This is a genomic window from Chitinophaga tropicalis, from assembly GCF_009758205.1.
Classification (GTDB): domain Bacteria; phylum Bacteroidota; class Bacteroidia; order Chitinophagales; family Chitinophagaceae; genus Chitinophaga; species Chitinophaga tropicalis.
Map to the genome: position 1 here is coordinate 230687 of NZ_WRXN01000009.1, position 57671 is coordinate 288357.

Genomic DNA, 57671 nt, shown 5'->3' on the forward strand with positions numbered 1-57671 from the left:
GGCCTCCATCATTATCTTCTCCGATCAGCATAAAGGCGGCAGGGACGGATCAGATGATTTTATGCAGGCAGAACCCAATTACCTGGCAGCTCTGAACTACTATTATGAGAAAGGATTTACGTTTGTGAACCTGGGAGATTGTGAAGAGCTTTGGGAAAACCCTCCTTCTGTTGTACTTGAAAAGAACAGGGCAGCTCTTCTGGAAGAATCCAGGTTCCTGCAGCAGGACCGCTATTACAGGATATTCGGTAATCATGACCTGGAATGGGCTTATGCTATTCCGAAAGACCAGTTCCTGAAACCATTGTTCGGTAAAAAGCTGAAAATATACGAAGGGCTGATACTACGTATACCCTATAACAGCAACAATTTTGATATTTTCCTGACGCACGGCCACCAGGGAGACCAGCGCAGTGACGGGAATGCCTTCAGTAAATGGTTTGTTGCGGCTATATGGACGCCTATCCAACGTTTCTTTGATATTAAACTGGATACTATTTCAGACAACTTTGACCTGGTTGATAAACATAACGTGATCATGTATGAATGGAGCCAGCAGTTACCCAACACACTGCTTATATCAGGTCATACACATAAACCTGTATTTGCCTCTATGGACCACATAGACCGGCTCACCAAGCAAATGCTTAAGGCAAGGGAAAAAGGGAATGATGCAGAGATACTGCTGCTGCAGAGTGCCATTGAAAAGCGGCAGACCGAGTATGCTGGTAAACAGTTCATAAAGACAATGGTTAGTCCGACGTATTTCAATACAGGCTGTTGCTGCTTCAGTGATGGCGATATCACCGGTATTGAAATAACAGAAGGTTTTATACGGCTTATTAAATGGGAAGAGAGTGCAAATGGCGGGTCTTCCAGGAAAGTACTTGAAGAATCGCCTCTTTTCTACCTGTTTGACCAGTTACAGCATTCCGGCACCTGATTTGTTGTTCCCTTATTGTATCAAATCCTTTATTATGGCAAAGTATTCAAAAAAGAGCCAGGATAAGGTGGAAAAGACTATGCATGAAATGCATGAGGGGAAGTTAAAAAGCGGCAGAAGCGGTAAAAAAGTGAGTAATCCTAAGCAGGCGATTGCAATAGGATTGTCTGAGGCCAGGAAGGAAGGCGCTAAAGTGCCTAAGAAGGCTGCAGCTAAAAAGAAAGCTGCGCCGAAAAAGAAAGCTGCTGCGAAGAAGGCGGCGCCGAAGAAAAGAGCGACGGCAAAAAAGGCTACAGCTAAGAAGGCAGCACCAAAGAAAAAGGCTGCTGCTAAAAGGAAGGCAACGCCGAAAAAGAAAGCTGCAGCAAAGAGAGCGGCGCCAAAGAAGAGGGCTACAGCTAAAAGAAGGGCTAGTACGAAGAAGAAAGCTGCTGCTAAAAGCTGAGCTTGATTTTTGATAGTTTTGAAAATTATTTTTTTGAGCAGTGGGAAAGAACTGCCCAAAAACGGGTTTTGCCTTCGGCAAAACCCGTTTTTGGGAGGGGATTTTTTCGCTGCGCGGCTTTTTTGAAAGAGATTTCGCTACGCGGATTTAAAGAGATTGTTTGAGAGGACCACTTAACTGCCTGTCAGCCAGGCAAGGAACTGGGGCGTTTTTTCTTTGCTGATAGTGATCACTTCATGGAAGGGCACTGACAAGTTCACACATAACCTGCGGGACTGGTATTGTGAAGCATCTTTAATGGCTTTCCTGTTTACCAGACACTGACGGTTCACCCTGAAAAAATCATTGCCACAAAGCTGTTCTGTCTCTTCCAGCGTTTTGTTAAGGTAATATTCCTGTAAGTCAAACGTCATCAGGTACAGGGATTCGTTTTCAATATAGAATAGTACTATATCCTCCAGTTTTATGGGCAGTATTTTATCCTGGTAATACACCAGTATAGTCTGAGCCCTTGCGGGCAACTGGCCGGAAAAAGTGCGGCGCAGCCCATTATATTTCCTGATAGCATCTGCTATACAATCATCCGTAAAAGGTTTCAGGATATAGTCGATGCCGTTAGCTTTAAATGCCTGTAGTGCATATTCATCGTATGCTGTGCAGAAGACAACAGGCGCTGTTATATTTACTAACCTGTAGATCTCAAAACTCTCTCCATCGCCCAGTTGGATGTCACTAAAGATAAGGTCAGGCATTTCATTGCTTTTTTTAAAATAAGCAACTGCTTCCTTTACAGATTTCAGAATAGCTGTTACCTGAATAGATTCATCCAGCTTCTGGATGCTTTCTTTCAGGTCTTCTGCTGTCAGTATCTCATCCTCTATGATAACTACCCGCATGCTGCAATATTTTAATTTTTACAGAAAAAAGCGATCCGTTATTTTCCACCTGGATATCTTCCCCGCATAATAGTTTATACCGTTCGGACAGATTGGTTAAGCCACTTCCTGTGGATGATTCCGGAATATGTTTCAGCTGTATATTGTTGGTTACCCTCAGATGCTCTCCTTCCTGTATAATGTTCAGGTATAAAGGATCTTCTTCTGTGAGAATATTATGCTTGATGGCGTTTTCCAGTAAGGGTTGCAGAGAGAATGCGGGCAACCAGGTATTAACCAGTGTATCATTTTTTACCTGTATGGAAAATTTCAGGGCGTTACCTACTCTCATTTTCTGCATCTCGAGAAAATCTGTGCTCAGCTTGAGCTCTTCTCTCAGAGAAATAATATCTTTCTGGCTTTTGGTGATAGTGGCTCTGAGAAAGTCAGACAAATGTATGAGATAATCTTCGGCCTTATCAGGATGTCTGCGTATCAATGACTTCAGTGTATTCAATGCATTGAACAGGAAATGAGGATGTATCTGCTGGCGCAGCAACTGGTTGATGGCTTCTGTATTGGCAAATTTCAGCCGGGCATTTTCCAGTTCTGCATTGGTTTTAGCATGCAGCAGTATAATGTAACTGTGTGTGATCACAACTATAGTGTTGGTAAATATGCTGTGAAGATGAAGGCGCCAGAACGGCATATCTTCGGGTATGATAGCTGTTATATATTTAGTTCCGGCCAATGCCTGGTATAACAGGATATTAGAGCCGATGGCCAGGATGTAACTGCTGATGATCCGTATGGTATTTCTGATGCGGTCAGAGGATTTCACTTTTGAGGTAATCCATATCAACAGGCCTATATTCAGAAAATTGATCAGGAAACCGTTCAGGCATATAGCCAGGGCCTTCCGGAACATCAGTGATAAGGGAAAATCCTTGGCGGCTGCCACGATCAGCATCAGCAGGAACAGACACAACGGCAGGATGATACTCATCCTGACAAGGCTTTTTATTGGTAACATTTTCATAATTCTGAGCCTGCAAAATAAGAACAATCGGGCCTTCCTTCTGTTTTTTCCTGTCCATTCACCCCTCTTTTTGTCCGCCTTGCCTCCAGGTATTTCCACATACCAGATATTTGTTATTTGTTTGTGCAAAATTTACAGCAGATGAAACCATGTTTGATGCTTATGACCATATTGTTGCTGTCCCTCAATACCATTGCGCAGCAAAAATATACTATCAGCGGCACCATCAAATCCAAAGCTAAAGGCGAAACCCTGATCGGCGCCACAGTCCGTGTCAGTAGTGGAGGCGGAACCACTACCAATGAATACGGTTTTTACTCACTGACCCTCCCTCAGGGCAGACACAAGCTGGAGATCTCTTCTATGGGATTACAAAGCAACTTCCTGGAGCTGAATCTCAGGAGAGATACTGTGATCAATCTTTTTCTTGACGATGAATCAGTTAGCCTGTCAGGTGTGACCATTACAGGCAATAGTACCCGCAGGAGCTTAAGCACTCCACAGATGGGCCTGGAGAAGCTGACTACCAAAGAGATGAAAAATGTACCGGTATTACTGGGTGAAAAAGACGCGATCAAGGTTATACAATTACTACCAGGTATTAAATCTGCCGGAGATGGTAATGCCGGTATGTTTGTACGTGGCGGCGCTGCCGACCAGAACCTGATCCTGCTAGACGAAGCGCCTGTTTATAACGCCAGTCACCTGCTGGGTTTCTTTTCTACATTCAACTCAGACGCGATCAAGGACATAGCTGTTTATAAAGGGGGAATGCCCGCTCAATATGGAGGCAGACTGTCTTCCGTGCTGGATATCAAAATGAATGACGGTAACAACCAGGATTTTAACGTAAGCGGCGGTGTGGGCCTTATCTCTGCCAAGCTGAATGTGGAAGGTCCTATTCAGAAGGATAAATCTTCCTTCCTGATAACCGGCCGCCGTACTTATGCAGACATGTTCCTGAAACTTTCCAATGATTCCAGCCTGAACAATAACTCCCTTTACTTTTACGACCTGAATGCGAAGTTAAATTACGAGCTAGGCAGTAAAGATAAACTTTACCTTTCCGGCTACCTGGGAAAAGATAACTTAGGTGTAGGAGATCTGTTTGGCCTGAAATGGGGAAATACCACCGGTACTCTCCGCTGGAACCATATTTTCAGCAACAAGTTGTTTTCCAACACATCCCTGATCTACAGTAATTATGATTACACCATTTCCATTAACAGCAGCACTACACAGGCAGATATCTACTCCAAGATCAGGGATTATAACCTGAAGCAGGAATTCCAGTGGTATGCAGGCAGTAATCATAATGTAAGGTTTGGACTGAACTCTATCTATCATACCATTACACCTGGCCAGGTAACTACTCCTGAAACTTCAGAGTTAAATTCACGTACCCTGGAAGACCGGCTTTCCTGGGAAAATGCCATCTATGCTTCAGACAGCTGGAAAATGTCTGACAACCTGAGTGTGACCTATGGTCTTCGTGCATCTGCATTCAGCATATTGGGTAAAGGTGATTTCTACAATGTGGATGCTGATGGTAATGTTACTGATACGCTGCATTATAAAAGCGGAGAGTTTGTAAAAACATATGTAAACCTGGAGCCCAGGCTGGCGCTCAGTTACAAGTTAAATACCTACTCTTCCGTTAAAGGTTCTTATGTACGTAATACCCAGAATCTCCACCTGATATCCAACAGTACTTCAAGCAGTCCAACTGATAAATGGGTGGCCAGCACCAACATTATAAAACCGGAGATATCTGATCAGTTTTCCGTAGGTTATTACAGAGACCTGTGGAATGCAGATTATGAGCTGACCGTAGAAACCTATTATAAAACCATGCAGAACCAGATAGATTACCGTGACGGAGCTGATGTGAATACCGTGAGCAATGCGATAGAAGCTCAACTGTTATTTGGTAAAGGCCGGGCCTATGGTATAGAATGGTTATTCAAAAAGAGAGTGGGCAGGCTGAACGGATGGGTGAGCTATACGTTGTCTAAAACAGAAAGGAAAATAGATGGTATCAATTACAATAAATGGTATAATGCGAGGCAGGACAGAACGCACGATATTGCTATAGTAGCAGTTTACCAACTGAACAAGAAATGGACATTGTCTGCCAACTGGATCTATTATACCGGGGATGCGGTTACTTATCCTGCAGGCAAATACCAGATAGATGGACAGACTGTTTATTACTACAGGGGCAGGAACTCTCATCGTATGCCTAACTACCACAGGCTTGACCTGGGCGCTACAAAGCAGCTGAAGCAGCACAAGCGGTGGTCGTCCGAGCTGGCGTTCAGCCTGTACAATGCCTACGGCAGGGAAAACGCTTATATAGTACAATTCAAGGACAGTGATGACGATCCTAACAAAACTGTGGCTGTACAGACGGCACTGTTCAAATTCATTCCTTCCATCTCCTATAACTTTAAGTTCTAATACCATGCGAAACAGTTTTATATATACAATACTGGGAACAGCGCTGCTTCTGGGCACCGCGTGTGAAAAAGAGATAACTCCTGATCTTGGTGGCAATGACAGCAGATACGTGGTGGAAGGTGTGCTGACGGATGAAGCAGGTGGCTGCTCCGTAAAGATCAGCCGGACGAAAGACTTCTATTCTGATAACTCGTTTGACGGTGTAAGCGGGGCTATTGTGAAGATCTATCATGGTACAGATACTACCGTGCTGGCAGAGACATCCACAGGTGTTTATACTGCCCCTGAACTGACTGGCAGCAGTGGTAATACCTATGGTATGACAGTTAACATAGCTGGCGAGGTGATCACTGCCACTTCCATTATGCCTTCCAAAGTGAATATGGATTCCCTTTATATTACAAAAGAAGAAGTATTTGGCGATACGCAGAACCAGCCGACTGTACAGTTCCAGGACCCGGCCGGCGTGGCAAATTACTACCGTTTCACGCTCTATGTGAATGATTATAAATCGACCAATATTTATGTCAGGAATGATGATCTTACTGATGGGAACCTGGTAAATGCCAACCTTTTTAGCTTTGATTCAGAGGAAGGCGATCCGGATTATGTGGATAGCGGGGATCAGATCACTGTTGAGATGATGAACATAGATCCTTTTGTATATAAATATTTTTTCAGCCTGAGCCAGAGCGCTACGGGGGAAAATCAGTCTGCATCGCCGGCCAACCCGGTGAGTAATCTGAAGGGAAATGCGCTGGGATATTTCAGTGCGCATACTATTCAGAGGAAGACGATCACGGTGCCATGAGTGGTGACTTTTAGCGTATAGGGTGTGGAAAATGCTCAAAAAAGAATGCTTTTGCCTGCGGCAAAAGCATTCTTTTTTGAGGAGGGTGGCCTGCGGCCGGCCCTGTATTTGATTTTTGGGCGTTATTTATGCCATTTGCCGTAAATTTACCCCTTGATTATGAACACGAACCTGCCAATATTTGATATACCATCTACTATAAAATACTATCTGTCGCTCGATAAAAAAGTGCCACAGAGTTTTGGGATGGATAAATACGATGAATTACTGCATCCTGACAATTTTGCCATACTGAGCAACGAAGGAAGTGTAAAGAACGGGGCTCCTATACGTACTGACCATTACGCTATTATACTCTGCATACAAGGGAGCTGTCATAAAACAGTAGGCCCTTACTCATTTGAGGTAACACCACAGTCAGTACATATTGTTTCGCCCAAACACGTTACCTCTTTTGAAAATGCGTCTGATGACCTGCTGCTGTATATGGTGATGTTCAAAAAGGAATTTATTACAGATACTTTTATCAAGCAAAGCGCGCTGGACCCGCTGATGGACCTCAACCCTGCCTGTACGCCGATGTACAGGCTGTCTGATGACCATTACCGCAAAACCAAACAGCTCTATGAGCGTATGGACCAGGAATATAAAGACGGGGGGCCTTTTTACCTGCAGGTAGTACGGCTGCAGGTAGTGGAATTGCTGTATGAGATAAACCGGGCTTTTGAAAAATGTAACGATACCCGTAATAATCATCAGCTGAGCCGTCAGTATTCCCTGTTTGTCAGCTTCCGCAACCTGGTGGAGGAACATTTCATCTCGAAAAGGACTGTACAGGAATATGCGGATATGCTGCATATTACAGCCAAGCACCTGAGTGAAATAGTTAAACAGGAAACGGGGCGTAATGCGTTACAGATCATTCACAACCGGCTATATCTTGAAGCGAAGCTGCTGCTTACAACCAGTACGCTCAGTGTGAAAGAGATATCGGACCAGCTGAATTTTGATACCAGTTCACATTTCAGCCGCTTCTTCAAAAAATTTGCTGACGAAAATCCTTCCGATTTCAAAAAACTTTCGGTTGCATAAAATTAGTATAGCGCTCTGCCGTTGGCGAGCGCTATACCATTTTTGATTATAAACCCCTTAACAATCCTCTTTCTCAGAGGCCAAAAGCGTACGCTACCCTGATGCCTATAACATTGGCGGCTTCTCCGCCATCGATGAATTTAGTGTTACCGTCAAATTTCACACCTGCATCCAGGAAATTACCTTTACCCAGGGGAATAAGATAACCGATCTGCGGGGAGTAAGTAAATGCAGCTGTTTTGTAACCGCTTGGGCCGCTGGTAATGAAGTTCACTCCTGCCTGTCCCTGTACATACAGGTTATTGCTTTTGAACGGATAATACTTCAAACCTGCTTTTACCGGTATCCATTGCACATCATCCACACCAGGAAGGTCATCTGCAAAGACATTGGTAAAGCCAGCATTCAGGTTTACATATAATGTTTTCTGAAAAATGGCCAGGTCACCCTGTACGGAACCTCCCAGTGACCATTTGTAAAAATCTCCGAAGTTACCCAGGGGAATCCCCGCCTCCGGGCCTGCACTCAACAGGAGTGCAGGCCTGTCTGATCCTTTTGTTTCTTTCGTTTGAGCCTTAGTGCCGATCGTAACTCCTAATAATAATGCCAGTGTTGCAATACCTGCCTTAATTGTCTTTTTCATCGTCTTTCGTTTTTGATTTACTGTCTGTTGATCTATTTGTTCGTCTGATGACACAAAATTAAGGCGAGTAATAAAACTGTACAATTCCAAAAAGGCGGATAAAAAAACCAATTTTTCGGGTCCGGGAAAAAAGTTTAGACGAGCCGAAAAATTGGTTGTTTTATCCGTTCTTTTGGTTTTTCATATATGCTGTTGGGTATTACTTTTGTTGCGCGATAATAAATACACAGTAAATAAACAGTTGTAGGTTTAGGTAGAAACGGGAATACTCATATTCCCGTTCTTTTTTTATAGTTGTGTGTTCACAGAGACAACACAGCAGCCTGCAATCCTTCTCCGCTGGCTTTCAGACTCACTTTTCCCTGTCCGCGTCCAGCCCTGATAATTACCTGGGCTTTTCCGCCGAAGAGATTACGCTGCCAGGCGCCAGGTGCACATTTATCAGGTTCATGGCTGCTGGGATCACCATTACCAACGCCGATGATACTGGCATCTCCATCAAGTACAAAACGGATATTATTACCGGCATCCGGCACTTCACGCCCCTGTTCATCTGCTACTGATACGTTCACTACAACGGCGTCGTCTCCATCATGCAGTAAAGTTGTTTTGGACGGGGTGAGTATGATACGTGAGGCATTACCTGTAGTACTTACCTGTGCAGTGATCTTCTTACTACCTTTATAAGCTACTGCTTCCAGCATACCGGGAGCATAGTTTACCGTCCACCGCAGATGCCCGTTACGGGGCATATCCTTTTTACCCAGGCTCTTACCGTTGAGGAACAGCTCTACATTATCGGCATTGGTATTTACCCATACCAGTACCGGCTGTCCGTCCTTACCCTGCCAGTTCCAGTGCGGAGCAATATGTAGCACATCTTTACCGCTCCACCATGACTGGTAATAATAGTATACGTTTTTCGGGAAACCGCACATATCCATGATACCGAAGTGTGAGTTGATATTGGGCCAGGAATAAGGTGTTGGTTCTCCGCGGTAGTCGAAACCAGTCCAGGCAAAACCACCCATGAACCATTCACGGTCTGACGCCAGTTTCCACCATTGTTCTGCAGTAGAGGCCCAGGAAGGATAGGTGCTGTCATAATCCGGTACATATCCTTTTACGGTATCTTTTATATAAATGCTTCTTGTTGTTACTGTACTGGCTACTTCGGTGCCTATTACCGGTTGGGAGGGATGATCCCTGTGATAGCCATCTATACCATGCAGGTTATAGTTGAAACCGCGTACGGGGATCACTTCATTTACACCAGTAAAATGATTGCCCTGATTAGCTGCGTAAGTGCTGGTCCTGTCAGGGTCCAGCTGCTGTTGCAGTAATACCTGTCTTTGTGCTATACGTGTTCCGATATTTGTATACTGAGTTGCGAATTCTTCGTTACCGATGGACCAGATAAAAATGGAAGGATGGTTGCGGTCTCTCAGTATCAGCTGACGAAACTGGTTCTCATATTCGGTACCACTGTTCAGCAGCCGGGGTTCGTCCATTACCAGCATACCGAGGCTGTCACATGCGTCCAGCAGTTCAGGTGTGGGAGGATTGTGGCTGGTACGGTAGGCATTGGCGCCCATTTCCTTCAGCAGTGAGATCCTGTAATACTGGAGATGGTTGGGCAGTGCACAGCCCATACCTGCATGGTCCTGGTGACAACAAACACCTTTTACTTTTACTGGTATGCCGTTTACGAAGAGGCCTTTATTCTTATCTATGGTGATGGTCCTTACGCCAAAGCGCACTTTTTCGCTGTCGATGATCTGACCATCTGCTTTTATTATAGCGATAGCGCGATAGAGATAAGGGCTTTCGGGTGACCATAGCTCAGGTTTGCTGATCTTCAGTTCCTGTGTTACGGTTTTCTCTTCGTTGACTGCCATGGAGAGTGGCTGTTCTTTGCTCTGCGCCAGTATTTGTCCGCTACGGTCTGTGATTACAGTATATACGGTAGCGTTAGCAGTGTGTATATGTTTATTGACAACAGCAGTAGCCACGTTAACAATGGCGGTGTTTCCTTTCACCGCAGTACGTACAAATACGCCACCTTCATTGGCGATGTGTACATTGTTCAGGATATCCAGCCATACATGGCGGTAAATGCCTGCGCCTTCATAGAACCAGCCTTCGTTCTGTGTGGCGTCTGCCCTTACGGTCAGTACATTTTTCTTATTAAAACGGATAAAGTCGGTAATATCGTAGGAAGTGCTGGTATAGCCGCTAAAGTTACCACCCAGGTAATAGCCGTTGATCCATACTTTGCTGTCCCTGTATACACCGTCCAGCCGTACAACATACCGGTGACCGGAATCTGCTTTGTTCACATCAAATGTTTTGCGGTACCAGCCGATGCTGTTTTCCGGGAATAATCCGCCGATGGCTTTGTATCCGTGTCCGTCCAGGTCATTGTCCTTTATGTATTGAAATGGCAGACCTACTGCCCAGTCGTGCGGCAGCTGAACTGTTTCCCAGTTGCTATCATCGTAATCCGGCATTATGCAGGTTCCTGATGCGTCGCCTGATTTCGAGAATATGTTCCTGATACCGTAGTTGAAATCGCGGGAGGGATCTGCGGCATGTCCCTGTTTAAATTTCCAGTCAGCGTCAAATTTTGTGTGTATGCGCTGTGCGGTTGTGCTGATGGCAAGCGTGAGGCCTGTCAGCAATAATAGCATTTCCTTTCTGAGCATGATATAAAGTTTTCCTGTGTGGCTGGTTTGTAAGATAGAAAATAAATGTAAAAAAGACGCTTAAAAATGAAGGAGGGAGTTATGCAGCTTTATAATTTCCGTACTTCTACGTAAAACCTTCCGCAGTAATACTGATATGTATTCCATACTAGTATTGTAATTTGCACGTCCATCGGACAGGAAAATTCCACTGACGCAGGTTTCGCTTTATTTATAAAGCGGAATCTGTCAGGTGGAACAAAAAAGGGAAGTCCTACCGGACTCCCCTTAAAAATCTCACTCAATATAGTAATCCTACCAGATCGTTGTAAAAGAGACCTGATCATTGATCACCCATGACTGCATAACACCTAGTTCGCTCGGGCCACTGGCTACATAAGCATTAGTGCCCTGGGAGAAAAAGGAATAAGGGCCCCAGGAAGATGTACCACGGGTAAAAGTGATAGAAGAAGGACCTGTGTTGCTTCCGGTAATTGACCAGTTGGTATCGCCGCCTGGAGTTCCGACTAATACGCCGGATGTAGGATACCACCAAAGCATGTGCATCTTTACTGTTTTCGGTGCATTGCTTTTTGCCGGAGCAAAAGAAGAAAGGGAGAATAGGGCGCACACGAGCAGTGCGAACGGGATAACTTTTTTCATAATCATTTTTTCAATTTGGTTTTAATGGTATAACTTTTCAAATGCCCGGATCTCACCAGAGAGTTGTAAAGGAAACCTGGTCATTGATCACCCATGACTGGATAACACCCAGCACTCTCGGCCCAGCGGCTACATAGGTATTGCCTCCCTGGGAGGTAAAAGTATACGGACCCCAGGAAGATGTGCCACGGGTAAATGTAATGGAATAAGGCGCTCCTGTACCGCCTCCAACAATTGACCAATTGGCGTCACCTCCTGTAGCGCCAACTAATACGCCGGATGTAGGATACCACCAAAGCCGGTGTATTCCTGTGTTCTTTGTTGGGTTACTCTTTGCCGGGCTGAAAGAGGAAAGAGAGAATAGGGCGCACATGAGGAATGCGAACGGGATAACTTTCTTCATAAACATAGTTTATTAATTCGGGTTAAAATGGTATAATGTCGTATGTAATATAGTACTTTTTCCGAATGTTTGAAGAGGTAAATTTAATGATTATAATATCATTTGGTTTTCAATTATAAATAGCATAGGTGTTGTTTAAAAAAACGAGGATGTATCAAAAATAAATAAACGTCCTGAGTATCGCTTATATGACTACCTGAGTCCATCAGGTATCCGAATAAAAAGAGCCTGTATCATACTTTTGATACAGGCTCTTTTTTTTGAGGGGCCTGCGGCCGGCTGAAATTCAAACCAATGTACTACCCTTATTATATGGGGTACATCAGTTTGAATTCTGGAAACATGTTTTATCATGTTAATTGAATATTACTTCCTTATCCTATTAAGAAAGATATTTACTTCATCTATCATTGCTTTCCTTGAGGGGGTGCTTATCTTTTCCGGTGTGGAGCTGATTATCTTTGCCCACTTAATTGCATTAGTAGTATCTCCAATAATCCTGTACATATTAAACAACTGATATTTAGGTCTCAGTTTAGAAGGCACAATGTAAATAGCTTGCATATAATAGCTTTCAGCCAGTTTAAAATTTTTAAGAGTCGCCTCATTATATCCCATAACAATATACAATTCACTATTACTAACATAGCGCCGAGCTATACTTAAAACCTGCTGACCTTCCCTGTGATTTTCATGTAGTGAAAGCTCAGTACCATAGTTATAAAGGAAGTCTCCGTTGCTAAACAAAGATGGTACTTTGTTATATAATACTTTTGCATACTTCCATTCATTGTTAACAACAGCCTGGGCTGCCTGCTTCCAGATCATCTGATCCCGAAAATTTCTGATACCACTATAGAGAAGAACAACTGTAAGCATGCAACCAGGAATAACTAAAAATCGCCGAGAATTTAAAAGCGGTATTACAGGATGACTATATAGTAAAAGCTTTCCATAATACGCAAGGGATATACAAATAAATATATTCTTCAAGGGATAAGATGCCAACGCACAAATAAAAAAAGCAGCTAGTCCTGCCGATGCCAATTGTTTCTCTTTTGAGTCTTCCTGTTTTACTGCTTTTCGGTAAGCAAAATATACTACGGCAAGAAAAGAAACCAAACCTATTATTCCTATTTCTACAAGCATTTCCAATCCTTCATTAAATGCTGTGTATGTATTGTCACCGTAAATGCTATAAGGATGGTCCTGATGCCTACTCAAATAAAAAGATTGCGCATTATTATAGGAACTTTTGAACTGATACAGTCCTATTCCTACCAGTGGACTCTTTTTAAACATCTCTATGCATACTTCATAAATCAATATTCTACCTCTCACTGAGTCAGGCTTTATGTAATATAGAACTGCGATTATTCCAACACAGCCCATCATGAGGGCCAGACGCAGATTTAAAGGAATACGCTTCAAATAGCTGTTCCCTCCCAAATAAATAAACAGTATCATAACAGTAGCGACACAAGCGATTCTCGCTGCTGAGTAAAGAATAAGAAAAACAGTCAGGGCTACTATTATGATAATTACAAATCTTAATTTTTTTTGTTGATGATATGAAAGGAGAACAATTGGGAGCATACAAGCCATATAATTTCCAAAGTCACCTGAATTAAGGAATATGGATGTAACAGGATATAAAGGAGATAATTTGACAAAACCGGAAAGCTGCAATACTCCTACCAGCAGTACAATAACATGCAGAACCAGTAATAGGCCCGCCAGACATCTGGTATTGACGAAGTATATAAGCAGCAGTATGAGAATAATGATGGAAGAGAGATGGAGCAAAGGGGCGATAATATCCTTCCCATAATAATAATTCGAAATAATGACGGATAAATAACAATATAGAATCGATACCAGCGTAGCTATAAATATAGGCTTATTGTCAATATCCGGCTTCAAGTTAGTAAACACCACCAACAATAACGCTATGCCTGCCGTCACGTACATTGCTATAGATGTCAGGTCTGGTAGTATTCCGCCAGACATATATATTGCAAAATATATTTTTTCCAATAAGGCAATGCCTGAAAACAAGGCGATTAAGATAAAAGCAAAGAAAGAGAGAAATCGTTTATGGGCCTGTGTCACTTTTAAGTCTCGGATATTTTATACAGTAAAATGAAAAAAAAACTTGAAATAATCAATATATTTAGTTTATACTTATAATCTTAATTCTTAACCCTTTTAAAATGAAGAAATACGTTAGCCTGATAGCTATTCTGTTTGTAGCCTGTCTTTCCCTGACCAATTGTCAAAAAGAAACTACATCTGGAAAAAAAGTTTCATTAACAAACGAGGAAATCATTAAGCGTGCGAGGAACTGGTATGAAAAGAATCACGAAGCTCATCAATCTGCAGGTACCAGAACCATAATTGCAGATGAGACACCCGATTGGAGCAGCGCCATCGTACTGGCAGCTGTTGCAGACATCCAGGTTACTGCAGTACCCAGTTATGTAGACAATAACACAGGGGTTGTCAAACAGCAAATCATTATTACTGATGGAACAGAATATGTAAACAGAATAGTTGTAGCGACTCCTACTACAGCCTATTCCAGTTCAACTCAGTTCTCCAACAGGTTTGCTACATTTACGGGCACAATGCAATTCCAAAACGAGAACGGTACACCATTAGGCTCTTTAAGCTATTCAGGAGGCAGGGGAAATGGCTCAGTAATTACATCCTTAAATCGTTCTGATATTTCTACTGTTGCCCCCCGAAGTATAGAACGTATTGACCTGGCCGAAGTAGAGATAATCGCACCCAGCCTCTCTAATAATTATTCGCCTGGTACTGTAGTACTGGTAGTAGCCCCCAGCCTGGTCAACTCTGTAACCGTAAGCATACCGCTTTACCCTACTTCCTGGGGAAGCTCTTCTTCTGGTACAACAGCCAACGTAAGTGTAAACAACATTAGGAATCAGGTACAAAATCCATGTACAAGTGGTGTCATAAATGATTTGTTAAACAAGGGTCTGAAAAATAAAATATCCAAACTAATAAACAGAATATTTGGTGGGAATGGCAACCTCGATATTACCTTCAGAGAAAAACCTGCTACTGATTTTCCTTCTTCTGTATTGGGGGAGCTAGACACTCAGGATACCCAGTTCTTTGGACAACGCACAGACCCAACTTTTGGAGGAGAAGTATATATTAATCTGAACAGGGATTCTTTGGCAGGCAAACCTAAAGAATTGTTGGCTACCGTGGTACTCCATGAGTGTATTCATGCCTATTTAGCGCAAAGGGGTAATCCAAGACTACTACTCCAACATGACCTTATGGCTGATTCCTACAGAGGAGATATTGCCCAGGCATTGAAAGAATTATTTCCCTCCATATCTGATACGGATGCCGCCGCATTATCCTGGGAAGGATTAACTGAAACATATGCCTGGAATCTGAACCAACTACGTGATATACAAGCTCTGCATCCTGAAAATATAGCTTACAATCAAATTATTACTTTGTTAAGTTACCAGAATGGCATAAAAGGAACAAAGTGTAACTAATGTGAATTCTTATATGAAAAAAATATTCTCTATAGGGGTATTAGTATTAATGTTGCTTTCCAGCTCTTATGCTCAACAGAAAACAATATCCGATTCCAGTCGTGCTATACTTACAAGATTTATAGCAGACCATACAGTTGCATACCTGAAGGGTAAAGGCTATAGCATGGTATATGCTCTACGGCTGAAAATAGATGCGGCAGGACGTTGTACCACTGTTGAATATTCTTTGAATGTACCAGAAGAGATGAAAAAAGGACTTGACGAAATAAGCAAGCTACCTTTAAAATGGTCTCGTTTGACTCATAGAAGTGGGGCAACAACTGCAATTGTCCCTGTGTATTACCTTGCAGAACATACTTCCGGCGAATTAAAGTTTAGTTCCCGGGAAATGTTAGAAAACAGTTATAGATTCTCAAAAGGAACAATCTTTGATCAAACAGCCTCGACATCGTTCATAAATCCCATACAGGTACAACAGATACATGGGAAAGTTTATTAGCTATTTTATTTTATTATTTATACTCGGCTCCTGTTCTTCCGGGAACAGGGCCGATTTTATATTAAACAGAGCTGGGGCTAACAGACAGGAGATTGAAACCGCCCTTCACTACTTTCAGAAGTTACCCGAAGATTCATTGCAATTTGATGCTCTATTATTCCTGCTTGAAAATAGTGCTGGAAAGTTTACAGAAATACCTGTTATCAAATCAAGAAAAAGCTCTCAGGTTTCAATAGTTAATTGGGCACATTTACCTCCGACTGACATATTTGAAAGCTATCTCAGAAAAACCAAACAATACATCACTGTACAGGAAACTCCTGATATTCATATTTTAAAGGCAGATTATCTGATCAAGAACGTTCTCCAATCATTTGAAGACTGGCATAAGTACCCCTGGAACCAGCATACCAGCTACCATGATTTTCTTCACTATCTGCTTCCTTTTAATATTTATCGCAATGCTCCTGATAACTGGCGGGAATTCATAATAAATCATAGCCGGCATATAATTGACTCACTAGCTAACAAACAGGTTAGGCTTTCCAGAAATGTATACAATACATTGATTTCATCCTATCCCTTCAACCAGGTAAAATACACCCAAGACTTTCTCCATTTCTCAAATTATCCATCACTATCAGAAATAATGTATACGCAAAAGGGAGAGTGTTTCAATATTGCCTGTATGTACGTATATCTTTTAAGGGCTGCCGGAATTCCATCAACTATTGATATTGTCCCTTATTGGGGTACTCAGAATGCAGGGCATTCGGAAGCAGTCTTTCTAAATGAAACAGGAAAGCTTAAGCCGTATGATACAACAAGATTCAATCGCGCCGCTAAAGTATACCGATTTACAACTACCCCCAACGATCTTCTTATCAATCACATAAACATTCCAGAAACTGTTCACAGGCTCTTCCCTGACCACCTGTTGAATAATTATCTACAGGATGTAACTGACAATTACGTGCCCACGACGAACTTAACCATTGATATTGAAGATATCGATAATGCAGGAGTGGCCTTTTTATGCGTGCAAAACCATATGAAATGGCAGCCTTTGCAAGCAGGTATTATTAAAGAAGATCTTGTTGTTACGTTTGAAAAAATGAATAGTAATGTTGTATACCAGATGATGGTACCTTCTCCCGAAGGCAAACCACAATATATAGGATCCCCATTTATACTGACTCCTTCAGGGGAACAAAAATACTTTACAGCAGATACGCTTTTAAAAGAAATTCAACTGAGTCAGATCAATCCGTACGAATATGGTTATGTAAAGAAGAGTAACTACTATACTTTATTCTACCTGGATGGAGTAAACTGGGTAGAAGTGCAGCAAAAAGAATGTAGCACTGACAGCAGTATCAGTTTTGAAAATATAAATAGTCATGGCCTGTTTGAATTAAAAGAAAACAACACGAAAAGGTCTGGCTCCTGCAGATGTTTTACATATGAGAATGGGAAACAGATATGGTGGTAGTTTTTGTCTATATATAGAGGAGAGGATACTTTTAGGTATCCCCTCTGTTTTTATTCAAAACACTTTCTACCCCAAATCAATACAAGCGTATGCCTATCTGCAGTTTTGCGCTGAAAGGGGCGCCTTCCGTGTAGTACCAGATGCCGGTAGAGGCATTACCTGCTTTTCTATCGCCAGAGGCCATGTAGCGTTTATTGGTGATGTTATCAAGCAGGAGACGTGCAGTGTATTTGCCGTGTTCATATCCTATGCTGCCATCCAGTTTGGTAAAATCAGGCATGTTGACATTGGCTGCGGTCCCCCTTTTCATCACAGTAGTTTCTCCCAGGCTGAATGATACTCCTTTCAATGCGCCTTCCTTTACCTGATACATGGCCCAGGCATTCAGTTGTTGTTTAGGTCCGCGGGCATAACGTTTGCCGATGTTATCAGGATTGGCATCTTCGCTTACAATGGAAGAAAGCAGTGTATAGTTGGCTGATACTGTAAGGTTATCTATCGGCATACCCAGCACATCCAGTTCCAGGCCTTTGCTCCTCACCTGCCCTATCTGACGTGTCATACCAGCAGCAGCATCGTAAGACAGTACATTGTTCCGTTTGATGATGTATGCAGACACCGAAGTAGACAGCAATCCGCCGAACCATTCTTTCTTTAAACCGGCTTCTGTATTCTTACTTCTGAGCGGGACATACAGCGCTCCTGTAGAGCTGACACCTACCTGTGGCTGAAAGGACTGGTCATAAACTGCATACAGGCTCATACTGTTCATGATCATCCAGGTAATACCTGCCCTGGGCGTAAATGAATGATAGTAGTAATTTTTATAGATGGGAGCAGAATAGCTTCTTTTGGAAACCTCATTGTAGGTAAAGCGGCCACCAAATGAGACGATCACTTTATCAAACAGGCTTACTGCATCGTATGCATATGCTGCCATCCATTCATTCAGGCTATTATATGTATAAAGCTTGTTGTACAGGCGCAGGCTATCCCGGTTTATGCCATATGATAAATGGCTGAGATCAAATGCAAACTGCCTGGCTCCCACTGCCTGGTAGATGGAATCTTCTGACCTTGTATAATCAATGCCAGTCAGGATGCGATGCGTGATACGCCGACCTGTACTGAACTTCCCGTTAAGGAACAACTGAGTGGAGCCTGTAAGATTTTTGCGGGCATGATTAAAACTGCTGCGGGTGGTGGTGCCATCAGCATTAAAGCTGACGGCGTTAAAGGTACCACCCTTGTACATTGTCCACTGATCGTAAGGGGAACGTTTGGCTGATGATTGTGAAGTGAGCTTCCAGTTGTCATTGAAAGCATGTACAAACAACAACCGTACAGTATGTTCATCTGCTTTGGATACCGGCAGACCGGGGTCTGCCATATAGTTATTGGCACGGCGATCTTTCAGGATGGTACTGTCATATGCACCTTTGGTAAACTGTGTACCATTTTTAGCCCTGCTGAGCTGCATATTATATTCTGCCAGCAGATAGGTACGTTTATTGAAATTATATTGTACTACAGGGGCCAGTACGTATTTCTCCTTCTTAAACCAGTCTGCAAAATATTCCTGTGATTCTGCAACTGCATTGATACGGTAAGAGAATCCCTTTTCCCTGACAGCACTTCCCGCATCTACTGCTGCGCGGTAAAAATTAAAAGAGCCAGCTGCGAGCCTGACATTCAGCAATTTACCGGTTTTAGGTGTTTTTGTCACTACGTTGATGGAACCTCCGGGTTCGCCATAACCATTTATGAATCCTGCTGGCCCTTTTATGATCTCCACACTTTCTATCAGCGCTTCATCTTCCTGGGAATTTTCATAAGTTCCCCCTCCTGTCAGCCCATTTCGGGAGATGTTGGCATTGAAGCCCCGGAGGGTGATGGTATTTGCACCGGAGAAAACGTTATCTGTAGACAGGTAAACACCACTGGCATTGCGGAGCGCATCTTTCAGTTCAAAACCTCCCTGCAGCTGAAGCAGGCGGTTACTGACACCGGTAATGTTCTGTGGTGTTTCCAGGAGTGGCCCGCCGATCTTTAATGTTGCGGAAAGGCTGTCTGTTTTGACAGTGCGTTTTCTTGTTTCTATGTTCACCTCTTTGAGGTGATGTGTGCGTAGTGAGTCTTTTGCATGTTGTGCAAATGCGCTACAGGAGAAGGTAATAAACAGTACGCCTGAGAGGCTGATCTTATTGATAAGCATAATTTAAGAATGATATTTCTTTTTCAGAATAAAGGTCCCTGCGGCCCCGCAGATGGCAGACAACAACAGGAGGTAGCCAACTCCGTTGTAAATGCGCCTGTTCCTGTAAGGAGCTGCTTTATGTTGAAAGGTGGGTAATGCGTGATAATCTTCCGGAGTGAAGTTCCTGTCATGAAAAAAGTATGTAAAGAAATGCTCTTTCCATTGCCTGTGAAATGCTTTCACTTCCTCTTCATAATGGAGATAGTCTGTTGCATCTGTATGCGCTGCCAGGTTGAAGAGCGACTGGGCATATACTGCCGGATTAAAACGATAGCTATGCAATAATGCCTGCAGGTCTTTCTGCCTGGCGGCTTCATCCTGAGCTGTGAAGCGCTCCATCCGGCGGGCTACAAGGTCATAATAAGCCGTTGTACGGCGGGAGCTGCCGGAAACAGTATCATAAGCATGGCTATCCTTATAGCGGGGATAATGGGCATAAAAGCTATCCAGCAATTGTTTTTGCGGAAGGTCCCACAATGCCCATTCCTGTTCCCGTTGTTCTGCCGCAACAGTAGCTGTTTGTGTGCCGGGGGTATTTTCATCTGTCCCGTAACGGGAGAGCGCCGGCAGCAGGACCAATAACAGCAGCCATATGCCTGTCATCAGTATCACATTAAAGGCGGATGACCTGTTGAATGAAATAACGAGGAACAACAGCAGGGACCAGAAGGTGAGATATGCTGCAGTGATGAGCATCCAGTTACCTATACCATCAATGTTACCGCCCTGCATCAGAGAAACAATCAACAAGGGTAATGTAAAGAGTACAAAGAACAGCAGCCATCTTAACAGTAGTCTTGCCGTCAGCAAGGGCAGGATACTTTTCTGTTGTACGAGGATCAGTGTATAGGTGCCCAGTTCTTTCTCACGCGAGAGGATGTTATATGTAATTCCCATCAGCAACAGCGGGAAGATATAGATGAGCAGAAAGGACAGGTCAAAGTTGCCTGTCAGCAGTTTCAGCGGATTGCTGATCTTCTCTTCTCCGTGCATGTAACTCCAGCTTAGCTCCAGCCGGTGTTGCCAGGGTTCCATATCACTCATACCAATGGACAACATGGAAAGAGGCGCTGCAGGAAGAACGGTTACGGGTTTCAGCTGGAATTGTACTACTACAGGGTGAGACAATTGTTTCAGGGTAGTTTTTCCCTCTCCCGTCAGGGTATCTGCTGTGCATAGTTTTAACAGGAGGCTGTCAAACCTGTGCTGATAATCTGCATATACGCTGTCTGCTGCGTGCCTCCGCTCTGTTGTTACTGCATTTCCGTAATATAGTGCGCATCCTGCTGTCATTATTACCAGGCATGTAACCGGTAGTAACAAACGGTATCTCAGCAGCCATTGCCATTCGAAGGCAAGCAGTTTTAAAAATAAGGTCATTGGCAGGAGGACTGTTTACGGTGGTGTAAGAAAAGCAGCCATGCTACAGGTATACATAACCATAGCAGCAATGCTGTATACGCGGGGAGCAGCTCCTGCAATACCAGGGTTATGGCTAGTGGCGAATAAGTGAAGGGAGGCATCTGCCGGTAAAAATCTGCAGAGACTATTTCACCTTCTGCCAGCTTGCCATTCAGCCGGCGGATGAAATCATTCCGGTATTGCCTGGCTGCCAATTGAAAGCGTATTGTATGTGCGTAGTCGGTGCCTGCAAGAGCCATAGAGATCTCCCGCAGAGCGATGAAAGGATCGAGGAATCTTCCATATAGCTGATAACGGTTCTGCTGTACAATGAGGCTATCTATCCTGCCCATATATTTTTCATATATACGTTCGTTATAGTCTTCTCCAGCCTGCATCAGTAAAGCATCTGCATTGACAGGCAGTGATTTCAGGCTATCTGCATGATAATGCCGCAAAAGGGAATCGTTAAACTGTTTTACACGCAGGGCCCGTGGAGACTTGCCGTCCAAGCCGAACTTCTCTGCATCAGACATTTGTTTCTGTAGTGCAAACTGTGATGGTAATGGCGCGTTCCGTTCTGCTGCTGACGCCATTATCCTGGGCAACAGGATTATGAACAACAGCCAGGTACCTAAGAGGAACATCAATACAGTACCTGATTGCCGGAAGGCTGCAGATGCAGCTACCCCCAGTAAGGCAAAAAAAGCAGCATAGAGTATATAGGCCAGCAAGATAGCAGAGAGCGTAACAATTCCTGCCTGTCTTATATCTGTGTCAGCAAAGAAGAGCAACAGCAGCCAACAGAGGAAAAAGATAGCCAGCAAGACCGCTGCCAGTGCTTTTCCGGCAAGCAGCACGTCTGTACCTGCTCCCTGCAGCCGGAGCATGGGTAAAGTACCCTGTTCACGTTCTCCTGTATACAGATCAAAACACAGGAAGATGAGTAACAAGGGCAGGAATAGTTGTAATACAACTGCCACGGTGAGATGGCCAAAGCGGAGATAGTTGCCTGACAAAGGCACAGGAGGCGCCTGGAATCCGTGCTGCTTATGCGCTTCAATACGGTATACATTACCTGTAAAATACTCAATGCCTTTATCAAAGCTACTGAGTGCGGAAGGCGGTTTGAAAATATATGTACCGTAATGAGCAGCGCCATGGGGATTACTTACGTCCAGCGTTTCCCATTCATGGCGGAACTGCTTATCAGCTTCCAGCTGTGTTTTACGGAGCAACCGGTAAGAATGCTGTGAGGTGATCAACGCCATGATCATCATCAGCAGTAATACCAGCAAGGCGATAAAAACCGTGCGCTGCCGGAATAGTATCCGCAACTCTTTTACAATAATGGTTTTCAGCATAAACGGGCTTCAGGTTATAGCAATAGAATACCCATTCCGCAAAGTGAGCTCACCTCACAATGCAGTATGACATTGTTTTTATTTAATAGTACCTGTTGTAATTATTTCAGTGATGTAAAGATAAGGGTAGTTTTAAATATTTGCAACAATGTTACAATTTAATATCTTTGGCCAGGAAAACCCATCGTCATGTTTCACGTAAGAAAGTTCCCATTATATAAACAGTCTGATGCTATGGATTGTGGCCCCACCTGCCTGAAAATGGTGGCAGCCCACTATGGGCGGCACTTTCCGTTGCAGCATCTGCGTAACCTGAGCAAGAGTACAAGGCAGGGAGTGACTATAGCTGATCTTATAGCAGCGGGAGAGCAACTTGGATTTAAAACGTTATCGGCAGAGCTGCCGTTAACAGTGCTATCTGATAAGGCGCCACTTCCCTGCCTGCTACATTGGGAGAAACAACATTTTGTAGTGTTGCATCATATTACTGCTACACATGCTTATGTAGCTGATCCTGCTGTTGGCCGCAGCATCGGCTATACCAAAAGAGAATTTCTCAGGGCATGGCAAAAGGATGAGAACAGTACTACGGGCAGGGCATTATTCCTGGAGCCTACCTCATCATTTTATGAGCAGGAAAGTATACCGGAGCAACGAACTACTTTGCTGACGCTATTGCCTTATCTCAAAGCGCACAGGAAATTGCTAAGCCCTGTGCTGGGAAGTCTGCTGCTGGCATCAGGATTTTCACTGCTGGCGCCTATACTTACTCAAATGGTGGTGGATAAAGGGATACATCAGCAAAACATTCCTTTGTTATTACTCATTTGTGTGGGTCAGCTGATGCTTTTTTCCGGGCGTATGGCAATGGATTTTATACGCGCCAGGCTATTATATAAACTGGGTACCCGTATCAGTATCCAGATGCTGCGGGGGTTTATTCAAAAACTTATGCGGCTGCCCCTTCCTTTTTTTGACAACAGGCATGCAGGCGATAACCTGCAGAGGATAGCAGATAACCAGCGGGTGGAGGAGTTTCTCACTTCCATATTTGTCACATTTGTCATGGCTGTTATTAGTACGGTGGTGCTGGGCGGCGTGTTGTTATACTATAATCTCTGGATCTTTCTCCTGTTCCTGGCAGGAGCTGTTATTGCCATTTTCTGGGCCAACTCTTTCCAGGAAAAGCGGAAGCTACTGGACCAGCAGAAGTTCAGGATGCTGGCTGTCAACCAGCAGGTGCTACTGGAAATATTCGGCGCTATGCAGGAGATCAAGCTGACAGGCAGCGAGGCAATTAAAAGTGAGCAATGGCAGTCTGTACAGGAGAGATCATTTGACCTGAAGCTGGAAAGCCTGCGGATGGACCAGTTCATGCAGGGCACCGGTTTATTCATCAACGAGATAAAGAATGTAATGATCACCTCTGTGGCGGCTATACTTGTCATACAGGGGAATATCACATTGGGCGCTATGCTGGCCATTACCTATATATGCGGGCAACTGAATACGCCGGTACTACAGCTGGCCGACTTTATCAGGTCTTCGCAGAATACCCTTTTCAGCCTGCAGCGTATAGCGGAGGTGCAACAGGAACCGGATGAGGACCAGCATCATCATACCCGTATTACAGCAGAAGATATTAAAGGGAAAGACATCAGACTGGAAGGGCTACGTTTTCAATACGGGCATCAGCATTCTCCGGTAGTGCTGGATAATATTGACCTCACCCTGCCGGCAGGTAAGGTTACCGCTATTGTGGGTATGAGTGGCAGTGGTAAGACCACCTTACTCAAGCTGCTGTTGAAGTTCTATGCTCCCACAGCCGGACGTATTATGATAGGAGGGCTTCCGCTGACATCCGTAAACGCAGGTGACTGGCGTCAGCATTGCGGTGTAGTAATGCAGGACGGTTATGTATTTATGGATACCATTGCAGGCAATGTTTATGCGGGGAGCACAGAAAGAGATGCTGAGCGGTTATATGCTGCCTGTAAAATGGCTAACATACACGATTTCTTCTCTTCTATGCCTTTTGGTTATGATACTATGATAGGCAAAGACGGCTATGGCCTGAGTGAAGGGCAGCAACAACGCCTGCTGATAGCAAGGCTCATTTACCGTAATCCACAGCTTATTCTCCTGGATGAAGCCACCAACTCTCTCGACGCACATAATGAACGCGCCATCATGAACAGCCTGCATCAATTCTTTCCCGGCAAAACGGTTGTGATAGTTGCTCACCGGCTCAGTACTGTAAAACATGCCGACCAGATAGTGGTGATGGATAAAGGACGTATTGTTGAACATGGTACACATCATTCATTGATCAACGTAAAAGGTGCATACTATCACCTGATTAAAAACCAGCTGGAGCTGGGCCAGTAAAATCATTCCATATGACAGTAACTGTATTCCCTCATTCATTTGTGCGCTATGCGCCCTTATGCCCTACCCTCTTTGAAGCGTTGGCCTTACCTGAGCAGCAACAGCAGCAGCTGGATACATTACATGCGCTGGAAGCAGAGAAAGAGCATAACAAGACCATACTCTGTGAAGAGCTTTATTACCGTATCCAGGATGCAGACAATGATGCCGAACGGAAAAAGCTGCTGAATATTAAGAGAGCTGTTTATAACGATAAACTTACGGCAGATATTCCTGCCGGATACGCTAAACTATTGACGGCCCTGCAGGACGGATATGCTGCCTGGGAGACTTCCTTTGAGCAACAGCTGACCGTTTACAGGAAGCAGCTGCAACGATGGGCCGAAGGGGATCTTCTGAAGAAAGGGCTGTTACTATCCAGTCCTACTCTCTACAGTCAGCTGCCGTCTTTTATAAACAGGGCACCTTCTGTTTTCAGGCACAAAGAGCAAAAGAATGAATACAGCCTGCTACGGTACCTTACCAGGATGTCTTTTAAAACATCTCCTTTCAGTACGTTCACTTATACCGGAACAGCTGTCATGGGAGATGGTTATTATCTGCCGGCAGATACAGAGATTATATCCAATATCCGGCTCAACAACAAGTTGTTTGATTACCTGCGATTGCTGATGGTACATCATCCAGTACTGAGTGAAATACTGGAAGTACAGCTTAATCCGACGGTGGTGCAAGAGAACGCACATGTGCATTTCCTGGCAGCTTACCGCAATATTGAGGCTTTTCAGAAAATGCCCTGTGGCAGTGTGGTGCAATGGTTATATTCCTACCTGCCACAACAACCAGGCCCTGTAAACATCCGGATGCTGGCAGATATTCTGAGCAGCCAGATACCTGATACAGACCGGCAGCAGATTAAAGCGTACCTGTTACAGCTCATATCTTCCGGGTACCTGGAGGCAGGTACCGGATGTTCAGGCGTCAATCCTGCATGGGACAGTGAGTTATACTCTTTTCTTGAACGACGGCTGCCGGGGCATCCGCTTACAGCGCTGCTATTATTGCTAAGACAACAACGGGAAGCATATGCCGGGGCTACAACAGTAAAACGGGATGCTATTCTCCGGGAAGCCGGACACTTCCTTCAACAACATCTTAATATGCTGGAGCAGGAAGCTGGTGTAACAGGCGTGCATGCAGACAATGGTACATTGGCGCAGCTTGTACAACAGGAAGTGAAGAGGCAGAAAGAAAAATTTGATACTACACACTTTATGTTACAGCAGTTTCCCCTGTCAGGTATCTTTTATGAGGATGCTTCTACAAAGGCAAAGGGGATGCTGCCAGTTACAGATACCACAGCACTTGTGAACAAAGCTGAGCTGCTTTGTACTTTGCTGGAACAGCTTGACAGTATGCAGGAAGAACGTATCCGCATGCGGGATTTCTTTCTGAAGCATTATGGAGAAACCGGCAATGCCAGTATTACCAGCTTTTACAAAACCTATTATCAACAGGAAAAGAAACAGCAAAAGGAGCAAAGAAAAAGAGATGTGGTAGTGTTTCCTTCCCATATATTAGAGGCAAAGGATATAACTGCTGAAGAGATCAGGCTTTCCGCCGCACAGTTTAACATGGCACCGGGACAGGATCCATGTGCAAGAGGCATGTTTGTACAACTGTTCCGTAATGGAAGCGGGGAATTATGCGGAGTGATCAATCACATGCTACCCGGTATGGGGAAAGTTGCAGGGCGCTTCCTTGACCTGTTTGACCCGGTAATCACACAGGATTTTAATGAATGGAACAGACGGTTGCATCCTGAGGTTATGCAGGCTGAGCTGGGGGATGGCTCCAGTTTTAACGCCAACATTCATCCTCCCCTGCTTCCATATGGTATCCGTATTCCCGGAGGGCATAGCAATTACTCCGACCATCAGCTGATAGCGATGGATAAAATTGAAGTAAGGTTCAATCCGGCCACCCGGTTGCTATTTCTTGTCCATACACCGGATAATAAGGAAATACATGCCTATGATCTTTCCCTGCAATCATTCTTTAACCGCTCTAATTTCTACCAGTTGCTGGCTCATTTTAATCCTGAGCGCAGAATACCTTTACGTGCGCTGATAATGGAAGCAGATGCACAGTACCAGTCTGTTTTCCCGGCAGATAAAGAACAGGATATTGTCAGTAAACCACGTATCACTTTTGAGCAGCATATTATTCTGAGAAGAAAGGCCTGGATTGTCAGGACATCTGCCATTCCTCAGCCGGGTAATACAGAAACCGATGCAGGTTATTATGCACGGCTGAGTGCATGGAGGGCCAGGGCAGAACTGCCGGAGCATGTGTTCCTTTTCCTGAAATCATATGCCATACCTGCGGGAGCCGATGAGAAGGTGAAGATGATAAAAGACGATTACAAGCCGCAGTATATCTGTTTCTCCAAGCCGCTGCTGGTGATACTGTTCAGGAAGTTATTGTCCAAAGCCGGAAAATACATATACCTGGAGGAGATGCTGCCGCATGTATCGGAGATAGAACAGGTTACGGAACATCTTATTCATTGGTATAAGTATATGTCTCCAGAAAAATAAAGTGAGTTTCATGCAAACAATATGGCTATCCATACATATATTTCATAAAGGAGCGTTGAATGATGTACTGCAGCAACTGGTCATTCCTTTCCTGGAAGAAGTTAAACCACTTCTGTATGAACCTGCACCTTACTTCTTTATACGGTATGGGGAAGGCGGCCCGCATATACGGCTAAGGCTGCAAACAGCTACAGAGAATATAACAACGCTGAAAGTGGTGCTCAACAGGTATGAGCATGATTTTACAATACAATATATTCCTTATGTGCAGGAGCTATCAAGATATGAGAACATGCAGCTGGCCGAACAGCATTTCCATTTATCTTCTGCATATGTACTATCTGTTCTTACGGATGAGGCTTTTACAGAGGCTGTGAAACTGAATGTAACTATGTTATACGGGCTACCTGATGCCTTGCTGATATGCAGGGAGTTTGTACAGTCATGGTTACCTCGTGTACATGAACCCAATTTTCACCTGTCATTATTTGAAGAACATTTTTCAAAATATGAGGACATACTGTTGCCTGCCATTGAAAGACATTGTGCAGAGCTGGATGCAGGCAAAGCAGGTCCTTTATTACAGCAATATGTAAATGCACAGACAGAGATACTCACAGCTTACTACAGATCTGTAGAACGTAGCAGGATGCGATCTGTTATCCGCAGTTTATTACATATGCAGCATAACCGGTTGGGTATTCCTAACAGGGATGAATCATGTATGATGTACTTCACACAAAAATGTCTTGAATATGTTACCTATAGAGGCAGCTGTATATGACATTGCAGAAAACCTGCTGGGGGTGTTGCAGGAAGATGAAGACGGATTATTCTGGCAGCGGACAAGGACCGATGATACCAGTCAGCCAGTAGTAATGCCTGAAACTACGGATATCTTTAATGGCAGTGCCGGTACAATATTATTCTTCCTGTCGCTTTATAATTACAATCCGCAGCAAAGATATATTGATCATTGTGACAAAGTCTTACAAAGGCTGATCAGGAAAAGCTATGCTGCTGCACCCAGGTATTATACTTTTTATACCGGCGCCACGGGGTTGCTGTATGTATGTATCAAAATGTACGAGGTTACCCAGAGAGGGCAATATATTAAGGATGCCGTACAACTTGCGCTGTATTTGCAGGAGGGTATACTTCATGGTGTAGTGAAGGATGATCTGCTGAGCGGGCATGCAGGTAACCTGTTTGTGATCTCTTATCTTTATTCACATACAGGCAATGAACAGTTATTACAATTGTTACGCTCTATCTATGACCTGCTGATAGCGCATGCACGTATTGCCCCGGAGGGGTTGAAATGGGACAATGAAAAATTTGCCTATGATAGCCTGACCGGATTTTCACATGGCGCTGCGGGCATAGCCTATGCCATGCTTCAAACAGGTAACTATATAAAGGATGAAGGGCTGCACTACCTGGCCAGGCAGGCATTATTGTATGAGATGATGTATTATGACGAGGAAAGGAATAACTGGATGGACCTTCGTGCAGACAGTAAAAAGATAACAGCGGATGAAGCGCTGGCTTGGCCGCTTGAGAGTTTTCGTAAAAGGATGAGCGATACCAGCTCCTGGGCACATGGTGCAGTGGGCAGTACGCTTGCGCGCCTGGAAGCTTACCGGTTAACAGGTGATACGCTTTATGCAGCGCAGGCGCATAATGGTATTAACAGGGCGTTGCAGGATGTACGGGAGAAAAAAAGGATGAACTATACTTTATGCAGCGGATATGGAGGACATGCGTTGATGCTTATACATGCGGCAAAGATACTGGGTGTACCCTCGCTCAGGGATGAAGCTATGTATATAGCTGAGGATGCTCTGACATTCTTTAAGCAGCACGGAACATATAATACATACAGTGCCGCCGGAGGTACAGATCCGGCATTATTGTCCGGTACTGCCGGAGTTGGATATATGTTCCTGCAGCTACTATTGCCATATACCGGTGATACTATTCTGTATCCGGCTATCTGCGGCACTTATAAAGCTTCTGCATTGTACCCGGCATCAGGTGTGAAAGAAAAGATACTATCTCCCTGTTTCCAGGAAACAATAGCCGGGTTGCCGCATTATACTACCATTTTTGAAGAAGTGGATAATATCCATGAGCTGGAAAAACTACTCACTTCTTTTCCAGTAAAAGAAATATTTAAGCGGGAACAGATTGTCAAATCGTTATGGCTGGAACATAAAGGCATGTTATGTTTCCGTAAGAGGGAGCAGGTATTAAGGGCAGGCGCCTGGCTGCTGCTTCGTGAAGAAGGGAAACTGTTCCAGTCTGCCATACTTAGTATTGGAGAGCATGTAAAGCTACATGGTCACCATTTGATATATAGTCATGAAAAAGGGGTTTCTATATTGCCTGTTAATGCACTGACAGTATTTATTATGCAGCAGTTATCTACTCCGCAGACCATTACTGATATTATTAATCATATGTTGCGTGTTCATTTTCCGGGAGAGAAAGAAAGGGTAAGTGCCGCTATTTCAGGGCAGGTAAAGGAACTGATCGGGCATGGGATGATAGCAGCGATCTTCTGAGGAGAATACTTTTTTGCTGTATGTGACCGGGAGAGCTTTTAAAATATAAACCGGAACGACTGTGACATCGTTCCGGCAACTGTTTACGTTCTCAAATCTATTCACCGATTCTTAACAAATTACAGTTTCGCACTCATGGCCTTCGTCATCTGTTATTTCAGTATGGGTAGGATGAGAGTCTGCTGCGTCATGGCCAGCAATACCTCCTGCAAGGCGGCTGTTCATTTCGCTGTCAATGCTGGTTACAAAGCTTTCAATCCTGAGGTCATCAAGGCTCAGTCTTTGGTTCTCTTTCATAAAATAGTATTTAAAAGATTAACGCCTACTATTTTGAGGGTTTCGGCTTTTCCCCGATTGCAATCAGATTAAAGATACAAATTTGAATCATTGTTGCAAATATTAGAGGCGTTAATTTTTAAAGTTTTTAGTCTTCTTTGCTTCCATCGTCTGCCATTCGTACCATTTTAGGAGAAAACTTAGCTATGATATCTACCAGATCTTTCTGTGCTTCCATGACAATATTGATATCCTTATACGCCATGGGCGCTTCATCCAGCCCTGCTCCTATCAATGTAACGTTATTAGCGGCCAGTATAGCTTTCATATCTTCTTTTGATATCTGCTGTATGGCTTTAGTACGGCTTAACTGACGGCCGGCACCGTGAGAAGCGGAATTGATGGCTGCTGCTTCTCCTTTACCACGTACCAGGAAACCCGGAGCGGTCATAGAGCCTGGAATAATACCCATCACATCTTTAGAGGCGGGTGTAGCGCCTTTTCTATGTACGATCACATTTTCACCGTTCCAGTTCTCTTTCCATGCAAAGTTGTGGTGGTTTTCCACTTTTGCCAGCAGGTTACCGCCGATGGCTTTTGCCAGTTTGTTATGGATCACTTCATGACATGCAGCGGCGTAATCGCCTGCAAGGTTCATTGCCAGCCAGTATTCCTGTCCTTCTGCTGTATCAAGATCAAGATAAGCCAGGTTAGCGGCTTCCTGTGGCAGTTTACACAGCTGTTTTGCCAGCTTTGTATAATAGCCTGCTATAGTAGCGCCAAAGCCTCTTGAACCGGAGTGGGAAAGTAATGCCAGGTATTTACCCTTAGGTATGTTCAGCGGTTTATCATCTTCTGTAAATTCAATAATACCCCATTCCACGAAGTGGTTACCGCCACCGGAGGTACCTAACTGTGAATATGCCTTATCCTGCAATTGTCTGATCTGCTGGTTCAGGTTAAATTCTTCCCGGTCAAGCACGGCATGTTCTGTTCTTTCCTTACCATGATATCCATGACCGGCACCAAAGCGTGTATGCGCTACCAGTTCACGTTTATAAATATCATGGTTGGCGTAGAAATGTTCTTCCGGGATATCGAAGATGGACAATGCCATACGGCATCCTATATCGACACCTACACCATATGGTATAACTGCGTTTTTAGTAGCGAGCACGCCTCCTATAGGCAATCCGTATCCCTGATGCGCATCGGGCATTAAAGCGCCTCCTGCCGTTACCGGCAGTTTCATTGCTATATTCATCTGTTTACGGGTACCTTCATCAATATGATCAGCTCCATACACCACAAAAGTTCCTGCAGTCTGTTTCAGCTGAATAGTATCATCTACCGGAGCATTGGCCTCTTCAATGATCTTAGTGGCCAATTCCTCCAGGACCTCATCATCCAGAAAAGTTTCGGGTTTTTCCTTCACCGTACGCATCAGTTCAAGCAACTGCTCCCTGGGGTGGTCCTGGTAATGTGTTGCTGTTACTTCCAGGGCCAGTCCCAGTATTTTACCTTCGTGATAACCTATTGCTATCAGGTCTGCACCGTTGATCTTGTTCATATGCTTATCTTTTACTGTTTTAATGATAATGCAAATTTCTTTCCCACCTGCGCAGTTTTTTTGCGCAGATGAAAAAAAAGAGGCAATACCATAAAAAAGCGATAAAAGATTTAATCCCGGATAGCTACAATGTTCTGAAAAGCAAATATTTCGAAGGCTGCAGCGTTGTATTTCCCCATCTCTTTCAATCCGTCGGGCAGCAGGCGATAAAATCTATATCCCGGCAGTATATCAATGATATCTTTAAAGAAGGTGCGGGAAATGACATTCATCTCGTTGAATTCGATCTGGACCACATTGATCAGGCCGTTAGCAATGCTGGTGGCGGCGCCTTTCAACACATTCAGCTCATGCCCTTCTGTATCTATTTTCAACAGGGCTACTTCAGTTATTCCTTTCTCTTCAATAAATTCGTCGATGGTTGTAATATCTATCGTCACTTCTGCCACTTCGCTGTCGCGGAACCCGCTGATCACCTCCCGGTACATGCTGGCATGTTCTGAGCCTGTATTTCCTGCATAATCGTAGATCACTGTTCTTTCCGGCCTGTTGCCCGCCCCTCTGGGCACAGCAACAAAACTGTGTGCCGAGGCTGCTTTTTCCAGCTTACTGTAAGCTACAGGATGAGGTTCAAAAGCGTAAATGGGAAGATGAATATTTTTCTGCCGCAGCATAACCGAGTAATGCCCGACATTGGCGCCTACGTCCAGGACCACGCCGGTATCCAGTTTACGGGTGGCTTTCATATATTTTATGAAAGCGCTTTCACCACTTACATGATCATTTTCATAGTTCATGACGCCCAGCCCTCTCATGCTTAGTTTATAGATCAGCAGGTTAACGGAGTAGAGCGCCTTACGTGCAAAAAGGAACACGTAGACTTTCCTCAATGTGTCGGTTACAATATTCATAAGGTTGTGGTTAAGATTTATGATCAGATCTTTTCCGGCTGACCGGTAGCGACATTATATACAGGCATTCCTGCTATCCGCTGGTATCTTTCATGACCGGTCAGATAATCCAGGTTACCTTTTTTGTTCCTGCTTTCCCTGAAGCGGGAGTAGATGTATCCTTCTTCCGGGCTAAGTGCTTTCAACGGCCCCAGTCTGTCCTTTTTAACGAAGTATGCGTTGTTACCAATGGAATTGGAGCCTACAAAGGCATAGCCTTTCTCTTCTGCCAGCATACATAATGCTTTCAGAGAGGCCCCAAAGTAGAGATGGCTGTAATGTTCTTTACTACGCACAAAATCCGGCCTGTAAGGGACTGTAATAGCCCTTTCAATGCCAAAAACACTATTGTATTCTGCTACAACGATCACGGGATCTACCACGGTGATCGCTTTCCATACCCAATAATCGTTGCCATCGATGTCGACCGATAACAGCCCGATCTCACCTTTTATTCCCTGGGAGGAGATCAGCTCATTGATATTTTCTGCTGTAATGAAGGATTGCAGTGCTTTCAGCTCATGCTGCCAATAGATATCGTCTGTTTTTATATAGCTGACCGCTTTTTCTGAGCCGTCTATTACCAGGCCTGACCAATTATTATGTTTTAAGAGGAAGCGTGTATTTGATTCTACATAATTCTCTACACCAAATTCGATAAAGGTGGTTTCAGGGATATATACCTTGTTGATCAGGTACTGGATAATGCCGTCATCTCCCGCCTGGGAGAATACCTTGAATTCTGCCGCGGCAATATTGTCTAATACCGGGAGGGTCTTATTCTGTCTTGCAAGCAGGGTACCTAATAATAATATATCCGTTTGCTGACTTTTACGGATGGCGTACAAATAATGATAGAGGACATTAATCAATTTTTTTACTTGTTTCATTAACGACAGAATATATGTTTATTTAAAAAAAGGGGTACAGTAAAAATCACTAGGTTAAAACATGATAATATAAATATTGTTCATTTCGGAATTATTTATAACATGTTGATCTGACCAGCAGTTTATCAGTGTAAACTCGTTTATATAAGAGTAGTTTGGCCTTGCGGGTATGGTTGAGGTGATAAGATCTGACTCAGAATTTTGTGGATATGATTATTTTGATTTACTTTGTCTCTATCTGGAATGCAATAATCAAAAAAAATCTGCGAATAACTCCTTATGTGTAATGGTTCCCCAAGCCATTAACGGTTTTTTATTGCTCTATTGAATTGCATTCATGACTCCTGAGAAGTCTGCTCCAAAATATTTTTTCAGCCTGGATGTCATCAGAGGTTTTGCCGCGCTCATTGTTGTTTTGTGTCACTGGCAATTCTATTTCTATAATAATGACACCTTGCAAACCATTCCCATGAGGGAGATGGGGTTACCTCTTTTTTCTTATCTCTCTGCTATTTATTACCATGCAAATTTTGCTGTAGACCTGTTTTTTCTTTTATCCGGCTTTATTTTCTTTTGGTTTTATGCAGACAGGGTGGCTGACAGGAGTATTACTTTCGATTATTTTGCGTCTTACCGGTTAACGAGGCTTTACCCAACACATATTATTACCCTGTTTGCCATTGCTATACTGCAGGGTATTATGATCAACATCAACGGGCATCCGTTCATTGTACAGAACAACGACCTCTGGCATTTTGTACTGAATTTATTTGTTATACACAGCTGGGGGTTTGAAAAAACGCCTGCGCTTAACGGTTTTAACGGGCCATCGTGGTCAGTATCTGTAGAGATGCTGTTATACCTGCTGTTTTTCATCATAGCACGCAGGCGGCTGCAGAATAATATACGGCTGCTTACGTGGATGGTGATAGCCGGCGCTGTGCTGCAATATTTTTATTCTATGGTAGGCCAGGGTATTTATTCTTTCTACCTGGGCGCGCTTACCTATCACCTGTACAGGTGGTTGTTCCGTAAAGAGCATGTGCGCAGAATAGCTGTTACAGTTGTGGTAGTGGCGGTGCTTGCGTGGATAACGGCGCTGACAGAATACGTCTTCTCCTACCTGAGAAATACCAGCATGTACCTGTTGCATGAGTTGATGCCGGGCTGGTCTGCCGATAAGGACACTGCTATCTTCAATCTTGCACGCAATACCTATATCAGAACTATTGTATCTCCGACTACGGTGCTGGCGCTGGCTTTTTCGGAAACGGTGTGGGGCAGTATCAAGATACGCTGGGCGCAGGTGCTGGGAAATGCCAGTTATGCTTTGTACTTACTGCATTTCCCTCTGATGGTACTCACATTGGTGATCGTGGATGTGGCGGGAATTAGTCGTTCGGTATTCCATTCCCCTCTTATGTTACTGTTATTTTATTCTGTATTGATTCCGTTAAGCATTATTGTTCATTACTACTTTGAATTACCGGTACAGGAACTTTTCAGGCGAAGATTGCCCCGGAAAGCGGCTCCTGGCTTAGTACCCGTTCCAAATAATAAAGTGATCACGTAAACGTCATCAACCATCATAAAAAGGCCGTTACAACTGTTTGCACAACGGTGCTTTAATAAAAAAAATGTATGATAACTAAATTCCGGTTACTGTTATTTTTTGCTTTGTCCATTTTTACAAGCTGCGTTAACACTAAAAAAATCACCTACTTCAATGACATTGAAAAGACAAATGGAACTGAGACAACAAACAAACTGCAGCCTCTCAAAATTCAACCTGGGGATGTGCTGCAGATCACGATCACAACGATCGACAAGGACATATCGCTGATCCTGAACCCGGCGTCTGTCAATTCATCTCCCATGGCGGGAAATGGCATGGACCCGGGATATATTGTAGACAGTTCAGGCTATGTTTCATTACCTATAGTCGGGAAGATATATGTAAAGGATAAAACCACTTCGGAGGTAAACAGTATTATCACTGCAGAGCTGGACAAAACGATACGGAATGCGTATGTGTCTACCCGTATCACCAATTTCAGGATCTCTGTGCTGGGGGATGTGGCGCATCCCGGCTCTTTCAAGATCTCTGCCGAACGTGCCTCTATCCTGGATGCGCTGAGCATGGCAGGCGATCTGAATGTCACCGCTGTCAGGGACGATATCATGGTGATAAGGGAGGTAGACGGTGTGAAACAGTACGCGTCTCTGAACCTGAACGACAGCAAAACACTGGCATCACCTTACTATTATCTGAACAACAACGATGTGGTATATGTGAAACCAGGGCCCAATAAGCCATTCGGCACTTCAAAGTTTGTACAGTTACTACCTGCTTTCATTGGCGCATTATCGTTGATAACCACACTTATCATCGTTACTGTTAATTGATCTGAAAACATATGAACCGTAATAAAACTATTCCTAATAAAAATACCGTTATTGATCTCAATGACCTGTTGAAGAAACTGATCTTTCACTGGCCTTTGTACATCATCCTGCTGGCGCTTGCCATTGTGGGATCTTTCATTTACCTGAAGTATGCCCGTCCGAGGTATATGTCTACCGCCAAACTTTATCTCAAAGATGAAAAGAAGGGCGGAGAGGAAGCAGACCTGCTGAAGTCCCTTTCCCTTTTCAATAATGGTAAGAACATAGAGAATGAAATGGAGGTATTGAAATCTCCTATACTTATCGGCAAAGTGATCCGGGATAACCGCTTTAATGTACGCTATTTCAAGAAGGGGCCTTTCAGGGATGAAGAGCTTTATGATAACAACCCGCTGAATCTTCATTTCCTGAGTGACAGCAGTAATACGGGCAACTACACATTTGATGTAAAACCCGATAATGGGTTACTTACCGTTAAATGGATGAATCCAAAAAATGATACCAGCGCCCTGTTTCATGTACATTCCGGGGAACCTTTTTTTGTGAACAAAGACAGGTTCAGCATTACGTTCAGTCCGTTACACCAGGAGGAGAGCCATGGGAATTACAGTATCCAGGTAGATTCTATTGAGCAGCTGGCATATAAAAAGATTGACGACATAGGAACGGCCCTGGTGAACAGGGACGCTACCGTGGTGCTTGTTACCTATGAGGACCGTATTGCAGCACGCACAGCTCATTTCCTGAACGCGTTGCTGGACACCTATAACGAATATACGCTGGATGATAAGAACCGGGTAGCGTTGAAAACTATCCGTTTCCTGAATGTGAGGATAGATTCGTTGAAAGATGAACTGGGATATCTCGAAAAACAGGAAGAGCAATTTAAGGTACAGCGGGGCATCACTGATATAGAGGAGAGCTCGAAACTGGCGCTGGAGCAGGTAAAAGAAGCTGACATCAGGCTGAACGACGCCAATATGCAGCTGTCTGTATTTGACCAGGTGGAAGAATATATCAATGATCCCGGTACCAATTACCCGTTTGCCCCTGTACTTGGCAATGTAGACCAGGCGCTGACAGGCATGATCAACCGTTATGAGGAGCTGCTGAAAGAGAAAAGGAGGCTTTCACTGTCTCTACAACCCGGCAGTATGATACTGCAGAACCTGGATGCGCAGATCACCGATACAAAGAACACTATCAGGAATTACATTTCCGGTTATAAGCGTAATGCCGGTGTAGCGCAGAACCGTATGCAGGAAAAAGTAAACCAGATACAGGCCAAGATAGCCAACATACCGGCATATGAAAGGGAGTATATCAATATTAAAAGGCAGCAGGGAGTGAAAGAAAACCTTTACCTGCACCTGCTCAAGAAGAAAGAAGAAGCGGCCGTTTCATATGCAAGTAATGTAACTGACAATAAGGTACTGGCTCCTGCCTTTGTACCTGCCAAACCGGAATCGCCGAAGAAGATGCTGGTGTTTGTGAGCTTTATTTTTGGCGGGCTGGTGCTGGGCACTATTTATATCTACATCAAATATTTCCTGAATACCCGGGTACTGAGCAAGGAGGAGATAGAGCAGACGTTCCATGCGCCGTTGATGGCAGAGATCTACCAGGATGAAGAAGGTGCAAAGGAGCTTTCATTAAAAAACAGATCTGTGCTGCTGGAACAGATCTTCAACCTGCGTACCAACCTGCGCTTCCTGCTGAACGAGCATACCAGCTCTACCACAATCATGCTTACTTCCGGCATATCAGGCGAAGGAAAGACATTCATTACTTCCAGGCTGGGTAACTCATTGACGGTAAACAACAAAAAAGTGTTGCTCATGGAGCTGGACCTTCGTAAGCCGAAACTATCACGCACCCTGGGACTGGACAATCATGTGGGTTTCACCAATTATGTAGTAGAGAATAAAACCATAGACGAGATCATCAAAGTAGTACCAGGTGCGGACAATCTCTTCCTAATATCGTCAGGGCCTATTCCTCCCAATCCTGTAGAGCTGATTGAGGGAAACAGGATGAAAACGTTACTGGACACGCTGAAACAGCGATTTGACTATATACTGATGGATACGGCTCCTGTGGGTATAGTATCGGATGCAAAGAGCCTGTCAACCTACGTGGACTGTACCCTGTTCGTAGTACGTTATAATTACACGCTCAAATCCAAACTGGCCAGTATGGCAGAAAGCATAAAAGATGATCATTTCCGTAAGAAGGGGGTGGTATTTAATGGTATTGAGCAGGATTCGTTCTATCCATACTATTACTACGATCATTACTCTTATTCATATTCGGAGAACAGACAACCAGTAAGATGGTGGACAGCATTGTTGAATAAAATGAGAAAGCGCCTTGTATAAGATATTTAAAAACAGTGGCTGGCTGCTGGCAGATAAACTTGCGCGGCTATTCCTTGGCCTTATTACTATGGCCATGATAGCCCGGCATATAGGCCCGGAGTTGTTCGGCATATGGAACTTTGCCATTGCCCTGACCACCATTGCCGGCAGCTTTTCAGTACTGGGGCTGGACAAGGTAGTGGTAAAGGAGGTGGTGTCTTATCCTGAGCGGCAGGACAGGATCATTGCATCTGCCCTGGCGATGCGGCTGGCTGCAGGCTTCGCGGCCTTTATATTATGCCTGGGCATTGTGACCGTTATGAAGCCGCATGCAACCGTATACCTGTATTGTACCGCTATCACAGCTATTAACATCATACTGCAGAGCTTTGAGGTATTTGATTATTGCTACCAGGCAAAAAATGAGGTGCAGAAAGTGATCATACCAAGGGTAACAGTGTTCATCTTTTTCTGTTTGCTGAAAATGACGGCAGTTTATATGAATGGTACGTTACTGACATTCCTCTGGCTTACGCTTGTTGAACTTTTGTTCACCTGTGTGGTGATACTGTTCCGCTACCTGGAAAATGGCAGGGCACTATTCAGGGCTGTCAATGGTGCAGAGATAAAATATCTTTTCCTGCATAGCTGGCCGCTGATGTTCACCGGTGTGCTTGTACTGCTGTATATGAAGTCAGACCAGCTGATGCTGGATACCTTCGGCAGTTCTGTACAGCTGGGTGAATATGCCGCTGCTGCCAGGATATCGGAGCTATGGTATGCTATTCCTACGGTAATAGCTACGGCATTGCTTCCCGGCCTTGTCAGGAAACGGGAGGAGCATATGGAAGAATACAGGCAAGCTATTGAAAGATGGTTACGTCTTTCTTTCTGGCTAAGCGTACTGATAGCGGTGAGCATCTCTTTTATGGCGGGCAGGCTTACCGCCATCCTGTACGGTGTGCAATATCCTCAGTCCGGGTTGATCCTGGCTATTCATATCTGGGCCAATATACCCGTGTTCCTTTGCGTGGCCATTATGCAGTACCAGATAGTGGAGGGCGCTTATAATATCAACCTATATGCTACAATAGCCGGCATTATTGTGAACCTGGCGGTGAACCTGCTGCTGATACCTCATACAGGGGGAGCAGGCGCCGCCATAGCTACAGTAGTGTCTTATATAGCAGTATGCAGTACGTTGATAGTGCTGGACAGAACAGGTCAGATACGTTTTTTTATGCTAAGGATGCTGATGCCTTCAAGAGCGCTGCAGGATGCCAGACAGGTGCTGGACGCACTCAGAGATTACACAGAAAATTTATTATCAGTAATACGTGAAAAGCCGTTGACGAAATGAGCAGTGTTAAGAAAATAGTTGCCAACATAGCCTCCAGGCTGGCTCCCAGGCTTCGTTACCTGGCACCTGCCTATAGTTCTGAAGGAGAAGACCTGATATTGAAAAGGATCTTTGACAATAAGACAAACGGGGTGTATGTGGATGTAGGCGCGCATCATCCGTTCCGTGTATCCAATACCTATCTTTTTTACAAAATGAAATGGAAAGGGATTAACATTGATCCGATGCCGGGTTCAAAGGCCATGTTTGACAAATACCGGCCGCAGGACGTGAACCTGGAGATGGGCGTATCTGCTGTAAGACAACAGCTTACTTACCACATCTTCAATGAACCGGCATTAAATACTTTTTCATCAGATAAAGTAACTGAGTATACACAGGACCCAAAATACAAAGTGATCAGGCAGCAGAAAATAGAGACCTGGCCGCTGGCGGATATACTGGACCATTATCTGCCCGCAGGCATTACTATTGATTTCCTGACCATAGATGCGGAGGGGTTGGATATGGATGTGCTGAGGTCCAACAACTGGCAGAAGTACAGGCCTACCTACATATTGGTGGAATCCAATCCGTTCCTCCTGGCAGACATGAACAACTGTGAGCTGGGAAGATTTATGCAGGAGGCAGGATATGCCGTTTTTGCCAAGACATACTATACTTATTTTTTTAAAAACATGACGAGCAATAACTATCATGAGTAACCTATATGTACAATACGGCTGTGGCCCATTCTCTGCGCCGCAGGGATGGAAGAATTTTGACGCCTCGCCTACCCTGCGTATACAACAGCTGCCGCTTATAGGTGGATTACTGAAGAACAGGATGCACGTTACTTTTCCGTCGGATGTGCTGCTGGGGGATATCCTGAAGGAGCTGCCCGGCATAAGGGAGAATTCCTGTAACGGAGTGTATTGTTCACATGTGCTTGAACATCTTTCCTATGATGACTGCCTGTTGGCTGTGCGTAATACCCACCGTATTCTCAAGTCCGGCGGATATTTCAGATGTGTGGTACCCGACCTGGAAAGTGCTGCGAGAGAATACGTGGAAGATCTTTCAAGGCATGACCGTGAGGCAAATATCAAGTTCCTGCAGAAGACGATGCTGGGTAAGAGACGGCGTCCCCGTGGCCTGAAAGGCCTGCTGCAAACAACCATAGGTAACAGTGATCACCTCTATATGTGGGACCATCTTTCGCTGACACATATTTTACAACAGGCAGGGTTTACGCAGGTACGGTCCTGTAGTTTTAATGATTGTCCTGATGATATGTTCAGGTTAGTGGAAGAAGCGTCCAGGTTCGAGAATGCAGTGGCGCTGGAAGCGATTAAATGATATAATTATAATAGTTGAATACACCTGTCCTTTTACTGATCTTTAACCGTTCTGCGCAAGCATTGCAGGTGCTTGAGGCTATACGGCAACAGCAACCTGCGCAACTCTTCATTGCAGCAGATGGTCCGCGGGAAAATAAACCCGGAGAGACTGAGCTATGTCATGCCACCAGGGATGCCGTATTACATCATATAGACTGGCCATGCGAGGTCAAAACACTGTTCCGGCCCAGGAACCTGGGTTGTGGAAAAGCTGTAAGCAGCGCTATCAGCTGGTTTTTTGAGGAGGTAGAAGAAGGGATCATACTGGAAGATGATTGTTTACCTGATTCTTCTTTTTTTACTTTCTGTTCAGCGTTACTGGAACGGTACCGCTTAGATGAAAAGATTATGCATATAGGTGGAAGTAACTACCAGATGGGAATAGAACGGGGGGATGCTTCTTATTACTTCTCGAAGTATGCACATATATGGGGCTGGGCCAGCTGGAGAAGAGCATGGAAATATTATGATTTCACTTTGCAGAGATACAGTCAGCATGACAGCACTCATTTTATACCCCGGTTCCAGCATGATCTCAGAATAATTTATGAACAAAAGATAGATACATGGGATATACAATGGTTTATGAGCGTCCTTTTCAATGACGGCATTGCCATTACACCCAATACAAATCTTATCAGGAATACAGGTTTTGGCCAGGATGCGACACATACTGCAACACCACCGGTATGGTTTAAGAGAATGGTTTATAACAGCCTGAAAGAAATTTCCCATCCGTTAACCATCAGGACAGATCAGGCAGCAGATGCTTTTACTGTAAGAACATTATTCAACGACAGCCAGCTCTCAATTGCAATGAAGAAGATCATAAAAAGCAATGCTCTGCTGTATAATCTGTACAAGCGTATTTCTTAAAAATGCGGTAATGAATGTAATCTATAATGTATTAATAAGTAATAACCTCTACGTGGAGGTTTTCAGGGAAACCATGCCGCTGGTTATCTCAGCTGCGCTGCTGTACCTCCATTACAAAGGGCGGATCACGGCACTGGAAACCATACTGTATGCCTTTGCTGCAGAGGCGTATACGATGCTTATAATAGGGCCCACATTCACTGCTACTTTTTTTGTGAGTATTGTGTTCATGGTAGAACAGGGACACCGGCTTATTACCGGGCAGCTGTATGTGCAGCGAAAATATCTTTTACTGCTGCTGCTTCCTGCCCTGTCTAACATTGCCATATTTTTTATCATACAGCTTTACAAAGATCCGTTCTATTATCCTGAGGGTAAGCAAACAGCCTTTTACCTACGGCCTCTTTACTTCTATTTCAAGCTTTACCTGCCTCTGTTTGCAATAGGCGCCAAGCTTATACAGGAAAAAGAGCAGTTATCGTTTGAGTTCTTTTCGGAGGTCATGAAACGGATAGCGAGATTCTCTCTCATGATAGTGATACTGCAGGTAAGCTGTCAATACGCTTTCAGAAGCGAAGTACTGGGCGAGATACTGGGGTTGCAGCGCCGGTACCTGCAGGAGCAGGCGTCGTCAATGCTTTCGTTGCGTGTGCAGGCTCTTTTTGCAGAGCCTAAAGTATTCAGCGCCTTCCTTTCATTATGTGTCCCGTTGTATATAAAAGACCGTCAATACTGGATGGCGGGGGTTTGTGTGGTGATGGGAGTAATGACCATTTCCCAGACATTCTGGATCAACGTATTTGCTGCCGGCATCACCTATTTACTGACATCCGTACTGTCTTCCACGAGGTTGAAAATACTCAGCACGCTGGGCATTATAATAGGCCTTTTTATGATCGTCGCGGCCTCAAAGGACTATTTCATCAAGATGTACGCAAAGAACCAGCATAATACTATGTATGAGCTGATATTCAAACGTTCTGTTTACCGGTATGATAATGAGGTCTGGCAAAAGGACAATGTTGTATTAGGCATGCCCCTGCAAAGGGATATGGAATTGCCGGTGGTGGATTTTTTGAGAGATCAGCCTTACCTGTTGATTTCGGGTTATGGAGCCGGCAACAGCACTTTCATTCCTGCACAATATTTCTTTGGACAGATGAACTATGAGAACCGGGTGAATGGTGTGGGAGGGCATAATCTGAATATGCGATGGTTTTATATACTGGCGGAGTTCGGCATATTCTCGCTGTTCATTTTCTTCTTCACATTAACACAGACCAGGCAGGATATTACGCCTTTCGAGAGCAGTTACCTGGCTTTTATATGGATATGTTTTTTCTTCAGCCAGATAGACCTGTTCCTGATCATCATAGCATTGCTATGCACGTTCGGGGAAGAGGAAGAAAGTGTTACCGATTATAAAATGATCAGTTATCAGTAGTGTATGGAAATATTCCTGGACAATATTGTATTTACCATTCAGAAAGCAGGCGGCGTATCTGTTTACTGGTATGAACTGCTACAGGGCATTTGCAGGAGCGGGTTGCCTGTCAGCTTTCTGAACGCACGGCTGAACCCTGAGAATATTTTTGAGCAGCGGCTGGATTACCGGCAGCATCATTGCATACGCGAAAGCTGGATACCTTCCAGGTATCTGCGTTATATGCCGTTAAGACATACGTTGCCGGAAACGGCGGTGTTTCATGGGGGGTACCTGCGTGTATCGCCCCAGAAGAATGTTGTGAACATACTGACCATACATGACCTGGCGCATGAGCGTGGGCTTGCTGTGAACTTTCCACGTGGCCTGGCCAATATCAGCCAGAAGAGGTATGGTATTAAAAAGGCGGATGGTATCATTTGTATTTCGGACAGCACGCGCAGGGAGCTGTTACATTTTTATCCGCGTACGGACCCCCGTAAAGTAAAGGTGATCTATCATGGTATTTCTGATACTTTTCATCCCTGCCATGAAGGTGAGGAGCCTTTGCCCCTGCTTCCACCCGGCTTCGGGCCTTATATTCTGTATGTAGGAGCGAGGAATAACTATAAGAATTTTGCAGTGGCACTGGAAGCAATGAGATTACTCCCTTCCCGGTATAAGCTGGTAGCTGCCGGCGGTGGCCCCTGGAATAAGCGGGACAGCCTGCTGATAGAACAGAAACTAGCGGGGCGTTATCATATTGCAGAACGGGTCAGTCCTTCCAACCTGAACCTTCTGTACAATTATGCATGGTGCCTGTTGTACCCCACTTCATACGAAGGTTTTGGCTTTCCTCCCGGAGAAGCCATGAAGGCAGGCTGCCCCGTTGTTACCGCCAATACCACGTCTATGCCTGAGGTTACAGGCAATGCCGGATTACTGGCAGATGAAATATCGGCAGAAGCATTTGCAGAAAAAATACTGTTGCTGGAAAATGAAACATACCGGCAGCGATGTATACAGGCAGGATTAGCACAGGCGAAGTTATTTACATGGGACAGAAGCGTACAGGAAACTATTTGTTTTTATAAAGATTGCTGGAACAATAAATTTTAGTCATGAACCTTATCTTCAAAATTGCAGACGCAGCCAAAGTATTTGTACAATCCGGCAGGGGCTTAACCTCACTATTACACAAGGGTGTTTCTATTGCATCCACACAACTTTTACACAATTGCAGGCACTATGTACCGGAGGTAAAAACTATACTGGACGTAGGTGCTAACCAGGGTCAGTTTGCCTTATCTGCCCTTCATTATTATCCTAAGGCCAGTATACACTCCTTTGAGCCGATACCGACAGTGTATCATCTGTTGCAGCAGAACACAAGGAAAACACCGCTGATCCACACCTACAATTTTGCGCTGGGCAGCTGTAATGGTACTGTTGAATTTCACAGCAACCATTATTCACATGCCAGCTCTGTACTGAATGTTTCTTCCCTGCATCAGCAGATACTGCCGCATACGGCAGGCTGCAACAACATAGAAGTACCGGTCAGGTGTATAGACGACCTTCTGCCTGCTATTCCTGTTACGGCGCCTGTACTTTTAAAACTGGATGTACAGGGATATGAGAAGGAAGTGTTGAAAGGTGCAGTGAGAAGCCTTGACCGTATAGATTACCTTCTCTTCGAAGCTTCTTTTGTTCCGATGTATGAAGGAGAACCGTTGTTTGACGAGATGCATAATTATGTGAAAGAGCTGGGCTTTGAATTCATAGCGCCGGTGGGATTTTTACAGACAGATGCTTTACAGATCCTGCAAATGGACCTACTGTACAGAAGAAAAAAATAGTCCCCATGAAACAACCAATTCCTACAAACCAGTTTGTCAGGCAGTGCATTGATTACATTGTTTTAACCGCTGCGTTCCTTTTAACCAGGCATTTCATTGCTGAAAAAGGAGACGTCTTTCTTTCCCGCTTCAATCTGCTGCTGCTTTTTATAAGTATAGGGGTATGGACTGTAACCGGTACATCCCTGCGTTTATATGATGATTACAACAAATCGGGGTCTTTCGCTTTCGAGTTTGTTGCAATACTGAAAACGGTGTTGGTCCATACCTGCATATTCACGTTCCTGTTCTTCTATTGCTTTAAGTATTATCCTTATCCACGAACGTTTACCCTGCTTTACGGTTTTCATATGTTTACCGGGATACTCATTACCAAATATATTGTCAAAAAGCTGTTACTGAGACTTCAGTCGCATCATACCAATCCCAGGAATGTGCTGATAGTAGGCACAGGCAGCACCGGTATGAGCTTTTATCAGACCATTACTACCAACAATCATTATGGTTATAACTGTGTTGGTTTTGTAGATGAGCATGCTGAAGCACAGTTAAACGGGCGTTACCTGGGTAAGATATCGCAGCTAAGTGAGATACTGGAGGCTAATGAAATTGATGATGTGATAGTAGCATTACCTGAAACGCAGAAGGTGCTGACAAAGAAAATCATATCTGATAGTGAGAGGGCAGCCAAACGGGTACAGATCATAGCTGACGCCTATGAATATTGTACGCCGAATGTAAGTATGAATGTGCTGGGCAATATACCTATTGTAAATATACGCTCTTCGCCACTGGATGAACCGGGGATACAACGTCTTAAACGGGCATTTGATATCTGTTTTTCCCTGGCTGTGCTTGTGGGCTTCGGTTGGTTGTTCCTGCTGATATCCATCCTGATCAGGTTAACTTCCAAAGGTCCTGTTTTTTACAAACAGGAAAGACGGGGGCTAAGGGATAAAAATATTATCTGTTATAAGTTCCGTTCCATGTATGCTGATTCCAGTGAGGTGGACAGTAATGGCCAATTCCGGCTTACCCAGCCCAATGACAGCAGGATCACGCCTATAGGCAAGTTTCTGCGCAAAACCAACCTGGATGAATTACCGCAATTTTTCAATGTGTTAATCGGGAATATGTCTCTTGTAGGCCCAAGGCCACATGCTACGATGGTACATATTGAAGCGAAGGAAACAGTGCAGCATTATATGTTACGGCAGATGGTGAAACCAGGTATAACAGGGTGGGCGCAGGTGAATGGTTGCCGTGGCGGCGGGAATACAACACAATCAGGGTTGATGCAGAAGCGTGTGGAAATGGACATCTGGTATATTGAGCATTACAGCTTCTGGCTGGATTGCCAGATCATTTTCCAGACAATGATGAATATGATAAAGGGAGATAAAAACGCCTACTGACCTGTCTTATGCAATCAAAGCGTTTATTACTGATAACCGGCAACTATATGCCGGAGCCTACCGGTACCGGCAAGTGCAATGGTGAGATGATCAGGTGGCTGTCTGCTAACGGTTACGAGTGTACTGTGATCACTTCTTATCCTCATTATCCACAATGGAAGGTGCAGCCGCCTTATACCCGCAAACGTTACTGGTACAGCAGGGAGCTGTCTGCTGATGGCAGGGCCAGGATATACAGGTGCCCCCAGTATGTTCCCGGCAATCCTTCCGGCAAAAGAAGGGTACTGATGGACTTTTCCTTTGCGTGTGCAGCATTCCTGCGGATGTTGCCATTGCTGGTCAGCAGGAAATATGATATTGTCATTACTGTAGCGCCTCCTTTTCACCTGGGATTAATGGGTGTTCTGTACAAAAAGTTACGCGGGGCCAGGTTCTTTTACCATATACAGGACCTGCAGATAGAAGCTGCCCGGGACCTGGGTATGATCTCTTCTGCAGCGTTCATACGTTTGCTGTTCAGCATTGAGGGCTATATACTCCGGCAGGCAGACCAGGTAAGCAGTATTTCTGAAGGGATGATACAAAGGATAAGGGCAAAAGCGGGAAAGGAGATATTCTTTTTCCCGAACTGGACGGATGTCAGCACTTTCTACCCGCTGGAAGACCGTGAGCAATTAAAGAAAGCCTATGGTTTTGCGGCAACAGACAGGGTCATTCTGTATGCCGGCGCCATTGGAGAAAAACAGGGGCTGGAAACCATACTGCATGCAGCATCTGTAATGAAAAGCTCTCCGTCATTCAGGTTCCTTATCTGTGGCGCGGGGCCTTATAAAAAGCAGTTGCAGGACAGGGCTGTGACCATGCGGCTGGAAAATGTCTTCTTCCCTGAAACACAGCCCTTTGAGCAGTTTAACCGCTTTCTGAATATGGCGGATGTGCATCTTGTTATCCAGAAGTCAGGTGCGGGAGATCTTGTCATGCCGTCCAAGCTGACCACTATACTGGCTGTTGGCGGACTGGCCCTTGTGACGGCCAATGAAGGTACCAGCCTGCATACGCTGATAAAGGAACATGAGATAGGTATAGTGATTGCCTCCGATGATCAGCAGGCGCTGGCTGAAGGTATTGTACGGGCAATAGAAAAAAGACAAGAGCATATTACCAGTAATGCCCGGCAATATGCTCTCGAATATCTTGCTTTAGATAAAGTAATGATGCGCTTCAGCTCAACTCTCAGGGAGTCCACATAAAGTTGGCACTGCCATTTGATGTGTTGACGGTACCAGATGGGCTAGTTGAGGTAAAGGTAAGATCACAGAAGCTGACAGTGGTAGTGGCACCATCCACTGCTACATAGATCTGACCTGTTGAAGAAGCAGTCCAAATGGGAGTGGTACTGATTTGTACCGTTACCCTTGCAGCACCGGCAGGTAATGCACCGGATCCTGACTGTACATTATATATACCTTCTGCCGGAGGCTGATTGTTAGGAAACTCTACTATGACGCTGGCCTGGGAGCTGATACCCTCAATTTTATAGTTATTGTTGCTGGTAGTAGTACCAGTCACAGTACCTACAGAAAAACGGGTAACGCCTACCAGTCTTACGTTGTTGCTGTCGAGACCACAGGGGTTCCAGGGACCTGTTACAGTTATGGCTTCTGAAGAACTGGTGTAAGTACATCCGCCATTGGTTACAACTGTAACGCTGTAGACCTGGTCTTTGCCTTTTATGGGATTGATGATCCTAGGTGATGCTTCATGGGATGAGAAACCATTAGGCCCCTCCCATTGATAGGTTTTAGGTTCATCAATACCACTAATGGACAGAAGGAGCGTATCGTTCTGTCCAATAGGCGTTGTTGCAATAACCTTAGGTTTCAATCCAAGATCACACACAGTACCACCACCTTTGCCACAACCTTCCAGTAAGCTTGCAAAAACAACAAGAAATGCTAAGAATAGATATTTATACCGCATTGTTGAATATTCGTCAAAACCCTTAATATTTGTAATTATGATCTTCAAAACAATATTTTGAGATAAGCTCCGTTTAATTCAAAATCATTCTTACCGGAAGGATGACCCTTCCCGGATTAGTGAATTTATTTCCTGACAACCGGCTTCCGGAAATAGTATCCCTTCTACCGAAAAATTTTTAATCTCTGACAAAAGCGACGATCCAAATCCTGGCATAATAGTTGAAATAGTGTAATTTCGAGTAATAAATATAGTAAAATCTTTATTTATTATTATTTTTTTATATTAATAATGCAATAATACCATATCGTAAAACCATCTAGAAAAACCAGATAACACCTATCATTAACAAGTATTTATGAGCTAAAAAAGGCGCTCAAACATTTTTCACTTTTAGTGAAGAAATACTGCTTTTTTTTGTCCCGAAGGGGACGAAAAACGGGTTTTTCATGCCTGGAAACAAGAAGGGCTGATCCCGAAAGATCAGCCCTGAGGTTTTAAAAAATGATCCGGATCATCGGATATTGATAGTTTGTTCCGGCACGTTCCATCCGTAAACTGTTACTTCTGCATTGCCATTTCTTTTAACAGCGGCTCCGCTGATAGTTACGATCTTCTCTTCACCGGGCAATACTGATACATAGTTATCATTATAGAATACGGGGAGGATGCGTTTTTTAGTTTTTGTATCTACCAGGGATACGCGGTTGAAGAAAGCCACAGGACCATTGGCCGGGTTGGAGATCTTCACGCTAATATTTTCGTCATCAATCTTTTGTGCAGTGATCTGTACTTTGGCAGCCTTCATTTTCTGTAAACCGGAGTAGTTTCCTTTTGCATCGGGGAACCAGTACAGGTTATCATCTATCACTTTCCTGTCCTTATCTCTCAGCCGGACGGAGAGGAACACGCCTTCGCTGCTACCCAGCTTGTCCAGTGCAGATTTCACTGAAAGATATTTCTGGGAAGTTTTAGGGCTTATTTCGGTAAATACCTGTGTGATGAGGGTATCTTCTCCCTTCATATTATAGACCTTCAGTTCAAGCATTATGTCTGTATAGTAGCGGAATGTATTGTTGACTGTGAGGATGGTGCCATCTATAGGGTTACACATGGCATGCAGTGGAGCGCTACCGTTATGTAAACCATAGAGACAGGCGTTGGGATCGAGGTAGTAGTCGTACATCTGTCCGCGGAGAGCCGTCCACGGGTTCTGTGTTTTCCATATGATCACACCCGTATACCAGTCCCACATATGTGAGCTGAAGCCTTCCATGAGTGCGCGGTACTGATCATAATTCACTAACTGGGCTTTATTGGCAAAGTCTTTTACATTTTCAGGTTTGCCGTAGGGGTCCAGGTGATCAAAATAAGGGATGTATTTATGATAGTCCCATACGGAGTCTACACCACCGGGTGCATTTACGGGTGCTTTCATGTTAGCTGCCGGGATAAACCGTTCCAGGGACTCGTAATCTCCTACTCCCACGGAACCTACTTCAGAGTTGAAGGGGAAGGTCCTTTCATTCCAGAACACTGACATGGGCTGGATGTTATAAGGGCCGTCTCCGTTGCCTCCGAGGAAGTTGTAGGACATGCTGTCTGTATTGGAATAATGGAAGAAGAAACGGGTATTATCCAGTTGTGGCAGTATGGAATCTTTGATGGCGGAGAGGATATCTGCCGGAGGGGTGATCTCATTACCGCCGCACCAGAAAGCGAGTGAGGCGTAGTTGCGCAGCATTTTTACCTGGTCGGCCACGGAAGTGATGAACAGGTTATGATCATCAGGATAATTGCGGCGTGTCCACTGGTCTTCTTTTTTCATGGGGTCTACCCATCTGCCGTTACAATCGCCTGACATCCAGAAGTCCTGGAATACCAGCAGGCCGTACCGGTCACATGCCTCATAGAACTCGGGGCGTTCTGTCAGGCTTCCACCCCAGATACGAATGAGGTTCAGGTTCATATCTCTGTGGAAGCGGATCTCTGCATCGTAGCGTTCATCGCTGAAGCGGAACATGGCATCTGAGGTGATCCAGTTACCTCCTTTGATGAAGATCTTCTGTCCGTTCACGGCTACTTCCCGGCTCCTGGTGTGAGCATTCCAGTAGGTCTGTATTTCCCTGATACCTACGCTGATATCTTCTGTATCGTCTGTTTTGCTGTTATTTACAAATTCCAGCTGGGAGGTATAGAGGTGCTGTTCACCATAGCCGCTGGGCCACCATAATTCCGGATTCTTTACTTCCAGGTCAGGCAGGGCTACGGTAGCGGTGGAATGAGGGGCCAGGGTGACTTTTGCGGTAACAGTGTTTCCGGCCAGCTTATAGCGTATTGTACCTGCAATGGTTTTTGCTGTGGCGTTTTCCAGCTCAGTGGATACCTGAACTGTAGCGGGTGATTGTTGTCCTTCCGGCAATCTTACGCCAGGTACTTTAGTGATGATGTGTGGATTTTTGATACGTACTGCACCGGTTTTTTCGATGGTCACTTTATCCCATATACCGGTGTTCCGGTCTCTCATAGGCTGGATCCAGTCCCAGCCGGCGGTGTACTGCGGCCCGACGTTCTTTGCGATGGTACCGTCGCCACCCTGGCCACCGTTAGGATTGCCAACAATGGCGGGAGGATATACCACTACTGCCAGGCGGTTATGACCATCTTTAGCCAGCCACTGTGTTATATTATACGAGTGGCGGAGATAAGTGCCGAAATGAGTGGAAGGATTGAGGCGGTGGCCATTCAGGTAAATGTCACAACCGTCGTTCACACCTCTGAAATGCAGCCATACCTGGCCATCGGCAGCGGGTTGCTGTTCTGTAAAATCCTTTACAAACCAGTAGGTATAGTGGTCCCGTCCTGTAAAATAAATATCAGGTATGCGTTGATTGTTCATTCCATAGAAGGGATCCGGCACCAGTTTATTATTCAGTAAGGTTGTGAGCACTGTGCCCGGTACAGTGGCCGGCAGCCAGTCTTTCAGCCCGTACGACGGGCTGGAGAGAGTTTCACCTTTTACAGTGACCTTGCCTATGTTATTACATTGCCAGCCGCTGTTCAATTCATACTGGCTTTGCGCAGCCAATGGTAAAAAAGGTAATAATAAGAGACCTGTTGCATTCAATAATTTCCGAACCATATTTATTTGCATGATGTTTAAAGGCAGTGTATTGCCATGTTCACTGATCAAAGCAAAAATATACGTTGGAAGCTCAAAATCAAAATGCCAGCGGGCGAATAATGGATGGGCGGTAGTACAGAAAGCGAAATATCAATAACGCACCATCATTTGTGAATTACCTATCAGGAGATGCTATAGCCAACTGATATTAAAAAAACTGCTGGTATAAGAATAAACCAGCAACCGTTTAAACCTACAACTGTTAGAGCTGCCGTTCAGGCAGCACAATTATTTATATCGCAAATGTACAGAAGTAAGCTATATGGCGGAGGGTAGTTTCCCGTTGTAAAGTGGTTACCATCATATTACCATAAAGAAAAGGAGAGAAACATCATGTGCTTCTCTCCTTTCTTATAATGTTATTCTGTGTTATTTAAACCGGTTCTGATTCTACAAGTACCACTTTCACATAAATGGTACCTCCGGGAGGAGATGCCAGCTGGGTGCCGTTAACGTCCTGTGCTTCCAGGTAGATCTTTCCTACAGTATAAGTGTAAAGAAAACTAATCCCATGTAATACATCGGGAATCGCCTCCCAGGTTTGACCATCATCGGAGATATAGACAAGGACACCGTTGGTCTGGTTTACTTGATCAGTAAGCTCAGGTACCGGTAATTCTGCATAGTGGGACAATCTATTGTCATCCTTAACCCATGCACCTGATTGTACGGTAAAATTGATAGTACGGTTAGGCACGATTTCCTGTGTGATCTCTTCTTTCTTACAGCTGGTAAAAAATACACCAAGCAATAGCAGTGGCAGGAATAAGAGTGATTTCATAAAGAGCTTTTGATAATGAGAGAATATAGATAGTTTAACTGTTGTTAAATATTTCTTATAAATACAAATAGGATGCCAACACAACAGCAGATCATTCTGAGCTGATGTTCAGCGCCTTCAGGGTTGCGGTGGCCGCCTGCACTACCGCAGGATCGGTGCTTTTCAGCAAGAACCTTATCTGTGGGGCACGATCAGCCGCCATCTTCTTTTCAAGAAGATGCAGTAAAAGGATCTGTGCAAACGGAGGCTGTTGTAACATTGCTGTTGCTATACGGTCAGACATGTCCCTTCCTTTGAAATATTGTATGGTTTCCGCTATAGCTTTCATTTCTGTTGTATCTGCAGTCTTCATCATGATCATCAGGTCAGGCATCAGGTCTCCGCTTTCGAGATGGGCGGCTGCATGGATTGCAGACAATCTTACGTTTTGCTCTTCGTTCTTCAGCGCTTCCCTGAGCAATGGAATAACGGTACGCTGTCTGCTGTTACCCATCATGGTGATAATTTCTGCTTTTACCGTTCCCTTTGCCATGCGGGCTTTGGCAATCCATTGATCAGTATTTGCGGCATTCATGATCCTGCCCGCCATTTCCAGTACAGCAGCGCGATAAACAGTATTCTTATCATCTGCTTCCATCATGAGCAGAGGTGAAGCATCTGCGCCTTTTACGTCAGCAATCACTTTGAGTGCGGCTATGCGTACATGTACAAGGTCATCTGTACGGCATCGCTGCAGCAACTTATTAGCTGCAGTAATAGCCGGAGCTACAGGCCAGTTATCAGCCAGTCTCCTTATATATAAAAGATAAGCGCCTGTTGCACCTGTAGCTTCATAATGATATCCTGCTTTCTCTGCAGCAGCGGCCAGCAGCGGCTCGCTTTCCGCGTTCCCTATTTCTGCCAGCGCATAATATGCGGCTCTCTTTACACGGGTATCTGCTGATGAGGTACGTAATGTAACAGCATCCAGGGCGCTGAGATAACGTGTTCTGCCCAATGCAGTTATCAGGCTGATCTCACTTTTACTATTTGCTTTATCTAACGCTTTCAGTAAGGCAACTATTGCATCTGGGGTATTGATCTGTGCCAGTGCAGCTGTAGCGGCCTCTCCCAGCTGCTGTGCCGGCAGGTATGCTTTCAGTAGCGGTACTGCGCTGTTGTCTGCAAAGCGTTGCAGCTGGTTTATTACGAATAATTTGTCATCTGCACGTGGCAACTGTTTTAAAGCGGCACAGTATGCTTTTATGGCTTTGCTTCTCTCTGTTTCTTTTCCGGCAGTGGTTACATAAGCTGCATAACCTGACAGTGCGTATTGAAGCCGTACTCTACTATTGCCCTGGTATGTGGCCAGCAGCATAGCCATAGAGGTGATGCCCTGCTGTCCCAGCTTTGTTATTTGCTGCATACAGGAATCCAGCTGTGGCTGATCTTTTGCCGGCATTTTCCCTATTATGCGGGCAATGGCGGCAGCGGGCAGCTGCCGGTGTTGCGCGGCAACGGTCAGTGAGAGAAATATCAGCAGAATGGATACAGTTCTTTTCATCAGTAGCTAATATGGTTATGCGTCTACTTCCAGGAGTTCCGTGTGGGCGGATCTATTAACCTGTTGGCGCCATCATCGTAAAGGAAGAGTTGTTTTTCCGGATCAAATTCCAGTGAGCGTCCTACCTGCAGAGCGATCTTCGCCATATTTACCAGTGTGCAGGAACGGTGGCCGTTCTCTTCATTCAGGGCAAACTTTTTCCGTTGCAGCACAGCTTCTGTAAAGTTTGTTACCTGGGGTTGCGGTTCCGGGTAAGTGGCCAGGACCTTTTCGAGATCGGGGATATCAGAACGGAAGCCGGGATATAGTTTGCCTGCTGGTCCTTCTATGAAAGCGGCTTTTTGATCTTTCCCTTCTCCGTCGAGAATGATGCGGCAACCATCTTTATAGGTATAGGTGATCCTTTTCCAGGCGCCTACGGCATCCGGATGTTGCAGGGGAGCGTCGATCTCCACAGATACGGGGCTGGTATTATCTTTTCCAAGCAGGTATTGCACGGGGTCGAGATAATGTTGTCCCATATCTCCTAATCCGCCGCCATCATAATCCCAGTAGCCTCTGAAGGTCTGGTGTACGCGATGGGGGTTGTAGGGTTTGCAGGGAGCGGGCCCCAGCCAGCGGTCGTAGTTCAGTTCTGCCGGTACGGGAACAGCGGGGAGATTGGTTTTGCCGATCCAGTTGAACTTCCAGTCAAAGCCGGTTTGCGGTCCGAGGGTAACGGTCAGCGGCCATCCAAGCAATCCACTGTTAACCAGCTTCTTAATGGGTTTTACGGGAGTGTTCAGTCCGTAGAAATTGTCTTCAAACCGGAACCAGGTATTGAGGCGGAATATACGTCCGTATTGCTGTACGGCTTCCATGACCCTTTTACCTTCTCCGATGGTGCGTGTCATTGGTTTTTCGCACCAGATATCTTTTCCTGCCCTGGCTGCTTCTTCGGCCATAATGCCGTGCCAGTGGGGAGGGGTTGCTATATGTACGATGTCTACTTCCGGTAGCTGAATGAGCTCCCGGTAATCGTCAAAGGTTTTCACATCATTGCCCAGCATCTGTTTTGCTTCCTGCAGGTGGCGGCTGTCTACATCACAGATAGCTACTACACGGGTGCCGGCATAGGGGAAATGTTGTTTTCCCATGCTGCCTGTTCCTATCACGCCTTTTGTGAGCTGATCGCTTGGCGCCAGGTATCCTCTGCCAAGTACATGGCGGGGGATGATGGTGAAGGCTGCGGCGGCACCCAGGCTGTTCCTGAGAAAGGTCCTCCTGGAATGGGTCTTTTTCTGCTCCGTCATATGGAGCCCAATATATGAAAAGTATTTTGCAAGTATAAATGATATACAGGAGTGGTGTGGTTAAAAGGATCAAACTAAAACAAAATGACCTATATTCGCTCTCCTACTGATCCAAAAAAGCCATTATGCTCTGCGCATTAAAATATAACCCATGCCATCGCTGATAGATATTCTTCTTCCTGAAAAGGTGAGGATCTCGCAGATGATACCTCATCAGTTTCAACAATATGTGTATCCTTTTTCCAAACCCATTTTCAAATCTACTTCATCTTTTACCCGGCTGGAACAGATCATTACTATTCACGGATGCAGGATCATGAATGTTGTGAATATTGTAAATGAGGAAACGATCATGCGCAGCCGCCGCAAAAATGATTCGCTGACGTTGCATATAATGCTGCGGGGTAACATTACCTGGTTTGCACCTTTCAAGGGAAAGGTGCCTTTGCTGCCGGGGGAATATAACCTATTGAGGATGAATACTGGTCCGCATGATCTTTTACTGCAACCTGGTGTTAATGAATTTATCCAGTTAGATATTTCTCCTTCTCTTTTGCAGGACCTGTTACCAGCATCGCCATTAGTGCAATGTATGCTGGCAAAGAACATCTCCTGTCAGAGCCCGGTGCCTGCACGTCCTATAGAACAGAAATTTCATACGCTCATTCATGATATCAGGCATACACATGTGACGGACGGTATAGAACAGCTAAGGCTATATGCACAGATCACGGAGCTGATTACTGCTGCTGTTGACAATTTGCAGCAATCGCTTGAAATGAGCAAAGCAGATTATTCCGGTTGCCAGATGGTTGATGTTATTAAAGAGTATATAAGCAGGAACCTGCATAAACCGCTTACTATTCCGCATCTGGCTGCATTATATTTTATCAGTGAGTCAAAGCTGAAGCAGTTGTTCAGGAAGCATGAGGACATGCCTGTACGAAAGTACCTTCAGGAGCAACGCATGCAGAAGGCGTTACAGCTTTTGCTGAATACGGATCAGAAGATAAATATCATTGCGGCGGAAGTGGGTTATACCAATGTGTCCAGTTTTATCAGGGAGTTTAAAAAACATTATGCCTGTTCACCTAACCAGGCGCGGATAGGGAATAGTAATATCTGAATGATCCTGTATCTGATAAAAAACTCTTTTCCCGGGATGAACTTAAAACCAGCTGGTTTGTTTTTAACGTATATATACTCAGTGCAGTGCGCTTACCTGCTTCCAGGCAGTTACAGACCCCGGCGCTGTTCAAACAATTATCAGACAAACACTTATAGTACTATTGCATTGTTTCTTTGTTAGAATTCCTTCATCATTTACAAATCATTAACATGTGTGTCCTGAGTTAATTCCGGTATAACATATACGTCTTTAGTAATTTCGCCCCGCTTTTTTAATTTAATACAGGAAGACATAACAGGGGGATTTGCATAACATTCGTAAATCTGACAGAGCATGAGTCATGCCGATACTAACGGCCCTCAGATGAGGGACGGTCACCTAACATACGAGCAGGTATTTGAACAATATGCCAAGGCTTTGTGGGCAGAGGCTTACAGGTTAGTGCTGGATTCGCAGGAGGCTAAAGACATTGTACAGGAGCTGATCATTGAGATATGGGAAAAGCGGTCACTCGCCAATGTACAAACGAGTATAAGGTCCTACCTGTTCCAATCTTTACGTTACAAGTGTTACCGGTTTATCAGGTTAAAGGATAATGAGATGCAGAAGAAGGCGGACTGGTTACTTTTCCAGGACAGCAATACAAAAGGGGAAACCCGTCTTGAGAAAGAAGAGCTGAAGAGGTCTATCAATACTGCTATCAAGAGTTTGCCGGGGCAGGCGTCCAACATCTTTACCCAGGTATATATTGAGGGGAGAAAGCGTAAAGAGGTTGCTGAAGAACTGGGTATTTCCGTTAATACGGTCAACGTTCATATTTATACTGCCTG

Annotated in this window: 45 protein-coding genes (2 of these 45 running past the window's edge); 26 read left to right on the forward strand and 19 right to left on the reverse strand. The window is 44.5% G+C overall.

The window, feature by feature from the left end:
- A protein-coding gene (locus GO493_RS20110; protein ID WP_157308026.1) for a metallophosphoesterase crosses the window boundary here: on the forward strand, positions 1–943 show its 3' portion. Its footprint begins 158 nt before the window's first position; 943 of the gene's 1101 nt are visible here — the last part of the coding sequence; its start codon lies off the left edge, out of view; the stop codon is at positions 941–943.
- Between the two features lie 34 nt (positions 944–977).
- Positions 978–1388, forward strand: a complete 411-nt coding sequence (locus tag GO493_RS31130; protein ID WP_232538903.1) for a DUF6496 domain-containing protein — start codon at positions 978–980, stop codon at positions 1386–1388.
- A gap of 173 nt (positions 1389–1561) precedes the next feature.
- On the opposite strand, the gene GO493_RS20120 is transcribed toward GO493_RS31130, so the two are convergent.
- Both GO493_RS20120 and GO493_RS20125 read right to left on the reverse strand, forming a co-directional pair.
- A complete protein-coding gene (locus GO493_RS20120) occupies positions 1562–2284 on the reverse strand; it encodes a LytR/AlgR family response regulator transcription factor (RefSeq protein ID WP_157308027.1) in 723 nt (240 codons plus the stop codon).
- A complete protein-coding gene (locus GO493_RS20125) occupies positions 2259–3269 on the reverse strand; it encodes a sensor histidine kinase (RefSeq protein ID WP_157308028.1) in 1011 nt (336 codons plus the stop codon). Before GO493_RS20125 ends, GO493_RS20120 begins: the two co-directional genes overlap by 26 nt.
- Before the next feature lie 174 nt (positions 3270–3443).
- Here GO493_RS20125 and GO493_RS20130 point away from each other — a divergent pair, with 174 nt between their 5' ends.
- The 3 genes from GO493_RS20130 (at position 3444) to GO493_RS20140 (ending at position 7665) form a co-directional block, all read left to right on the forward strand.
- A complete protein-coding gene (locus GO493_RS20130) occupies positions 3444–5762 on the forward strand; it encodes a TonB-dependent receptor (RefSeq protein ID WP_157308029.1) in 2319 nt (772 codons plus the stop codon).
- 4 nt (positions 5763–5766) lie between these two features.
- Positions 5767–6573 carry a DUF4249 domain-containing protein gene (locus GO493_RS20135; RefSeq protein WP_157308030.1) on the forward strand — a complete coding sequence of 269 codons (807 nt, stop codon included), beginning with the start codon at positions 5767–5769 and terminating at the stop codon, positions 6571–6573.
- Positions 6574–6732: 159 nt separating this feature from the next.
- Positions 6733–7665 (forward strand): AraC family transcriptional regulator, encoded by a 933-nt coding sequence (locus GO493_RS20140; protein WP_157308031.1) that lies wholly within the window; start codon positions 6733–6735, stop codon positions 7663–7665.
- 73 nt (positions 7666–7738) lie between these two features.
- On the opposite strand, the gene GO493_RS20145 is transcribed toward GO493_RS20140, so the two are convergent.
- The 5 genes from GO493_RS20145 to GO493_RS20165 form a co-directional block, all read right to left on the reverse strand.
- A complete protein-coding gene (locus tag GO493_RS20145; protein ID WP_157308032.1) occupies positions 7739–8308 on the reverse strand; it encodes a hypothetical protein in 570 nt (189 codons plus the stop codon).
- A gap of 302 nt (positions 8309–8610) precedes the next feature.
- Entirely contained in the window at positions 8611–11013 is a 2403-nt protein-coding gene (galA, locus tag GO493_RS20150) for a beta-galactosidase GalA (RefSeq protein ID WP_157308033.1), read from the reverse strand.
- Positions 11014–11307: 294 nt separating this feature from the next.
- Positions 11308–11655: a hypothetical protein gene (locus GO493_RS20155; protein WP_157308034.1), complete on the reverse strand. Its 348-nt coding sequence runs from the start codon at positions 11653–11655 to the stop codon at positions 11308–11310.
- 52 nt (positions 11656–11707) lie between these two features.
- On the reverse strand, positions 11708–12058 hold the full coding sequence (locus tag GO493_RS20160; protein ID WP_157308035.1) for a hypothetical protein: 351 nt from the start codon (positions 12056–12058) through the stop codon (positions 11708–11710).
- Between the two features lie 366 nt (positions 12059–12424).
- Positions 12425–14170 carry an O-antigen ligase family protein gene (locus tag GO493_RS20165; protein ID WP_157308036.1) on the reverse strand — a complete coding sequence of 582 codons (1746 nt, stop codon included), beginning with the start codon at positions 14168–14170 and terminating at the stop codon, positions 12425–12427.
- Positions 14171–14271: 101 nt separating this feature from the next.
- On the opposite strand from GO493_RS20165, the gene GO493_RS20170 reads away from it, so the two are divergent.
- From GO493_RS20170 to GO493_RS20180, 3 genes are read left to right on the forward strand one after another with little or no spacing between them, the layout of a single operon-like run.
- Positions 14272–15600, forward strand: coding sequence for a hypothetical protein (locus GO493_RS20170; protein ID WP_157308037.1), 1329 nt, complete (start codon positions 14272–14274; stop codon positions 15598–15600).
- Between the two features lie 13 nt (positions 15601–15613).
- On the forward strand, positions 15614–16102 hold the full coding sequence (locus tag GO493_RS20175) for a hypothetical protein (RefSeq protein WP_157308038.1): 489 nt from the start codon (positions 15614–15616) through the stop codon (positions 16100–16102).
- Complete coding sequence (locus GO493_RS20180) at positions 16086–17594, forward strand: transglutaminase domain-containing protein (RefSeq protein WP_157308039.1); 1509 nt, start codon at positions 16086–16088, stop codon at positions 17592–17594. The genes GO493_RS20175 and GO493_RS20180 overlap by 17 nt, the downstream gene beginning before the upstream one ends.
- Positions 17595–17670: 76 nt before the next feature.
- Here the strand turns inward: GO493_RS20180 and GO493_RS20185 are convergent, their stop codons facing one another.
- The 3 genes from GO493_RS20185 to GO493_RS20195 are packed head-to-tail and all read right to left on the reverse strand — an operon-like array spanning position 17671 to position 22616.
- Positions 17671–19809, reverse strand: coding sequence for a TonB-dependent siderophore receptor (locus GO493_RS20185; protein ID WP_157308040.1), 2139 nt, complete (start codon positions 19807–19809; stop codon positions 17671–17673).
- 3 nt (positions 19810–19812) lie between these two features.
- Positions 19813–21231: a DUF3526 domain-containing protein gene (locus GO493_RS20190; protein WP_157308041.1), complete on the reverse strand. Its 1419-nt coding sequence runs from the start codon at positions 21229–21231 to the stop codon at positions 19813–19815.
- Positions 21228–22616 (reverse strand): ABC transporter permease, encoded by a 1389-nt coding sequence (locus tag GO493_RS20195; RefSeq protein ID WP_157308042.1) that lies wholly within the window; start codon positions 22614–22616, stop codon positions 21228–21230. Before GO493_RS20195 ends, GO493_RS20190 begins: the two co-directional genes overlap by 4 nt.
- A 189-nt stretch (positions 22617–22805) precedes the next feature.
- Between GO493_RS20195 and GO493_RS20200 the strand changes: the two genes are divergently transcribed.
- The 4 genes from GO493_RS20200 to GO493_RS20215 are packed head-to-tail and all read left to right on the forward strand — an operon-like array spanning position 22806 to position 30171.
- The gene (locus GO493_RS20200) at positions 22806–25004 is read left to right on the forward strand and encodes a peptidase domain-containing ABC transporter (protein ID WP_157308043.1); all 2199 of its coding nucleotides are present in this window, start codon (positions 22806–22808) and stop codon (positions 25002–25004) included.
- Positions 25005–25015: 11 nt separating this feature from the next.
- A complete protein-coding gene (locus tag GO493_RS20205; protein ID WP_157308044.1) occupies positions 25016–27604 on the forward strand; it encodes a lantibiotic dehydratase in 2589 nt (862 codons plus the stop codon).
- A 10-nt stretch (positions 27605–27614) separates the two neighbouring features.
- Complete coding sequence (locus tag GO493_RS20210; RefSeq protein ID WP_157308045.1) at positions 27615–28388, forward strand: thiopeptide-type bacteriocin biosynthesis protein; 774 nt, start codon at positions 27615–27617, stop codon at positions 28386–28388.
- The gene (locus GO493_RS20215) at positions 28360–30171 is read left to right on the forward strand and encodes a lanthionine synthetase LanC family protein (RefSeq protein ID WP_157308046.1); all 1812 of its coding nucleotides are present in this window, start codon (positions 28360–28362) and stop codon (positions 30169–30171) included. The genes GO493_RS20210 and GO493_RS20215 overlap by 29 nt, the downstream gene beginning before the upstream one ends.
- A 111-nt stretch (positions 30172–30282) precedes the next feature.
- On the opposite strand, the gene GO493_RS20220 is transcribed toward GO493_RS20215, so the two are convergent.
- The 4 genes from GO493_RS20220 to GO493_RS20235 form a co-directional block, all read right to left on the reverse strand.
- Positions 30283–30468 carry a pinensin family lanthipeptide gene (locus GO493_RS20220; protein ID WP_157308047.1) on the reverse strand — a complete coding sequence of 62 codons (186 nt, stop codon included), beginning with the start codon at positions 30466–30468 and terminating at the stop codon, positions 30283–30285.
- A gap of 127 nt (positions 30469–30595) precedes the next feature.
- Positions 30596–32017 carry an RtcB family protein gene (locus GO493_RS20225; protein WP_157308048.1) on the reverse strand — a complete coding sequence of 474 codons (1422 nt, stop codon included), beginning with the start codon at positions 32015–32017 and terminating at the stop codon, positions 30596–30598.
- A 110-nt stretch (positions 32018–32127) separates the two neighbouring features.
- Positions 32128–32928 carry an FkbM family methyltransferase gene (locus tag GO493_RS20230; RefSeq protein ID WP_157308049.1) on the reverse strand — a complete coding sequence of 267 codons (801 nt, stop codon included), beginning with the start codon at positions 32926–32928 and terminating at the stop codon, positions 32128–32130.
- A 23-nt stretch (positions 32929–32951) separates the two neighbouring features.
- A complete protein-coding gene (locus GO493_RS20235; protein WP_157308050.1) occupies positions 32952–33857 on the reverse strand; it encodes a hypothetical protein in 906 nt (301 codons plus the stop codon).
- A 337-nt stretch (positions 33858–34194) separates the two neighbouring features.
- Here GO493_RS20235 and GO493_RS20240 point away from each other — a divergent pair, with 337 nt between their 5' ends.
- The 12 genes from GO493_RS20240 to GO493_RS20295 all read left to right on the forward strand — a co-directional run bounded on the left by GO493_RS20240 (position 34195) and on the right by GO493_RS20295 (position 48182).
- Entirely contained in the window at positions 34195–35430 is a 1236-nt protein-coding gene (locus GO493_RS20240) for an acyltransferase family protein (protein ID WP_157308051.1), read from the forward strand.
- Positions 35431–35498: 68 nt separating this feature from the next.
- Positions 35499–36263, forward strand: a complete 765-nt coding sequence (locus tag GO493_RS20245; protein WP_198315779.1) for a polysaccharide biosynthesis/export family protein — start codon at positions 35499–35501, stop codon at positions 36261–36263.
- A gap of 11 nt (positions 36264–36274) precedes the next feature.
- A complete protein-coding gene (locus GO493_RS20250; RefSeq protein WP_157308053.1) occupies positions 36275–38641 on the forward strand; it encodes a GumC family protein in 2367 nt (788 codons plus the stop codon).
- Positions 38634–39980, forward strand: a complete 1347-nt coding sequence (locus GO493_RS20255) for a flippase (protein WP_157308054.1) — start codon at positions 38634–38636, stop codon at positions 39978–39980. Before GO493_RS20250 ends, GO493_RS20255 begins: the two co-directional genes overlap by 8 nt.
- Complete coding sequence (locus tag GO493_RS20260) at positions 39977–40684, forward strand: FkbM family methyltransferase (protein ID WP_157308055.1); 708 nt, start codon at positions 39977–39979, stop codon at positions 40682–40684. Before GO493_RS20255 ends, GO493_RS20260 begins: the two co-directional genes overlap by 4 nt.
- On the forward strand, positions 40677–41318 hold the full coding sequence (locus GO493_RS20265; RefSeq protein ID WP_157308056.1) for a class I SAM-dependent methyltransferase: 642 nt from the start codon (positions 40677–40679) through the stop codon (positions 41316–41318). Before GO493_RS20260 ends, GO493_RS20265 begins: the two co-directional genes overlap by 8 nt.
- A gap of 14 nt (positions 41319–41332) precedes the next feature.
- Complete coding sequence (locus GO493_RS20270; protein WP_157308057.1) at positions 41333–42235, forward strand: nucleotide-diphospho-sugar transferase; 903 nt, start codon at positions 41333–41335, stop codon at positions 42233–42235.
- A 10-nt stretch (positions 42236–42245) separates the two neighbouring features.
- On the forward strand, positions 42246–43679 hold the full coding sequence (locus GO493_RS20275) for a hypothetical protein (protein ID WP_157308058.1): 1434 nt from the start codon (positions 42246–42248) through the stop codon (positions 43677–43679).
- Between the two features lie 3 nt (positions 43680–43682).
- Complete coding sequence (locus GO493_RS20280; protein WP_157308059.1) at positions 43683–44777, forward strand: glycosyltransferase family 4 protein; 1095 nt, start codon at positions 43683–43685, stop codon at positions 44775–44777.
- Positions 44778–44779: 2 nt separating this feature from the next.
- A complete protein-coding gene (locus tag GO493_RS20285; protein ID WP_157308060.1) occupies positions 44780–45517 on the forward strand; it encodes an FkbM family methyltransferase in 738 nt (245 codons plus the stop codon).
- 5 nt (positions 45518–45522) lie between these two features.
- Positions 45523–46932 carry an undecaprenyl-phosphate glucose phosphotransferase gene (locus GO493_RS20290; protein WP_157308061.1) on the forward strand — a complete coding sequence of 470 codons (1410 nt, stop codon included), beginning with the start codon at positions 45523–45525 and terminating at the stop codon, positions 46930–46932.
- A gap of 8 nt (positions 46933–46940) precedes the next feature.
- Positions 46941–48182, forward strand: a complete 1242-nt coding sequence (locus GO493_RS20295; protein ID WP_157308062.1) for a WcaI family glycosyltransferase — start codon at positions 46941–46943, stop codon at positions 48180–48182.
- On the opposite strand, the gene GO493_RS20300 is transcribed toward GO493_RS20295, so the two are convergent.
- From GO493_RS20300 to GO493_RS20320, 5 genes are all read right to left on the reverse strand, one after another.
- Positions 48166–48912, reverse strand: a complete 747-nt coding sequence (locus GO493_RS20300) for a hypothetical protein (RefSeq protein ID WP_232538904.1) — start codon at positions 48910–48912, stop codon at positions 48166–48168. The genes GO493_RS20295 and GO493_RS20300 overlap by 17 nt on opposite strands.
- Positions 48913–49426: 514 nt before the next feature.
- Positions 49427–52054 carry a glycoside hydrolase family 2 protein gene (locus GO493_RS20305; RefSeq protein ID WP_232538905.1) on the reverse strand — a complete coding sequence of 876 codons (2628 nt, stop codon included), beginning with the start codon at positions 52052–52054 and terminating at the stop codon, positions 49427–49429.
- Positions 52055–52469: 415 nt separating this feature from the next.
- Positions 52470–52877: a hypothetical protein gene (locus GO493_RS20310; protein WP_157308065.1), complete on the reverse strand. Its 408-nt coding sequence runs from the start codon at positions 52875–52877 to the stop codon at positions 52470–52472.
- A gap of 91 nt (positions 52878–52968) precedes the next feature.
- Positions 52969–54420: a HEAT repeat domain-containing protein gene (locus tag GO493_RS20315; RefSeq protein WP_157308066.1), complete on the reverse strand. Its 1452-nt coding sequence runs from the start codon at positions 54418–54420 to the stop codon at positions 52969–52971.
- Between the two features lie 23 nt (positions 54421–54443).
- Complete coding sequence (locus GO493_RS20320; RefSeq protein WP_157308067.1) at positions 54444–55712, reverse strand: Gfo/Idh/MocA family oxidoreductase; 1269 nt, start codon at positions 55710–55712, stop codon at positions 54444–54446.
- 151 nt (positions 55713–55863) lie between these two features.
- On the opposite strand from GO493_RS20320, the gene GO493_RS20325 reads away from it, so the two are divergent.
- Together GO493_RS20325 and GO493_RS20330 are read left to right on the forward strand one after the other, a co-directional pair.
- Complete coding sequence (locus GO493_RS20325) at positions 55864–56838, forward strand: helix-turn-helix transcriptional regulator (RefSeq protein ID WP_157308068.1); 975 nt, start codon at positions 55864–55866, stop codon at positions 56836–56838.
- Positions 56839–57174: 336 nt separating this feature from the next.
- Positions 57175–57671, forward strand: the 5' portion of a protein-coding gene (locus GO493_RS20330) for a sigma-70 family RNA polymerase sigma factor (RefSeq protein WP_157308069.1). Its footprint extends 43 nt past the window's final position; only the first 497 of its 540 coding nucleotides appear in the window; the start codon lies at positions 57175–57177; its stop codon lies off the right edge, out of view.

Excerpts from the sequence above, each read along its gene's own strand:
- GO493_RS20305 (WP_232538905.1), bottom strand. The coding sequence starts at position 52,054 with ATGGTTCGGAAATTATTGAATGCAACAGGTCTCTTATTATTACCTTTT.
- GO493_RS20300 (WP_232538904.1), bottom strand. The coding sequence starts at position 48,912 with ATGCGGTATAAATATCTATTCTTAGCATTTCTTGTTGTTTTTGCAAGC.
- GO493_RS20245 (WP_198315779.1), top strand. The coding sequence starts at position 35,499 with ATGATAACTAAATTCCGGTTACTGTTATTTTTTGCTTTGTCCATTTTT.
- GO493_RS20250 (WP_157308053.1), top strand. The coding sequence starts at position 36,275 with ATGAACCGTAATAAAACTATTCCTAATAAAAATACCGTTATTGATCTC.
- GO493_RS31130 (WP_232538903.1), top strand. The coding sequence starts at position 978 with ATGGCAAAGTATTCAAAAAAGAGCCAGGATAAGGTGGAAAAGACTATG.
- GO493_RS20175 (WP_157308038.1), top strand. The coding sequence starts at position 15,614 with ATGAAAAAAATATTCTCTATAGGGGTATTAGTATTAATGTTGCTTTCC.
- GO493_RS20285 (WP_157308060.1), top strand. The coding sequence starts at position 44,780 with ATGAACCTTATCTTCAAAATTGCAGACGCAGCCAAAGTATTTGTACAA.
- GO493_RS20170 (WP_157308037.1), top strand. The coding sequence starts at position 14,272 with ATGAAGAAATACGTTAGCCTGATAGCTATTCTGTTTGTAGCCTGTCTT.
- GO493_RS20225 (WP_157308048.1), bottom strand. The coding sequence starts at position 32,017 with ATGAACAAGATCAACGGTGCAGACCTGATAGCAATAGGTTATCACGAA.
- GO493_RS20145 (WP_157308032.1), bottom strand. The coding sequence starts at position 8,308 with ATGAAAAAGACAATTAAGGCAGGTATTGCAACACTGGCATTATTATTA.
- GO493_RS20295 (WP_157308062.1), top strand. The coding sequence starts at position 46,941 with ATGCAATCAAAGCGTTTATTACTGATAACCGGCAACTATATGCCGGAG.
- GO493_RS20135 (WP_157308030.1), top strand. The coding sequence starts at position 5,767 with ATGCGAAACAGTTTTATATATACAATACTGGGAACAGCGCTGCTTCTG.
- GO493_RS20315 (WP_157308066.1), bottom strand. The coding sequence starts at position 54,420 with ATGAAAAGAACTGTATCCATTCTGCTGATATTTCTCTCACTGACCGTT.
- GO493_RS20220 (WP_157308047.1), bottom strand. The coding sequence starts at position 30,468 with ATGAAAGAGAACCAAAGACTGAGCCTTGATGACCTCAGGATTGAAAGC.
- GO493_RS20195 (WP_157308042.1), bottom strand. The coding sequence starts at position 22,616 with ATGCTGAAAACCATTATTGTAAAAGAGTTGCGGATACTATTCCGGCAG.
- GO493_RS20205 (WP_157308044.1), top strand. The coding sequence starts at position 25,016 with ATGACAGTAACTGTATTCCCTCATTCATTTGTGCGCTATGCGCCCTTA.
- GO493_RS20310 (WP_157308065.1), bottom strand. The coding sequence starts at position 52,877 with ATGAAATCACTCTTATTCCTGCCACTGCTATTGCTTGGTGTATTTTTT.
- GO493_RS20190 (WP_157308041.1), bottom strand. The coding sequence starts at position 21,231 with ATGACCTTATTTTTAAAACTGCTTGCCTTCGAATGGCAATGGCTGCTG.
- GO493_RS20230 (WP_157308049.1), bottom strand. The coding sequence starts at position 32,928 with ATGAATATTGTAACCGACACATTGAGGAAAGTCTACGTGTTCCTTTTT.
- GO493_RS20185 (WP_157308040.1), bottom strand. The coding sequence starts at position 19,809 with ATGCTTATCAATAAGATCAGCCTCTCAGGCGTACTGTTTATTACCTTC.
- GO493_RS20215 (WP_157308046.1), top strand. The coding sequence starts at position 28,360 with ATGTTACCTATAGAGGCAGCTGTATATGACATTGCAGAAAACCTGCTG.
- GO493_RS20260 (WP_157308055.1), top strand. The coding sequence starts at position 39,977 with ATGAGCAGTGTTAAGAAAATAGTTGCCAACATAGCCTCCAGGCTGGCT.
- GO493_RS20160 (WP_157308035.1), bottom strand. The coding sequence starts at position 12,058 with ATGAAGAAAGTTATCCCGTTCGCATTCCTCATGTGCGCCCTATTCTCT.
- GO493_RS20290 (WP_157308061.1), top strand. The coding sequence starts at position 45,523 with ATGAAACAACCAATTCCTACAAACCAGTTTGTCAGGCAGTGCATTGAT.
- GO493_RS20140 (WP_157308031.1), top strand. The coding sequence starts at position 6,733 with ATGAACACGAACCTGCCAATATTTGATATACCATCTACTATAAAATAC.
- GO493_RS20200 (WP_157308043.1), top strand. The coding sequence starts at position 22,806 with ATGTTTCACGTAAGAAAGTTCCCATTATATAAACAGTCTGATGCTATG.
- GO493_RS20275 (WP_157308058.1), top strand. The coding sequence starts at position 42,246 with ATGAATGTAATCTATAATGTATTAATAAGTAATAACCTCTACGTGGAG.
- GO493_RS20320 (WP_157308067.1), bottom strand. The coding sequence starts at position 55,712 with ATGACGGAGCAGAAAAAGACCCATTCCAGGAGGACCTTTCTCAGGAAC.
- GO493_RS20210 (WP_157308045.1), top strand. The coding sequence starts at position 27,615 with ATGCAAACAATATGGCTATCCATACATATATTTCATAAAGGAGCGTTG.
- galA (WP_157308033.1), bottom strand. The coding sequence starts at position 11,013 with ATGCTCAGAAAGGAAATGCTATTATTGCTGACAGGCCTCACGCTTGCC.
- GO493_RS20280 (WP_157308059.1), top strand. The coding sequence starts at position 43,683 with ATGGAAATATTCCTGGACAATATTGTATTTACCATTCAGAAAGCAGGC.
- GO493_RS20180 (WP_157308039.1), top strand. The coding sequence starts at position 16,086 with ATGGGAAAGTTTATTAGCTATTTTATTTTATTATTTATACTCGGCTCC.
- GO493_RS20130 (WP_157308029.1), top strand. The coding sequence starts at position 3,444 with ATGAAACCATGTTTGATGCTTATGACCATATTGTTGCTGTCCCTCAAT.
- GO493_RS20125 (WP_157308028.1), bottom strand. The coding sequence starts at position 3,269 with ATGAGTATCATCCTGCCGTTGTGTCTGTTCCTGCTGATGCTGATCGTG.
- GO493_RS20235 (WP_157308050.1), bottom strand. The coding sequence starts at position 33,857 with ATGAAACAAGTAAAAAAATTGATTAATGTCCTCTATCATTATTTGTAC.
- GO493_RS20265 (WP_157308056.1), top strand. The coding sequence starts at position 40,677 with ATGAGTAACCTATATGTACAATACGGCTGTGGCCCATTCTCTGCGCCG.
- GO493_RS20240 (WP_157308051.1), top strand. The coding sequence starts at position 34,195 with ATGACTCCTGAGAAGTCTGCTCCAAAATATTTTTTCAGCCTGGATGTC.
- GO493_RS20325 (WP_157308068.1), top strand. The coding sequence starts at position 55,864 with ATGCCATCGCTGATAGATATTCTTCTTCCTGAAAAGGTGAGGATCTCG.
- GO493_RS20120 (WP_157308027.1), bottom strand. The coding sequence starts at position 2,284 with ATGCGGGTAGTTATCATAGAGGATGAGATACTGACAGCAGAAGACCTG.
- GO493_RS20155 (WP_157308034.1), bottom strand. The coding sequence starts at position 11,655 with ATGAAAAAAGTTATCCCGTTCGCACTGCTCGTGTGCGCCCTATTCTCC.